Origin of the sequence: Agrobacterium sp. GD03872 (genome assembly GCF_029840625.1) — a bacterium.
GTDB classification, from domain to species: domain Bacteria; phylum Pseudomonadota; class Alphaproteobacteria; order Rhizobiales; family Rhizobiaceae; genus Agrobacterium; species Agrobacterium fabrum_A.
The window spans coordinates 226,270-283,637 of record NZ_JAOCCY010000004.1; the positions used below are offsets into that span (position 1 = coordinate 226,270).

At 59.2% G+C, this 57,368-nt stretch carries 56 protein-coding genes (2 of these 56 only partly in view); 16 read left to right on the forward strand and 40 right to left on the reverse strand.

Annotation, left to right across the window (positions count from 1 at the left end):
- Together N5D22_RS12150 and N5D22_RS12155 are read left to right on the forward strand one after the other, a co-directional pair.
- On the forward strand, positions 1–729 hold the 3' portion of the coding sequence (locus N5D22_RS12150) for an AraC family transcriptional regulator (RefSeq protein ID WP_279655238.1). Its footprint begins 6 nt before the window's first position; the window shows 729 of its 735 coding nt (coding positions 7–735); the start codon falls outside the window, past its left edge; the stop codon is at positions 727–729.
- Between the two features lie 92 nt (positions 730–821).
- Positions 822–1,754: a DMT family transporter gene (locus N5D22_RS12155; protein WP_279655239.1), complete on the forward strand. Its 933-nt coding sequence runs from the start codon at positions 822–824 to the stop codon at positions 1,752–1,754.
- A gap of 179 nt (positions 1,755–1,933) precedes the next feature.
- On the opposite strand, the gene lipA is transcribed toward N5D22_RS12155, so the two are convergent.
- From lipA to N5D22_RS12220, 13 genes are all read right to left on the reverse strand, one after another.
- On the reverse strand, positions 1,934–2,905 hold the full coding sequence (gene lipA, locus N5D22_RS12160) for a lipoyl synthase (RefSeq protein WP_003521361.1): 972 nt from the start codon (positions 2,903–2,905) through the stop codon (positions 1,934–1,936).
- A gap of 103 nt (positions 2,906–3,008) precedes the next feature.
- Positions 3,009–3,257: a GlsB/YeaQ/YmgE family stress response membrane protein gene (locus N5D22_RS12165; RefSeq protein ID WP_279655240.1), complete on the reverse strand. Its 249-nt coding sequence runs from the start codon at positions 3,255–3,257 to the stop codon at positions 3,009–3,011.
- Positions 3,258–3,356: 99 nt separating this feature from the next.
- The gene (lpdA, locus tag N5D22_RS12170; protein WP_279655241.1) at positions 3,357–4,802 is read right to left on the reverse strand and encodes a dihydrolipoyl dehydrogenase; all 1,446 of its coding nucleotides are present in this window, start codon (positions 4,800–4,802) and stop codon (positions 3,357–3,359) included.
- Positions 4,803–4,862: 60 nt separating this feature from the next.
- Complete coding sequence (locus N5D22_RS12175) at positions 4,863–5,507, reverse strand: SGNH/GDSL hydrolase family protein (RefSeq protein ID WP_279655242.1); 645 nt, start codon at positions 5,505–5,507, stop codon at positions 4,863–4,865.
- A gap of 12 nt (positions 5,508–5,519) precedes the next feature.
- Positions 5,520–6,878 carry a pyruvate dehydrogenase complex dihydrolipoamide acetyltransferase gene (locus N5D22_RS12180; protein ID WP_279655243.1) on the reverse strand — a complete coding sequence of 453 codons (1,359 nt, stop codon included), beginning with the start codon at positions 6,876–6,878 and terminating at the stop codon, positions 5,520–5,522.
- 14 nt (positions 6,879–6,892) lie between these two features.
- Positions 6,893–8,314, reverse strand: a complete 1,422-nt coding sequence (locus N5D22_RS12185; RefSeq protein ID WP_035217464.1) for a pyruvate dehydrogenase complex E1 component subunit beta — start codon at positions 8,312–8,314, stop codon at positions 6,893–6,895.
- A gap of 17 nt (positions 8,315–8,331) precedes the next feature.
- Complete coding sequence (gene pdhA, locus N5D22_RS12190; protein WP_279655244.1) at positions 8,332–9,375, reverse strand: pyruvate dehydrogenase (acetyl-transferring) E1 component subunit alpha; 1,044 nt, start codon at positions 9,373–9,375, stop codon at positions 8,332–8,334.
- Positions 9,376–9,528: 153 nt separating this feature from the next.
- The gene (locus tag N5D22_RS12195) at positions 9,529–9,846 is read right to left on the reverse strand and encodes a septum formation initiator family protein (RefSeq protein WP_279655245.1); all 318 of its coding nucleotides are present in this window, start codon (positions 9,844–9,846) and stop codon (positions 9,529–9,531) included.
- A 303-nt stretch (positions 9,847–10,149) separates the two neighbouring features.
- The gene (eno, locus tag N5D22_RS12200) at positions 10,150–11,424 is read right to left on the reverse strand and encodes a phosphopyruvate hydratase (protein ID WP_279655246.1); all 1,275 of its coding nucleotides are present in this window, start codon (positions 11,422–11,424) and stop codon (positions 10,150–10,152) included.
- Positions 11,425–11,575: 151 nt separating this feature from the next.
- Complete coding sequence (kdsA, locus tag N5D22_RS12205) at positions 11,576–12,421, reverse strand: 3-deoxy-8-phosphooctulonate synthase (RefSeq protein ID WP_279655247.1); 846 nt, start codon at positions 12,419–12,421, stop codon at positions 11,576–11,578.
- Complete coding sequence (locus tag N5D22_RS12210; protein ID WP_279655248.1) at positions 12,421–13,302, reverse strand: VOC family protein; 882 nt, start codon at positions 13,300–13,302, stop codon at positions 12,421–12,423. Before N5D22_RS12210 ends, kdsA begins: the two co-directional genes overlap by 1 nt.
- A 232-nt stretch (positions 13,303–13,534) precedes the next feature.
- The gene (locus N5D22_RS12215; protein ID WP_279655249.1) at positions 13,535–13,858 is read right to left on the reverse strand and encodes a hypothetical protein; all 324 of its coding nucleotides are present in this window, start codon (positions 13,856–13,858) and stop codon (positions 13,535–13,537) included.
- Positions 13,859–13,860: 2 nt separating this feature from the next.
- Positions 13,861–14,226: a hypothetical protein gene (locus tag N5D22_RS12220; protein WP_279655250.1), complete on the reverse strand. Its 366-nt coding sequence runs from the start codon at positions 14,224–14,226 to the stop codon at positions 13,861–13,863.
- Positions 14,227–14,591: 365 nt separating this feature from the next.
- Here N5D22_RS12220 and N5D22_RS12225 point away from each other — a divergent pair, with 365 nt between their 5' ends.
- Both N5D22_RS12225 and N5D22_RS12230 read left to right on the forward strand, forming a co-directional pair.
- Positions 14,592–14,942 (forward strand): hypothetical protein, encoded by a 351-nt coding sequence (locus N5D22_RS12225; protein WP_279655251.1) that lies wholly within the window; start codon positions 14,592–14,594, stop codon positions 14,940–14,942.
- A gap of 54 nt (positions 14,943–14,996) precedes the next feature.
- Entirely contained in the window at positions 14,997–15,617 is a 621-nt protein-coding gene (locus tag N5D22_RS12230; RefSeq protein WP_279655252.1) for a hypothetical protein, read from the forward strand.
- A 426-nt stretch (positions 15,618–16,043) separates the two neighbouring features.
- Here N5D22_RS12230 and N5D22_RS12235 read toward each other — a convergent pair whose 3' ends face one another.
- The 4 genes from N5D22_RS12235 to N5D22_RS12250 form a co-directional block, all read right to left on the reverse strand.
- Positions 16,044–16,484 (reverse strand): regulatory protein GemA, encoded by a 441-nt coding sequence (locus N5D22_RS12235; protein WP_279655253.1) that lies wholly within the window; start codon positions 16,482–16,484, stop codon positions 16,044–16,046.
- A complete protein-coding gene (locus N5D22_RS12240) occupies positions 16,471–16,878 on the reverse strand; it encodes a hypothetical protein (RefSeq protein ID WP_279655254.1) in 408 nt (135 codons plus the stop codon). Before N5D22_RS12240 ends, N5D22_RS12235 begins: the two co-directional genes overlap by 14 nt.
- Positions 16,879–16,976: 98 nt before the next feature.
- Entirely contained in the window at positions 16,977–17,768 is a 792-nt protein-coding gene (locus tag N5D22_RS12245; protein ID WP_279655255.1) for an ATP-binding protein, read from the reverse strand.
- Positions 17,768–19,558: a helix-turn-helix domain-containing protein gene (locus N5D22_RS12250; RefSeq protein ID WP_279655256.1), complete on the reverse strand. Its 1,791-nt coding sequence runs from the start codon at positions 19,556–19,558 to the stop codon at positions 17,768–17,770. The genes N5D22_RS12245 and N5D22_RS12250 overlap by 1 nt, the downstream gene beginning before the upstream one ends.
- Positions 19,559–20,058: 500 nt before the next feature.
- Here N5D22_RS12250 and N5D22_RS12255 point away from each other — a divergent pair, with 500 nt between their 5' ends.
- From N5D22_RS12255 to N5D22_RS12270, 4 genes are all read left to right on the forward strand, one after another.
- A complete protein-coding gene (locus N5D22_RS12255; RefSeq protein WP_279655257.1) occupies positions 20,059–20,568 on the forward strand; it encodes a hypothetical protein in 510 nt (169 codons plus the stop codon).
- A 359-nt stretch (positions 20,569–20,927) separates the two neighbouring features.
- Positions 20,928–21,650 (forward strand): transcriptional repressor LexA, encoded by a 723-nt coding sequence (gene lexA / locus N5D22_RS12260; RefSeq protein ID WP_279655258.1) that lies wholly within the window; start codon positions 20,928–20,930, stop codon positions 21,648–21,650.
- A gap of 55 nt (positions 21,651–21,705) precedes the next feature.
- A complete protein-coding gene (locus N5D22_RS12265) occupies positions 21,706–21,948 on the forward strand; it encodes a hypothetical protein (protein WP_279655259.1) in 243 nt (80 codons plus the stop codon).
- 128 nt (positions 21,949–22,076) lie between these two features.
- Positions 22,077–22,754, forward strand: coding sequence for a glutathione S-transferase family protein (locus N5D22_RS12270; protein WP_279655260.1), 678 nt, complete (start codon positions 22,077–22,079; stop codon positions 22,752–22,754).
- 22 nt (positions 22,755–22,776) lie between these two features.
- On the opposite strand, the gene N5D22_RS12275 is transcribed toward N5D22_RS12270, so the two are convergent.
- Positions 22,777–25,212, reverse strand: a complete 2,436-nt coding sequence (locus N5D22_RS12275) for a ComEC/Rec2 family competence protein (protein WP_279655261.1) — start codon at positions 25,210–25,212, stop codon at positions 22,777–22,779.
- A gap of 307 nt (positions 25,213–25,519) precedes the next feature.
- Here N5D22_RS12275 and gltA point away from each other — a divergent pair, with 307 nt between their 5' ends.
- Complete coding sequence (gltA, locus tag N5D22_RS12280) at positions 25,520–26,809, forward strand: citrate synthase (protein WP_006697561.1); 1,290 nt, start codon at positions 25,520–25,522, stop codon at positions 26,807–26,809.
- 231 nt (positions 26,810–27,040) lie between these two features.
- On the opposite strand, the gene lpxB is transcribed toward gltA, so the two are convergent.
- The 14 genes from lpxB to N5D22_RS12350 form a co-directional block, all read right to left on the reverse strand.
- Complete coding sequence (gene lpxB, locus N5D22_RS12285) at positions 27,041–28,225, reverse strand: lipid-A-disaccharide synthase (RefSeq protein WP_279659041.1); 1,185 nt, start codon at positions 28,223–28,225, stop codon at positions 27,041–27,043.
- Positions 28,222–29,103 (reverse strand): LpxI family protein, encoded by an 882-nt coding sequence (locus N5D22_RS12290; protein ID WP_279655263.1) that lies wholly within the window; start codon positions 29,101–29,103, stop codon positions 28,222–28,224. Before N5D22_RS12290 ends, lpxB begins: the two co-directional genes overlap by 4 nt.
- 3 nt (positions 29,104–29,106) lie before the next feature.
- Entirely contained in the window at positions 29,107–29,922 is an 816-nt protein-coding gene (gene lpxA / locus N5D22_RS12295) for an acyl-ACP--UDP-N-acetylglucosamine O-acyltransferase (protein WP_279655264.1), read from the reverse strand.
- On the reverse strand, positions 29,919–30,386 hold the full coding sequence (gene fabZ / locus N5D22_RS12300; protein ID WP_003521400.1) for a 3-hydroxyacyl-ACP dehydratase FabZ: 468 nt from the start codon (positions 30,384–30,386) through the stop codon (positions 29,919–29,921). The genes lpxA and fabZ overlap by 4 nt, the downstream gene beginning before the upstream one ends.
- Positions 30,379–31,446, reverse strand: coding sequence for a UDP-3-O-(3-hydroxymyristoyl)glucosamine N-acyltransferase (lpxD, locus tag N5D22_RS12305; RefSeq protein ID WP_279655265.1), 1,068 nt, complete (start codon positions 31,444–31,446; stop codon positions 30,379–30,381). The genes fabZ and lpxD overlap by 8 nt, the downstream gene beginning before the upstream one ends.
- A 49-nt stretch (positions 31,447–31,495) precedes the next feature.
- Positions 31,496–33,820, reverse strand: a complete 2,325-nt coding sequence (bamA, locus tag N5D22_RS12310) for an outer membrane protein assembly factor BamA (RefSeq protein ID WP_279655266.1) — start codon at positions 33,818–33,820, stop codon at positions 31,496–31,498.
- Positions 33,821–34,019: 199 nt separating this feature from the next.
- Positions 34,020–35,141, reverse strand: a complete 1,122-nt coding sequence (gene rseP / locus N5D22_RS12315) for an RIP metalloprotease RseP (protein ID WP_279655515.1) — start codon at positions 35,139–35,141, stop codon at positions 34,020–34,022.
- Between the two features lie 49 nt (positions 35,142–35,190).
- On the reverse strand, positions 35,191–36,024 hold the full coding sequence (locus N5D22_RS12320) for a phosphatidate cytidylyltransferase (RefSeq protein WP_279655267.1): 834 nt from the start codon (positions 36,022–36,024) through the stop codon (positions 35,191–35,193).
- The gene (locus N5D22_RS12325) at positions 36,024–36,767 is read right to left on the reverse strand and encodes an isoprenyl transferase (RefSeq protein ID WP_279655268.1); all 744 of its coding nucleotides are present in this window, start codon (positions 36,765–36,767) and stop codon (positions 36,024–36,026) included. Before N5D22_RS12325 ends, N5D22_RS12320 begins: the two co-directional genes overlap by 1 nt.
- A gap of 65 nt (positions 36,768–36,832) precedes the next feature.
- On the reverse strand, positions 36,833–37,390 hold the full coding sequence (gene frr / locus N5D22_RS12330) for a ribosome recycling factor (protein WP_003521407.1): 558 nt from the start codon (positions 37,388–37,390) through the stop codon (positions 36,833–36,835).
- A 63-nt stretch (positions 37,391–37,453) separates the two neighbouring features.
- Complete coding sequence (pyrH, locus tag N5D22_RS12335) at positions 37,454–38,176, reverse strand: UMP kinase (RefSeq protein WP_065116199.1); 723 nt, start codon at positions 38,174–38,176, stop codon at positions 37,454–37,456.
- 97 nt (positions 38,177–38,273) lie between these two features.
- Positions 38,274–39,200 (reverse strand): translation elongation factor Ts, encoded by a 927-nt coding sequence (gene tsf / locus N5D22_RS12340; protein ID WP_279655269.1) that lies wholly within the window; start codon positions 39,198–39,200, stop codon positions 38,274–38,276.
- Between the two features lie 360 nt (positions 39,201–39,560).
- The gene (rpsB, locus tag N5D22_RS12345) at positions 39,561–40,328 is read right to left on the reverse strand and encodes a 30S ribosomal protein S2 (RefSeq protein ID WP_003496241.1); all 768 of its coding nucleotides are present in this window, start codon (positions 40,326–40,328) and stop codon (positions 39,561–39,563) included.
- A 192-nt stretch (positions 40,329–40,520) separates the two neighbouring features.
- Positions 40,521–41,363 (reverse strand): cell envelope integrity EipB family protein, encoded by an 843-nt coding sequence (locus N5D22_RS12350; RefSeq protein WP_279655270.1) that lies wholly within the window; start codon positions 41,361–41,363, stop codon positions 40,521–40,523.
- 116 nt (positions 41,364–41,479) lie between these two features.
- Between N5D22_RS12350 and N5D22_RS12355 the strand changes: the two genes are divergently transcribed.
- The 4 genes from N5D22_RS12355 to N5D22_RS12370 are packed head-to-tail and all read left to right on the forward strand — an operon-like array spanning position 41,480 to position 44,331.
- Positions 41,480–41,950 (forward strand): RidA family protein, encoded by a 471-nt coding sequence (locus tag N5D22_RS12355; RefSeq protein WP_279655271.1) that lies wholly within the window; start codon positions 41,480–41,482, stop codon positions 41,948–41,950.
- On the forward strand, positions 41,947–42,687 hold the full coding sequence (locus tag N5D22_RS12360; RefSeq protein WP_279655272.1) for a glycerophosphodiester phosphodiesterase: 741 nt from the start codon (positions 41,947–41,949) through the stop codon (positions 42,685–42,687). Before N5D22_RS12355 ends, N5D22_RS12360 begins: the two co-directional genes overlap by 4 nt.
- Positions 42,684–43,877 carry a GNAT family N-acetyltransferase gene (locus N5D22_RS12365; protein WP_279655273.1) on the forward strand — a complete coding sequence of 398 codons (1,194 nt, stop codon included), beginning with the start codon at positions 42,684–42,686 and terminating at the stop codon, positions 43,875–43,877. Before N5D22_RS12360 ends, N5D22_RS12365 begins: the two co-directional genes overlap by 4 nt.
- 22 nt (positions 43,878–43,899) lie before the next feature.
- The gene (locus tag N5D22_RS12370) at positions 43,900–44,331 is read left to right on the forward strand and encodes an HIT family protein (RefSeq protein ID WP_279655274.1); all 432 of its coding nucleotides are present in this window, start codon (positions 43,900–43,902) and stop codon (positions 44,329–44,331) included.
- A 176-nt stretch (positions 44,332–44,507) separates the two neighbouring features.
- On the opposite strand, the gene N5D22_RS12375 is transcribed toward N5D22_RS12370, so the two are convergent.
- Positions 44,508–45,359, reverse strand: a complete 852-nt coding sequence (locus N5D22_RS12375; protein WP_279655275.1) for an urea carboxylase-associated family protein — start codon at positions 45,357–45,359, stop codon at positions 44,508–44,510.
- Positions 45,360–45,470: 111 nt separating this feature from the next.
- On the opposite strand from N5D22_RS12375, the gene N5D22_RS12380 reads away from it, so the two are divergent.
- Positions 45,471–46,355, forward strand: coding sequence for a LysR family transcriptional regulator (locus tag N5D22_RS12380; RefSeq protein ID WP_279655276.1), 885 nt, complete (start codon positions 45,471–45,473; stop codon positions 46,353–46,355).
- Here N5D22_RS12380 and N5D22_RS12385 read toward each other — a convergent pair.
- The 6 genes from N5D22_RS12385 to N5D22_RS12410 all read right to left on the reverse strand — a co-directional run bounded on the left by N5D22_RS12385 (position 46,334) and on the right by N5D22_RS12410 (position 54,373).
- Positions 46,334–47,284, reverse strand: a complete 951-nt coding sequence (locus N5D22_RS12385; protein WP_279655277.1) for a phosphatase PAP2 family protein — start codon at positions 47,282–47,284, stop codon at positions 46,334–46,336. The two genes, N5D22_RS12380 and N5D22_RS12385, sit on opposite strands and share 22 nt — an antisense overlap.
- Positions 47,285–47,353: 69 nt before the next feature.
- Positions 47,354–47,698 carry an AzlD domain-containing protein gene (locus N5D22_RS12390; protein ID WP_279655278.1) on the reverse strand — a complete coding sequence of 115 codons (345 nt, stop codon included), beginning with the start codon at positions 47,696–47,698 and terminating at the stop codon, positions 47,354–47,356.
- Positions 47,695–48,453 (reverse strand): AzlC family ABC transporter permease, encoded by a 759-nt coding sequence (locus tag N5D22_RS12395; protein WP_279655279.1) that lies wholly within the window; start codon positions 48,451–48,453, stop codon positions 47,695–47,697. Before N5D22_RS12395 ends, N5D22_RS12390 begins: the two co-directional genes overlap by 4 nt.
- 166 nt (positions 48,454–48,619) lie before the next feature.
- Complete coding sequence (gene clpA, locus N5D22_RS12400) at positions 48,620–51,133, reverse strand: ATP-dependent Clp protease ATP-binding subunit ClpA (protein WP_279655280.1); 2,514 nt, start codon at positions 51,131–51,133, stop codon at positions 48,620–48,622.
- A gap of 10 nt (positions 51,134–51,143) precedes the next feature.
- Positions 51,144–51,500, reverse strand: coding sequence for an ATP-dependent Clp protease adapter ClpS (gene clpS / locus N5D22_RS12405; protein ID WP_003502541.1), 357 nt, complete (start codon positions 51,498–51,500; stop codon positions 51,144–51,146).
- A gap of 284 nt (positions 51,501–51,784) precedes the next feature.
- Entirely contained in the window at positions 51,785–54,373 is a 2,589-nt protein-coding gene (locus tag N5D22_RS12410; RefSeq protein ID WP_279655281.1) for a PAS domain-containing sensor histidine kinase, read from the reverse strand.
- A gap of 686 nt (positions 54,374–55,059) precedes the next feature.
- On the opposite strand from N5D22_RS12410, the gene N5D22_RS12415 reads away from it, so the two are divergent.
- The gene (locus tag N5D22_RS12415) at positions 55,060–56,289 is read left to right on the forward strand and encodes a flagellar biosynthetic protein FliO (protein WP_279655282.1); all 1,230 of its coding nucleotides are present in this window, start codon (positions 55,060–55,062) and stop codon (positions 56,287–56,289) included.
- 108 nt (positions 56,290–56,397) lie between these two features.
- Here N5D22_RS12415 and dksA read toward each other — a convergent pair whose 3' ends face one another.
- Positions 56,398–56,817, reverse strand: a complete 420-nt coding sequence (dksA, locus tag N5D22_RS12420; RefSeq protein ID WP_003496274.1) for an RNA polymerase-binding protein DksA — start codon at positions 56,815–56,817, stop codon at positions 56,398–56,400.
- A gap of 302 nt (positions 56,818–57,119) precedes the next feature.
- Between dksA and N5D22_RS12425 the strand changes: the two genes are divergently transcribed.
- On the forward strand, positions 57,120–57,368 hold the 5' portion of the coding sequence (locus N5D22_RS12425) for a histidine phosphatase family protein (protein WP_279655516.1). It continues 228 nt past the right edge of the window; the window shows 249 of its 477 coding nt (coding positions 1–249); the start codon lies at positions 57,120–57,122; its stop codon lies off the right edge, out of view.

Here is a 57,368-nt window from a genome sequence, read left to right on the forward strand (position 1 = left end):
TCCGCATCGGCCGATATCAGAACCTACAGGCAGGAAAGACCGAAGGAGCGGCACGGTTTCGTGCAGATCGTTCTTCCGGTCTCTGGCCGCCTGCGGATCGATGTGGCCGGGCGACAGGATGAGCTGTCGACCGGACGCGGCGTCTTCATCCACCGCGATGCGCCGCATACGCAGGAAGCGACGGCGATCAACCATTCGCTGGTGGTCGACATCGATGAGAGCGCCGTGCCGGAGCAGACGCTCGAGACATTCACCCGCAAGCCGTTTCTCGATATCGCCCCCGACACACGGCAATTGATCGCCTATATGCGCGGGCTTATCAAAACAGACGGGCGGCGCGACGATGTCGCCGGGATCTGGGCGCCACTGCTGGTGGACAGCCTCGCCCATGAAAAAACCGATATCCGCCAGCGCCTGCAGGGACTCGGCGCGGTCGTCAGGGCGGAGCCGTTTTTCCCCTGGACCATCGACATGCTGGCGGCCTGCGTGACGATCAGCGGCAGCCGCCTGCACACGCTGTTTCTCGAGGAGTTTGGCCTGCCGCCGCATCGCTGGCTTGCGGGGCTGCGCATGGACAAGGTCTGCGCCCTGCTCAACGATTCCAACCTGCCAATCGCCGAGATTGCGCTCCGGGCCGGTTTCTCCGACCAGACGGCGCTGACACGCGCCATGCGCAATACCCTTGGCGAAACGCCGGCCGCCTATCGGCGCAACCGCGGCATTCATTAGATCGCCGACATTCCCTCTGGAGTTTTTGTCAAGACAGCCGCGGAGGCGCTGTGGCACATCGCAGGCAAATGCGAATGCGGATGTGACATGACATGAACAACAGAACAGGTCTCGGTGTTTTTTACGGCGTGCTGGCGGGTGCGCTCTGGGGGGGTATCTTTCTCGCCCCGAAACTCGTGCCGGATTTTTCCGCCCTGCAACTGTCGACGGCGCGTTATCTCACCTATGGGCTGATTTCCCTCATCATCATCGGGCCGCGATTGAAACGCGTATCGGCCCATTTTGGCGCGCGGGAGTGGATAGCACTCGGCTGGCTGAGCATGATCGGCAATATCGCCTATTACGTCTTCATCTCGACGGCGGTGAAACTGAGCGGCGTCGCCTTCACTTCCATCATCATCGGCTTCCTGCCCGTCGCCGTCACCATCATCGGCAGCCGCGATCATGGCGCGGTGTCGCTAAAGCGGCTGTGGCCGTCGCTTGCCTTCGGCGCGATCGGCATCATCGGCATTTCCTGGCAGTCGCTGACGGAAAACGATGCCGGGCTCGATGTATCCCGTATCATCGGGCTTGCCTGTGCGCTCGGGGCGCTGGCCTCCTGGACGGCCTTTGCGGTCGGAAATGCCCGCTGGCTGTCGCGCCTTCACGATGTCAGCGCCGATGACTGGAACATGATGACGGGTGTCGTGACAGGCGCGCTTGCGCTGCTGCTCGTCATTCCGGCCTTTGCCTTTGGCGGAGAAAGCCATAGTTCGGGAGACTGGCTGCATTTCGCCGCCATTGCCGCCGGGCTCGGTTTCACCGCCTCCATTCTCGGCAATGCCTTATGGAACCGCATGAGCCGCCTTCTGCCACTCACCATGGTCGGGCAGATGATCCTGTTCGAAACGCTGTTTGCGTTGCTTTACGGTTTTCTCTGGGAAGGACGCGGGCCGACCATTGTCGAGATCGTGGCGATCTGTTCGGTGGTGCTGAGCGTGATCTTGTGCATGCGGGCGCATAGGCCGGAGCGGATCACGGCCTGAGTAGATCCGACACCCTGCGCCATCCTCGGGCTTGACCCGGGGATCCACCTCCCCAACCGCTGTGGATCCTCGCCTCAAGGGCGAGGATGACGGAAAGATAGGGTGAGGATGGTGGAACGGTAGGCAAAGTGGCGGTGACAACAACACCGGCGCGCACTGGACCGGCCGGTGGCAGCCTCTTACTCCGCAGCCGCCAGCAGCTTCTTCTCGCGGGCGGCGCGCAGGCGCTCGAAATCGTCGCCGGCATGGTGGGAAGAGCGGGTCAGCGGACTGGAAGACACCATCAGGAAGCCCTTGGTATAGGCGACCGTCTCGTAGGACTTGAACTCTTCCGGCGTCACGAAGGCCTCGACCTTGTGGTGCTTGCGGGTCGGCTGCAGATACTGGCCGATGGTCAGGAAGTCCACATCGGCGCTGCGCAGGTCGTCCATCAGCTGCAGCACTTCATTGCGCTCTTCACCGAGGCCGACCATGATGCCCGACTTGGTGAACATGGTGGGATCGAGTTCCTTCACCCGCTGCAAGAGGCGCACGGAGTGGAAATAACGCGCGCCGGGGCGAACCGTGAGGTAATTGCCCGGAACGGTTTCCATATTGTGGTTGAAGACATCGGGCTTGGCGGCGACGACACGCTCCAGCGCGCCGGGTTTCTTCAGGAAGTCGGGGGTCAGGATTTCGATGGTCGTCGTCGGAGACGCAGCACGGATCGCCCAGATGACCTTCTCGAAATGTTCAGCGCCACCATCGGCGAGATCGTCGCGGTCGACCGAGGTGATGACGACGTGGGAAAGGCCCATCTGCTTGACGGCCTTGGCGACGTTCTCGGGCTCGGCCATGTCAAGCGGATTGGGCTTGCCGGTCGCGACGTTGCAGAAGGCGCAGGCGCGGGTGCAGATTTCACCCATGATCATGAAGGTCGCGTGTTTCTTGTCCCAGCATTCGCCGATATTCGGACAGCCGGCTTCCTCGCACACCGTCACCAGCTTGTGGCTGCGCACCAGTTCACGCGTCTCGTGATAACCCTTGGATGTCGGCGCCTTGACGCGGATCCATTCCGGCTTGCGCATGACCTCGGTATCGGGCTTGTGCGCCTTTTCCGGATGGCGGATACGCTTTTCGTCGGACGACGTCCTGTCGAGAATAGTGACCATTAAAAACCTGCTTCCATCGCCCCTGGCGACCTAAACATCTGTTGGCCGATGCTTTAGAACAATTCCAGAAAAAGCGTAAGCCCCTTCCGGCCACGTCGTCCCGTCAGCGCCGCACCAGCTTTGCCACAAACAGCAAAAGGCTGGCGCCGATGAACGACGTGACGAAATAACCGAGCCTGCTGTCCTGCACGAAAACATCGAAGGTTCGAAGCACCGCAACCGCAACCACCGAACCGACAATGCCGAGGATGATGTTCATGAAAATGCCGAAGCGCATATCCATGAGCTTGCCCGCAAGCCAGCCGGCGAGACCGCCGATGATGATTGCTGCAATCCAGCCTACACTTTCCATTCCCACGCTCCCTGAAAGAACCAGCCCCTTTTAAGGAGCCTGCATCGAGACATATGGGACACCCGGCATGGTTAGACAATGCCGGGTATCACGGAGCACTTATGCGTTCAGCACACGCCCATAGGCGTCGAGCACGCTTTCCTTCATCGTTTCCGAAATGGTCGGATGCGGGAAGATCGTGTGCATCAGGTCTTCCTCAGTGGTCTCGAGGTTCATGGCGACCACGAAGCCCTGAATGAGTTCGGTGACTTCCGCACCGACCATATGCGCGCCGAGCAGTTCACCGGTTTGTCTGTCGAAGATGGTTTTGACCATGCCCTGATCTTCCCCGAGCGCGACAGCCTTGCCGTTTGCCGCAAAGGAGAAGCGGCCGACGCGGATGTCGCGGCCCTGCTCCTTGGCCTTGGCTTCGGTGAGACCGACCGAGGCGACCTGCGGGTTGCAATAGGTGCAGCCCGGAATCTTGAGCTTGTCCATCGGGTGCACATTCGGCAGACCGGCGATCTTTTCGACGCAGATCACTGCCTCATGCTCGGCCTTGTGGGCGAGCAGCGGCGGGCCGGCAACATCGCCGATGGCATAGATGCCCGGGACGTTGGTCTTGCCGTAGCCGTCGATGACGATGAAACCGCGATCGGTCTTCACGCCGGCAGCCTCGAGGCCGATGCCTTCGATATTGGCGACGACGCCGACGGCCGAGATCATGCGGTCAGCGGTGATTTTCTCGGAAGAACCGTCCTTCTTCTCCAGCGTCGCGGTGATGGAGTTCGCGCCCTTCTCAACCTTGGAAACCTTGGTCTCCAGATGGATTTTCATGCCCTGCTTTTCGAGCTGCTTCTTGGCGAAGGTGGAGATTTCCGCATCCTCGACCGGCATGACCTGGCTCATGATCTCGACGACGGTGACGTCGACGCCCATGGTGCGGTAGAAGCTGGCGAATTCGATGCCGATGGCGCCTGAGCCCATGACGAGCAGCGACTTCGGCAGTTCTTCCGGCTTCATCGCCTCGAAATAGGTCCAGATCAGCTTGCCATCGGGCTCGATGCCGGGCAGCGCGCGCGGGCGCGCACCTGTCGCGACGATGATGTACTTGGCGGTATAGGTGCCCTCGCCCAGCGTGTTCTTCGGCACGGGACCCTGCGGCTGAACCACCGGCTTGGTGGATTTGCCGACAACGATTTCACCCGGTTTGGTGATCTTGGCTTCACCCCAGATGATATCGACCTTGTTCTTCTTGAACAGGAAACCGACGCCGTTGTTCATGCGCGCGGCAATACCACGCGAGCGCGCCACGATTGCCTTCACATCAGGCTTGATCGAGCCTTCCAGCGTCAGGCCGTAATCCTTGGCATGGGTGGCGGTATGCATGACATCGGCGGTGCGCAGCAGCGCCTTGGTGGGAATACAGCCCCAGTTGGAGCAGATGCCGGCCAGATGTTCGCGCTCCACGACGGCAACCTTCATGCCGAGCTGGGCTGCGCGGATCGCGGCAATATAACCGCCCGGTCCCGAACCGATGATGATGACGTCATAAGATTGAGCCATTGGAAATCCTGCCTTGTCTTATTCGGAGAACGGCAAGCCGCCCCGAAACGAGAATTGTTGTCAAAGTCCGAGCATCATGCGGACGACAGGCTCCAGCCCGCGACCGATGGCCCGCGTGTTTTCAGCATCGAGATGAACGCCGTCCACCGGCGTCGTACGGGCGACCGAACCCGCATCGAAAAATCCGCAGTCGAGATCGTCGGCGAGGTCCCGATAGACGGAAGCCAGCATTGCCGATTCATCGATTGCATCGCGATAGATCGCGCCCATGACGGGATTTGCCGTTTCGCACAGCTGCGGCGGCGCAACGATCAGAACCTCAGGCGCTTCCCAGTCGGGAACCTGCCAGACATGATTGCGCGTGAGCTTTACCAGCCGCTCGATACCCTTCATGGCGACAATGGCCGATCCGTGGATCGACGGTTTCATGTCGTTGGTGCCGAGCATGATGATGACGAGATCGAGCGGCGCATGGCTGTGCAGCAGCGTCGGCAGAAGCCGCGCGCCGTTGCGGTCGCAATCGGCCGTCAGATCGTCATAGGCGGTCGTGCGGCCGCCCAGACCTTCGTGGATCACATGCACGTCGGAACCGAGCGCCTTTTGCAAGACGCTCGGCCAAAGATCGTCATGGCTGTGCCGGCCACCCGTTTCCGCATCGGAACCCCAGGTCAGGGAATCGCCAAAGCAGAGGACCGACTTCACCATCTCACGCTCCGATCAAACCAGCATGCCCATCGGGTTTTCGATGTAGCGCTTGAAGGCGCCGATCAGTTCGGCTCCGAGCGCGCCATCGACGCAGCGGTGGTCGGTGGAGAGCGTGACTGTCATGACAGTGGCGATCTTGATCTCGCCATTCTTCACGACAGCGCGTTCTTCACCCGCACCGACGGCCAGAATGGTCGCATGCGGCGGGTTGATGACAGCGGAGAAGCTCTTCACGCCCATCATGCCCATGTTGGACACGGCGGTCGTGCCGCCCTGATATTCCTCGGGCTTCAGCTTGCGCTCTTTCGCGCGCTTGCCGTAGTCCTTCATCTCGTTGGAGATGGTGGAGAGCGACTTCTCTTCCGCCTTGCGGATGATCGGCGTGATCAGGCCACCCGGAATGGAAACGGCAACGCCGACATCCGAATGCTTGTGCTTGACCATGGCGCTTTCCGTCCAGGAGACGTTGGCGTCAGGCACATCGCGCAGGGCAAGAGCCAGCGCCTTGATGACCATGTCGTTGACCGAAAGCTTGTAGGCCGGCTTGCCGTCCTTTTCGGGGGCAGCCGCATTGAGCTGGGCGCGCAGCGCCAGAAGCGTATCGAGCTCGCAATCCACCGAAACGTAGAAATGCGGAACCGTCTGCTTGGATTCGACCAGACGCTTGGCGATGACCTTGCGCATGCCGTCATGTGGCACAAGCTCGTAGGAACCGGGCTCGAACAGCTTGAGAACAGCTTCGTCGGACGGACCCTTGGCGAGTGCCGGAGCCGGTGCGCCTGCGGATGCTGCGGCGGCGGGAGTTGCCTTCGCACCACCGGAAGCGGCAGCCTTTTCCACATCGGTCTTGACGATACGGCCATGCGGACCGGAACCGGATACGGCCGAAAGGTCAAGACCAGCTTCCTTGGCAAGGCGACGGGCAAGCGGCGAAGCGAAGATGCGCTCGCCGGACTTTGCGACCGGAGCCGGCGTGGACGACGCGGCAGCCTGATCAGCGGCCGGCTTTTCAGCCTTGACCGGGGCAGATGCTTCCTTCGGCGCTTCGGCCTTTGCAGCCTCCTGCTTCGGAGCCTCGGCCTTGGCCGGAGCGGCAGCGCCGCCCTTTGCCGCCTCGGCCACATCCTCGCCATCGGCGGCGAGGATGGCGATCAGGGCGTTGACCTTGACCGCTTCAGTGCCTGCCGGAACAACCAGCTTCGCAACCGTGCCTTCGTCCACGGCTTCCACTTCCATGGTCGCCTTGTCGGTCTCGATCTCGGCGATCACGTCACCGGGTGCGACCTTGTCGCCTTCCTTGACCAGCCACTTGGCCAGATTGCCCTCTTCCATCGTTGGAGAAAGGGCAGGCATGGTGATGTTTATCGGCATCGAAACGCCTCCCCTTACTTGTAGCAGACGGTTTTGACGGCCTGAACGACTTCATCGACGTTCGGCAGAGCCAGCTTTTCGAGGTTTGCCGCGTAAGGCATCGGAACATCCTTGCCGGCGATCGTCAGGATCGGCGCATCGAGATAATCGAAAGCGGCGCGCATGACCTGGTTGGCGATGAAGTCACCGACCGATGACTGCGGGAAACCTTCCTCGACCGTGACCAGACGACCGGTCTTCTTGACCGATTCGATGACGGTGGGCAGGTCCATCGGACGGATGGTGCGCAGATCGATCAGTTCGACGTCGATGCCGAGCTTTTCGAGTTCCGCAACCGCCTTGATCGCGTAGGTCATGCCAATGCCGAAGGAAACGATGGTCGCATCCTTGCCCTTGCGATGAATGCGCGCCTTGCCGATCGGCAGCACGAAATCATCGAGCTTCGGCACTTCGAAGCTCTGGCCGTAGAGAATTTCATTTTCCAGGAAAATGACCGGGTTCGGATCGCGGATGGCGGCCTTGAGCAGACCCTTGGCGTCGGCTGCGGTGTAAGGCATGACGACCTTGAGGCCCGGAATATGGCTGTACCATGCGGCGTAACATTGCGAATGCTGGGCGCCAACGCGGGCAGCAGCGCCCGAGGGACCGCGGAACACCATCGGCGCGCCCATCTGGCCGCCCGACATATAAAGCGTCTTCGCCGCCGAGTTGACGATCTGGTCGATCGCCTGCATGGCGAAGTTGAACGTCATGAATTCGACGATAGGCCGCAGGCCTGTCATCGCTGCACCGACGCCGATACCGGCAAAGCCGTGCTCGGTGATCGGGGTATCGATGACGCGACGCTCACCGAATTCCTGCAACAGGCCCTGTGTGATCTTGTAAGCGCCCTGATATTCGGCGACTTCCTCACCCATGACGAAGACTTTTTCGTCGGCGCGCATTTCTTCGGCCATGGCGTCGCGCAGCGCTTCACGCACCGTCGTCATCACCATTTCCGTGCCTGCCGGAATGTCCGGATCGGCTGCGACTTCGATCTTGGGTGCTGCCGGAACCTTGGCGGCTTCCTTGGCAGCGCTCGGCTCCTCGGTCGCTTCGCGGGTCTTGCCGCCAGCCGCGTCCGAATCGGAATTTGCGGCTTCAGCCTTCGGCTCTTCTTTCTTCGCAGAGGAAGAAATGTCGTCGGCGCTTTCGCCGTCCTGAAGAAGCACGGCAATAGCCGTGTTGACCTTGACGCCTTCGGTGCCGGCATCGATCAGCAGCTTGCCGATGACGCCTTCATCCACGGCTTCCACTTCCATGGTCGCCTTGTCGGTCTCGATCTCGGCGATCACGTCGCCGGAGGTAACCTTGTCGCCTTCCTTTTTAAGCCATTTGGAAAGCGTGCCTTCCTCCATGGTCGGGGAAAGGGCGGGCATAAGAATTTCTACTGGCATGGGTTTCCCTTTCCCGATCAGAGCAGAATGTCGGTGTAGAGCTCGGATACATCCGGCTCTGGGTCGTTCTGGGCGAAGTCGGCGCTGTCGGCGACGATATCACGGACATCCTTGTCGATGGCCTTGAGTTCGTCTTCGCTTGCCCAGCCCTGCTCCAGAAGCCGTGCCTTGACCTGCTCGATCGGGTCATGTTCGGAGCGCATCTTCTGCACTTCGTCTTTCGAACGATATTTCGCCGGGTCGGACATGGAGTGACCACGATAACGATAGGTCAGCATTTCCAGAATGATCGGACCCTTGCCGGAACGGCAATGTTCCAGCGCCTGATCGGCGGCGGCCTTGACGGCGCGCACATCCATACCATCCACCTGGATGCCGGGAATGCCGAAGGACTGGCCGCGCAGCGAGTAGTTCGACTGGGCGGTGGCGCGGGCGGTCGAGGTGCCCATCGCATAACGGTTGTTCTCGACGATATAGATGATCGGCAGTTTCCAGAGAGCGGCCATGTTGAAGCTCTCGTAGACCTGGCCCTGGTTGGCGGCGCCGTCACCGAAATAGGTTACGGAGACATTGTCGTTGCCGCGATAGCGGTTGGCGAAAGCAAGACCGGTACCGAGCGAGACCTGCGCACCGACGATGCCGTGGCCGCCGTAGAAATGTTTCTCCTTGGAGAACATGTGCATCGAGCCGCCCTTGCCTTTCGACAGGCCGCCCTTGCGGCCGGTGAGCTCGGCCATGACGCCACGCGCGCTCATGCCGAGCGCCAGCATGTGGCCGTGGTCACGGTAAGCGGTGATGACCTGATCGCCTTCCTTCTGCGACATCTGCATGCCGACGACGACAGCTTCCTGACCGATGTAGAGGTGACAGAAACCACCGATGAAGCCCATGCCATAGAGCTGGCCGGCCTTTTCCTCGAAACGGCGGATGAGCAGCATTTCACGATAGGCGTGAAGCTCTTCTTCCTTGGAGAAATCCGGGCTGTTCTTGCCGGTGAATTCGGTTGCGGACTTTGCCGTTGTCTTGCGGCCGGATACGGTCGCTGGTTTTCGCGGCGCCATTCATCCCTCCCTGAGTTGCCGTTTGAATGGATAGAGTGGCGCGTACCATATGCAAGAAAATGCCATGCAGCAATGCTTTAAACGCATGGCACATATTCACGCTAAGATGCTGTGAATAAATCAGAAATGTTAAATTAACCTGATTTCGGTTAATTAGAAATAGGTGTTCATGATGACGATTTCGTCCGTGCGGGACATATTCAGCTGGTAACGGGAAATCTCGTCGATCATGTCCCGCTCAAGCGAGCCGTCGCTCATCAATTCCACCTGCCGCTCCAGCGCCACACGCGCCTTCGTCAGCTTTGCCAGCTCCGCTGTACGGGCAATACGCTGCCGCTCCAGCCGCTCCGTCGCCTGAAGGCCGAAGTCGCCATGGATGGAATGATAGCCGAAATAGGAAAGAAAAGCGATCGTGATGGCCGGAACGATCAAACGGCCGAATCGTCTCTTTTTATGATGTCTGGTCCACATGCCGCAGAGAAGCCTTAAAACGCATAACGTGATTCTGAGACTAAGCCGGATTGTTTAACTATCCGTTGACCTTAATTTCCGTTCGGCAGATGAGCATGAAAAAAGCCCGCCGGAGGGCGGGCTGGATTTGCCGGGAGACCCGCCCCTCTCCACAGTCATCCTCGCCCTTGAGGCGAGGATCCATAAGCGGACCGGAGTGGATCCTCGGGTCGAGCCCGAGGATGACGTCTCATATGTTGATAGGCACTTCACCCACCTTAGCCCGCCAGACAGCGGGCCACGTATCCAAACCCGAACGCGAAATTACCCGCGCAGGATCGAACGGCCGGCGTAAGCGGCCTGCGGGCCCAGCATTTCCTCGATGCGGATCAGCTGGTTGTACTTTGCGAGCCGGTCGGAACGGGCGAGCGAACCGGTCTTGATCTGACCGCAGTTCGTGGCGACCGCGAGATCGGCGATGGTGGAATCTTCCGTTTCGCCCGAACGATGCGACATGACGGCGGTGTAACCGGCCTTGTGCGCCGTCTCAACCGCATCCAGCGTCTCGGAAAGCGAACCGATCTGGTTGACCTTGACGAGGATGGAGTTTGCAACGCCCATCTTGATGCCGTCGCGAAGACGCGCGGAGTTGGTGACGAAGAGATCGTCGCCGACGAGCTGGCACTTGTTGCCGACGAGATCGGTCAGCGTCTTCCAGCCTTCCCAGTCGTCTTCGGCCATGCCGTCTTCGATGGAAATGATCGGATACTTGGCGACGAGTTCCGCCAGATATTCCGCCATTGCGCCCGGCTCCAGCGTACGGCCTTCGCCTTCGAGAACGTATTTTCCGTCCTTGAAGAATTCGGTCGAGGCACAGTCGAGACCGACGAACATGTCGTCGCCCGGACGGTAACCGGCCTTTTCAATCGACTTCATGATGAAATCGAGCGCAGCCGGCGCGCTTTCGAGACCCGGTGCGAAACCGCCCTCGTCGCCGACATTGGTGTTGTGACCCTGTGCCGCCAGTTCTTTCTTCAGCGTATGGAACACTTCCGAACCCATGCGCACGGCTTCGCGGATGTTTTCCGCGCCGACCGGCAGGATCATGAATTCCTGGAAGTCGATGGGGTTATCGGCATGCGCGCCGCCATTGATGATGTTCATCATCGGAACCGGCAGCAGATGTGCGTTCGGGCCACCGACATAACGGTAAAGAGGCAGGCCAGAGGCTTCGGCGGCAGCCTTGGCAACAGCGAGCGACACGCCGAGGATGGCGTTGGCGCCGATGCGCGACTTGTTCGGCGTGCCGTCGAGCACGATCATCGTCTGGTCGATCTGGATCTGGTTTTCAGCGTCGAAACCGCCGATGGCGTCGAAGATTTCCGTATTGACGGCTTCGACCGCCTTTTCCACGCCCTTGCCGAGATAACGCTTGCCGCCATCGCGCAGCTCAACCGCCTCATGCGCGCCGGTGGAGGCGCCCGACGGAACGGCCGCACGGCCCATGGAGCCGTCTTCGAGATAGACATCGACTTCAACGGTCGGGTTGCCGCGGCTGTCGAGGATTTCGCGCGCGATGATATCGGTAATGGCAGTCATGGTCTCTCCCTTGGGAATGGAACAGATATTTTCCGTCGCCTGTCTTAGACGATGGCGAAGAAATTACAATGACGGCGGACGGCGGAAACGGCCCGCCCGCCATTTAAAATCGATTGGCACGGGACCGTGCCCGCCGTAACGCCCCCGCCTCTCAGGCTTTGGTAATGGCGTCGAAAGCAAGCAGCTTTTCGAGCAGCTTCGGCATATCCCTCAGATGAACCATGTTGGGGCCGTCGGACGGTGCGTTGTCCGGATCCTCATGGGTCTCGATGAAAAGCCCTGCGACGCCGACAGCAACCGCCGCCCGCGCCAGAGTCTCGACGAATTCGCGCTGACCGCCGGTGGAGCCGCCCTGCCCGCCCGGCTGCTGCACCGAATGGGTCGCATCGAAGACAACGGGCGCGCCGAGCGACGCCATGATCGGCAGCGAGCGCATGTCGGAGACCAGGGTATTGTAACCGAAGGAGGCGCCGCGCTCACACAGGAGCACATTCGGATTGCCGCTCTCATTGAGTTTGGCCAGCACGTTCTTCATGTCCCAGGGCGCCAGAAACTGGCCCTTCTTGACATTGATGACACGGCCGGTTTTTGCGGCGGCAACGAGGAGATCGGTCTGACGGCTGAGGAACGCCGGGATTTGCAGCACATCCACCACTTCGGACACGACGGCGCATTGTTCTTCGGTGTGAATGTCGGTCAGAACAGGAAAGCCGAATTCCTTCTTGAGATCGGCAAAAACTTCCATCGCGCTTTCAAGGCCGATGCCGCGCTTGCCGGAAAGCGAGGTGCGGTTCGCCTTGTCGAAGGAGGACTTGTAGACAAGCCCTATCCCGAGGCTGTCGCAAAGCTCTTTCAGCACGCCGGCGATCATGAAGGCATGTTCGCGGCTTTCCATCTGGCACGGGCCGGCGATCAGCGAAAAACGCTCGGCATTGGAGAAAGAAACCTTGCTGGCGCCATCGCCGGCGGTGACTTTGAGATTGTTCGTAACGCTCATCATTTTTCCTCGAAGGCGAAGGCAACGCCCTGGCCGGGCGCGGCGGGCGCCACCAGACGGCCGCCCGCTTCCATGCAGGACACGCCATTAGCAGCAAGCGCCGCCGCTGTCACGGCAAGATCGTCAACGGAAAAGACGATGCACATGCCGCGCAACCCGCCGCCACTCCGGCCAAAGGCGCTGAGGGCAAGTCCGCTGAAGGTCGGCTTTTCAACCAGTCTGATACGGGCATTGTCGGTTACGAAAACCATATCCCCATCCGGAGATACCTTGCCCTCACAGCCGAAGACCATTTCGATCAGGCGCGCGGCCTTCGTATCCCCGTCGGAAAACAGGACGATTTCGCTGAGGCCGCAGACCCCGTTGGCATGGCGTTCCAGCGCCGTTCGGTCACCCGGCAGGGCGCGCAGCCGCTGGCAGCTGAACAAAAAGAAATCCGCCGCCGCCCCGCTTGCCGCAAAGGCCAGCCGGAACGCCGCCTCGCTCTCCGACCCGTCAGGCATCCGCACAGGGCGGGAAAACTGGAACACAGCGCCCGCCGACACGCCGGACGCCAGAAATCTTTCATGGTCGGCAAGGGCATCCTCGGTTTTGGCGACAAGAGCCGAAAACCCCTCCTGCCCGTCACGCTGCCGGAAGGCCCTGTCCCTGCCGGTGAACACATCTCCCCTGTCTGCCGACACGTTATATTTAGCCGGGTCAGCAATTGCGAGCGGTTCCAGATAGGCCCCATCAGCGAAAAAAACGCAGGCATTTTGGGTTCCGAAAGGGTGCAGAGCCTCCGGCGCGACCGTGAATCCAAGGCTGGCGAGACGTTTCACGGCAATGCCGATATCTTCCACCGGCAGAACGAGATGATCGATACAACGGGATTTCATCATAACCTGCTTCCTGCGCTGGCGCTCTGCCCGTGCATGCCCGGACGACCTGGACCGCAGAAAAGCACAATCAGGCGCAAATAGGCAAATCATCAAAACAACAGATAGCAGCTGTACTTGTTATAGATAAGCTGGAATACAGGGCTTTAAGCTGGAATTTATCCGACAATTTCCGACAATGTTCAGCATTATCCGGTTCATTTCAGCAAGGACCGGCAGTGGCTGACGGAAGTCTTTAGGGTCTCGCACCGCCGCGCATTTTATCGATGAATCGGAAGATAGAAGACGCAGACGGTGCTTTTTCACCGAAGCGCTCAACGCATGCCGCGTGTATTTTGGCGATGGTCATAGTAGGGGCGACATCGAGAATGAAATCCGCGAGTTCTGGATTAAGCCCGATGCCAGATCGAGAAACAGCGCGATAGGAAGATATAGCTTTTTTTGCTCGTCCAGCGGCTGCATCCTGAAGAAGTTTACGATATTCATCCGCTGGGAGTGTGACCGTCTCGCTTGAGAGAGCAAGTCTGCCGCAATCATTGCAACGCTCTAAACCGTTCACGCTCAATTCCCCTCGTAGAAGGCTGCGGTAAGTCTGCGAGCCGTGCGAGCAACGTCTATCTCAACCAGCTTCTCTTTCCGAAGCTTTTGCCAGTGCCGGTGCGCGGCAGACATCGTCGGAGTGTTTTCTTCTCCAAATTTTTCCCGGCATTCGGCAACCGTTGCCACCAAGCTTTGAGTACCAAACTTCTCGCGGAAGAAATCGGCAACGTCCGGCCTCTGCATGATAAAAGTGGGCCTCGGTCTCGTGTGCTTCGACTTGTTCAAAGAGGCTTTGAGAAAGGCTTTATATTCATCAAGCGGAACGACAGCGTACTTCTGCCCATCGATTTTAGCCACTTGAACCTCTACGATTTTCGTCTTCTTCACGGTTGATCGTGTCAAGTGTCGCTGCCCTTTTTCGAAAATTTGCACTGCACCGGCTAGCTAAATAAGCGCTTGCCGAATAGTGAACAGAAGCGGATTATAATCGAAACAAAAAGAAAACTAAAGAGGCACAAAAAGGGACTTTCGAGCGCGCTAAAGAGATAAGAATTTATGGAAGAAAGTTGACGCGGAGGGGCAGCACTCCCTCGTTGATCCAGCGTTCGCCGTCCAAGTAAACTTTGCTCGCGTCGGCTTGATTCTCCCTGAAACCGGGAAAGAAAGCAAGATGGACTGGAAACGCTATTAAAAACGACCGAGCCGAGACAGCATTCTGTAAATGATCAATACAGCCTTCAGAGGAGCTTTAAATGGCAATCGACCGCAATACACTCGACACCTTGAATAACGCTGGCATCGGTTTTTGGGCAAACCTCCGCATTCCGGGTGGTGGGCGCGATATCGTGCTCAAACCGCAGAATGTCGAAAAATATCTGGCCGACAAAGACGGTTTTGCCGCCGAGCATTTTGGCCTCACGAAAGAACAGTATCAAGACTGGGTCGCGAACGATGGTTATGTTCAGTGCTCGGCTCACACAACGTCCGGCTCCCGCTGTAAAAACCATGTCTCTGGCGGAAGCCACTACAAGCCAGAGGATTGGAAGAAGATGCAGGGTGAATATTGCGCGACCCACGGCGGCCCCGGTTCCACGGTGAAGTGACGTACGGCGAAAACCGACCACAAACGATCAAGCAGAAAAGAGGTTACAGCCACCATGGTCAAAGTCGTTCTGGAAGATATCAACACAGTTGTTTATTTCACCTCGACGCCTGAATGGGCGGCTGAAACACAAGCTTGGAGCCAGACGAAATGCACCGACCATGACACGTTCTGGTGTCGGCGGATTACCTCAAATGGCGGCGTTCAAATTCGGCAGCAATGTCGCATCTGCGGCCATCTTTTGGGTGGCGCTCGAAAGCGCGAGCCGGGAGACGAAAACCTTCCGCTGCATGATCCAGACATGGAGACCCGTTATAACGAACTGCGGGAACAGGAACACCTGCAAATCCTAAAGAAGCATGCCCGCTTGCAACACGAGAAAACCAGTAGCTGGTTTGATCAATACAATGACTATCTGGCGAGCGATGAATGGCAGCAAAAGCGCAAGCTGGTATTCAAACGATCTGGCGGAATGTGTGAGGGCTGCGGGCTGGCTGAAGCCAAACAGGTCCACCATCTGACCTATAAGCACGTAGGATGTGAGTTCCTGTTCGAACTGGTGGCCGTCTGCGATAGTTGCCACGACCGGCTTCATCAAGATGAAGCGCCGGAGACTGGCGACGAAAGAGCCAGCAGCGCCGAGCCCGATAATCCCGATTATGAGGAACCGCTTTAGGATTGAAATGTGGCAGGGAGGGACCGCCCCCGGTAAAACCGGCTCCCCTCCAAGGGTCATCTGGGACTACGGATTTCGCTGCCACGTTGTCAGATTTATCATCAGGCAACAGTCTCGGCAATGATAGACCCTTTAAATGGTTGCGGGGCGGTCGCCAAAGTCCGCCCCGCGTTCCCTGCGCCAGTTCATCCGTGGTCGCAGAAAATGAATCTCGATCTCTATTACGCCGGTGAATCGGCGGCAAGCCGTTACACGAATAAGCGCACCGCATCGGTGTCCAGAAATCGGCGTTTTGCCTTGCTTGCTTGTTCCATCCGCCTCATCTCGCTTTTTCATTAAATCTGGCCGTGGAGGCGTTTCTGCATCGTCCGTGACCGGATGACGTAGAAATTTTGGAGAAACGCTTCCACGGCCTTTAATCCGGCTTCAATTTTTATCCTGTTTGCGGGAGTTCATGTTCCGAAGCGCCGAAATCACCTTCGCCGCCTTTTTGTTATCCACGAACCGCAATGACGAGACCTTGTGGAAGCGATCCAGCCACTTGTTTAGCTCCATGTCGTTCTCGTCTTCCCGGCCAAGGAATTTCGCCCATAGTGACCGGATGAGATCTACCTGCGGCGGCGTTGCCATTGTCGGGCGATATCCGTAGCTGCGCGTTGTCCAGGTCGAACGGAAGCCCATGGCCGTGAAGTATTTCACGGCTGCGGTAAATCCGGGCTGCGTCAGATCGGCGGCGCTATCGCAGCCGGTGACGCGCTCAAGAACGGCGCGATAGGTATCGTCATCAAGGCCAAGCTGCTTCTTGGCGACGTGCAACAGCGCAATCTGTTTGGCAGTGATCGGCGTGGAAGCCTTAGGAGCGCGCATCTTCCGCCTCCCTTTTTATGGTGTACGGCGGGGTCTCCGTGTGGTTTTCAGATGGCGGGCCGAGATCGATACCGACCGCGCACGAAACCACGCGATTGACCGCATATTTGGACACGCCCGCCCACTTTGCAATCTGATCAGAATTTCTGACCTTCAGCTTCGACGCCTTGATCTCTTTGAATTCACTTCGCAGCGCGCTGGCGATCCCTTTGAGATGACGGCACTGGAGATTGAGCAGCCGTTCCATTCCATAGCCATCAGCGCTGATATCTTCGCCCGTGCGAAGCGAATATTCCACCATCGCGCCGAAGGACTGGACGGCCGCAATGGCAACTTCCATATCATCGAGCAGATCGGTGTAGTCCTTGTATTCCTTCACATTGTATGTCGGCATTTCATTCTCCTCTTGCATTTGGACGTGACTCCGCACTACGCCGCGCAAATGCGCGGAGCCTGTTGATTGAAGGGTAGATAAAAGCGATGAAGCGGCGGTCAGGCCGCTTCGGGTTGCATCAGACGAAGCAAATCAGGCTTCGTTGTAAGAATGCCGAGCGCGCTTTTCAGGTGCGCGAGCCGGATGCCCGTCGCTCCGCCAGTAAGGCGCTTGGCTGTTTCGAGAAGCTGGACGAGATCGCGGAAATTCGTCTTTGCGCCATAAGCCGCGAGGCCCGCATAAGCGTCCATGCCTTCCACATTATATGTGCTGCCGATAAGATCGCAGTCCGTCCGGCTCGGCGCTGGAAGCTGCCGCGTCATGGCGATCCGGCTTTCAATCTGCGCCCAAGTGTCGGCTTCTTTCTTGCGGGTGGATGCCAACCGTTCGGCGTTTCCAGCCAGTAAAAGACCGATGCCGCATTTTTCCTGAATACGGAGAAGTTCCCGGAAAGCAGGTACTTCCAGCGTCTGAACTTCATCGACAACAAGCAGGATTGGCCCTTCGACGTAAGCGCCAGTCTTCTGGTTGTAGCGACTGCCAGACCGGAAATAATAATAGGCTTCGTTCGCCAGTTCATCGATATACTTTTGCCGCGTAAGCTGACCAGCTTCCTTCAAAAGCAGTTCCAGCATGCCTTTAGGAGCCTTGCTCTGCTGTGAGATTTCGCAATAGACGCCGCCGAAATCCTGCGCGATATGCCACAGTGCAGAGCTTTTGCCGGTTCCCGGCTTGCCGATCAGGCGAACGGGGAAACGCAGGTCAAGGCTGTATTGAGCGGCTTCACGCACAAGCTTGACCGTGGCGGTTTCAACGATGATTTCGGGAATGTTCGCAGGGCGACCGCGCATTATTGTACCTGCCTTCCTGATCCGAAGAATTGAGATAACAAGCTGACCGCTTCGTCATTGGAGCGGCGGATTTCGTCGTCACGGCGCTGAGCGTCCAGACTATCAACGGCGACCGGCAGGATTGCCCGCCGCTGCGATCCGGGTTGATTGATGGAGATCGTGGCATCCGGTTCATTCGGAACAACCGGCAACTGCTTGCGCCCGAACTCGATCAGTTCCGCGCCCACGTCGATAGTGGGAACCGACTTCGCAAGTTTCGTCAGCGCCTTGTTGCGGATGCTGCCACGGCGGGCGCTTTCCTTCGCACCGCGCTCGTCCAGTACGTCGAACTGCCTGTCGGAAACCGCGATACCGATATCGTTGCCGTCCTCATCGGTGATCCGAAGCTCGGCAAAACCGTGGTATTTCGGCACATGGGCGATGACGGAACGCCCGAAGAACTCAAGAAGGCCGTCGCATGTCCAAACACCGTTATAAAGGTCAATACCGTGCTGACGCACCTGCCGCATGACGGGTTTTGTGAACACCATCAGCAATTTGTTCGGATCGAGTACGGTCGCTTTCCAGCCCTTGTCCACGAAGGACTTGAACACCAAGGCGGGCGAGCGGCCCTTGAGAGCGCCCTTTTGCGGCATGTGTTCGTAGGAGGTAAGATGGCTGTAGACGATATCGCAAAACGCATCGAACCCACCTTCGAACGGCGCATGCAGCTTGCCGAGCTCGGGCCGCTTTGGGTTCATCGGGTCATCGTCACGCCAACCTTGGATGTGCCGGAAATGCTGCTGGTTTACCTGTCGGAACCAGCCTTCGACATGCTTCGCGGCGGCGTTGTACGCCTTGGCGCGGATGACGTGATTGCGATCCTTGGTGCCATTGAAGGGCATCAGCCTCGTGCCGAGCCGCAAGGCGTCTTCCAGATCGTCGGCAAACTGGTATTCGGAGCCGTTATCGACATAAAGGAACTGCGGAACGCCAAAGGCCGGATGCTGGCACATGTTGACGAAGGCGGTGATGATATCGCTGTTGCGGACGCCGCCGCGATTGTCGAACTGGATGAGTTCGCAGAAAACGCGGTTGGTCGCGATATCATGGAAGGCGATCAGCTTCGGTGTTGAATATGTGCCATCGTCGCGGCGCACATGTACGTTGATATGGTGCACGTCCATGACGACAATTTCCATCGGCACAAGGCCAGCCGTCGAGCGCCGGATACGCGGCTTGTCATCTTCACTGGCCTTCCGGTCAACCTTATGCCGGTAGACCGCCTTGTATTGATGTTCGTCCTGCACGAACTCCTGCGGGATGGAAAAGACCAAAGGATTATCGGTCTCAAAGCCGTAAGCTCCCGTGATATCCTTGAGCTTTTCGCCAGCCAGAACGCGGGTTTGCTTGAACTGCGACCCGCCTTTGATCAGGCTGCGCACGTACTGCTTGAGATCGCTGTGAATCGTCCCCATCGTCTCATGATCGAACGGGACGGCCTTCATCCAAGCACGGCTGACAAACACCTTCTTGTCGCCTTTGTCGCGACGAACGCGCTGTGCAAGGCCGACGATGCCGTATAGCTCGTAAGTCTCGATCCACTTATAGAGCGTGGATTTGGTGAGCGTGCGCTTGTGGCCGGTCCAGTCGAGGCGGGAAACGCCTTCCAGTCTGTCGATTTCGGCCTTGCGCTCGGCGCTGCCCTTGGGCTGTTTAACAGCCGGTTCGATGATTTCGAATTTCCACGCCCGCTCATGATGGGCGGTGTCGTCGCCGAGACGAAAGCTCGACACGACTTCATTGGTCATTTGAAGCGCCTTTAAACGGTCTTTAAGATGCTCTGGAAGGCTGGAAACTTTGACCTGATATTGAATGCCAGAGCGACCGCCGCGACCGTGGACGGTACGGACTTCGAGTGCGTGTCCATGCCACAGTCGCTTCGTTCCTGCGACAATGGCCTGACATAACCTGTTAGCTACTTGCCTCTGCATCCCTGTTACGAACGCAAATTCAATTGTTGTGATCCAAGCGGCTTCCTGCATTAAAGCCGCTCCGCGACGGAGATAAGTCTTTCGCGTAAAGCTAGGGCTTTAGGGCCATTTCTTTTACCCACGAGCGCGTCCGAAGCCCAAACTCGATCAATCTTGTTCGCAATGCACCACTGATTTAACGATGTACCACTTGCAATGAATCTTCCTCGCACCGCATTTAACAATGCTGCGCTGGCTGGTATGTCACGAACGGAGAGAGATGCAGTAATCATGATGTAGTCATGACTACATTTTGTGTACTTGTCAACGGGGAAAAAATGAAGAAACCGATAGACCTATACATCGACAACCTAAAACGGCTGGTTGGCGTGGAAACTGATACCGAACTTGCGAAGAGCCTTGCTCTATCTAAGCAGGCTATCGCCGCATGGCGGCGGCGAGAGGCAGTACCTTTAGCCCAGCAGCAAATCCTTACCGCACTATATGGCCCTGAAGCGGCCTTCAATGAAGAGATCGGCTACATAGCAACACAGCGTGAGAGGGTGGCGATCCTGTCAGCGTTCTTCCGGCTTTTTGACCAGTATCGCGATATCCTCGACCCCGCCAAAGAGAAAGACGCGTATGAAACTTGGGCCGAAGTACTCCTTGGTTTCGAGGGCGATCTACAGCACATGGTTCGTAGCGGTGGCTGGATCGGTGTGAGCGCGGAAGGCAAACCCTCCGAGTTCACAACTAGCGAAATAGCCAGAGTGGTGGCGGCCTTGGTCGAAGATCGACAAGAAAAGATGGGGTTGCTTCGTGATATGCTTCGGCCAGATGAGCTATAGGGTTCCCAATAAGGTTCCCAATCACAACATCGCAGAGCATTAGATCGTGAGAAGGTTCCCAATATATTCTGCGTAATCAGTCACTTAGCCGCTACGCGAGAATGACGCATTACGAGGTTTGCCAATACAGCGATTGGGGACCCCTATTTACGGGAAAAAAATCCAATAAAAACAACGAAATTTTGCGGTTTTCATTCCAGCTTATCTACCGGAGTTTTTGGCGCGCCATTCCCGTTTTGTTTTCGCACCTCCACAGCTTCACGAAATTTTAGGGGATTGCAGAACACATATGGAACATATAGTGTTCGTTCTGTATTTGTTTCGCGACTTCAACGACGATTCTCAAGGGTGTTTTCCTCATGCTCACGCGCAAACAGCAGGAATTGCTTCTCTTCATTCATGAAAGAATGAAAGAGTCCGGCGTGCCGCCCTCCTTCGATGAAATGAAGGACGCACTCGATCTTGCCTCCAAATCCGGCATCCATCGGCTGATCACCGCCCTCGAAGAGCGCGGGTTTATTCGCCGGCTACCTAATAGGGCTCGGGCGCTGGAAGTCATCAAGCTGCCCGAGGCTTACGCTCCGGGCGCAAGGCCGCAGCGCGGTTTTTCTCCGAGCGTTATCGAAGGCAGTCTCGGCAAGCCAAAGGCGCCGGAACCGGCCCCTGCCCCCAAGGCGCCAGCCAATGATCTCGGCGGCGCCGTCACCGTTCCCGTCATGGGCCGCATTGCCGCCGGTGTGCCGATTTCCGCCATCCAGAACAACACTCACGATGTGGCCGTTCCGGTCGACATGCTGGGTTCGGGCGAACATTACGCGCTTGAGGTCAAGGGCGATTCGATGATCGAGGCCGGCATTTTCGATGGCGACACCGTCATCATCCGCAATGGCAATACCGCCAATCCGGGCGATATCGTCGTGGCTCTGGTGGACGATGAGGAAGCGACCCTGAAACGTTTCCGCCGCAAGGGCGCCTCCATTGCTCTGGAAGCGGCCAATCCCGCCTATGAGACCCGCATCTTCGGGCCGGACCGGGTGAAAATCCAGGGCAAGCTGGTTGGGCTGATCCGCCGTTACCATTGATCCGGGTCAACCGTCATCCTCTCGAAGCGGGATCGTTGTGTAGATGCAATTCCCATTGAAGATGGCGGCATCCCGCAATTCGGCTGATTGTGAGGAAGCTGGACAGATCGTTCTTTCCATGGGCGGATTTGTTTCTTCCGGCAAAGATCGACAGCAATTTCATATGGGTGTTTCACGTGGCTTCTGGCCCGGCGGGCGGACTTTTGTGATCCCGCGCCGTCTGGCGCAAGTTTTCGGCGGCGTTGCGGGTATTGCCGACCGGGAAACAGCGGGACGCAGCGCCGTCACCGAATGGTGATACCCGAGGTGCCCGCCCCCCTGCCCTTCGTCACCCATCAACGGGACTTATGGGTGCCATGGATTATTTTCGATATTCCGCGGCGCTTCGACAGGTATAAGAAGCGCAGCATATCCGGGAGACGCGCCATGTACGATCTTTATATCGCCAACAAGAATTATTCCTCATGGTCGCTGCGGCCATGGGTATTGATGCGCACGCTCGGCATCGCCTTCGATGAAAAACTTGTCCCCTTCGGCGAAGGCGTTTCATTCGCCACCTTCTCGCCGACGGGCAAGGTGCCCTGCCTTGTCGACGAGGGCGTGACGATCTGGGAATCGCTTTCGATCGCCGAATATCTCGCTGAAAGACATCAGGGCGTCTGGGCAAGCGACAAGCAGGCGCGGGCCTGGTCACGTTCTGCCGCAAGCGAAATGCATGCGGGCTTCTCCACGCTGCGCAATCTCTACCCCATGTCGGTCGGCATTCGCGTAAAACCGCAGGGCGGCGATGCCGGGCTTGCGGCGGATATCAAGCGGATCGATACGCTGTGGAGCGAAGGCCTCGCGAAATTCGGCGGGCCTTATCTCGCCGGCCAGAAATTCACGGCGGTAGATGCCTTCTTCTGCCCGGTGGCATTCCGTTTCCAGACCTACGGCGCCGATCTTTCGCCTGCGGCGAAAGCCTATTGCGACCGACTGCTCGCCCTGCCCGCCATGCGTGAATGGTACGAGGCCGGCCTGAAGGAAGTCTGGCGCGATGCGGCGCATGAAGAAGAAATCGGCGGTATCGGTGAATTGACCGCCGATCTGCGCGTCAAGGCCTGACGAGTCATGAGGCTGGCGGCGCTTACGGCGATACCGCCAGCAGCCGGGTGACGGCATCCGGCACGTCGCGGTCAAAACGGCCGCTTTTCCAGTCGTAAGAGCGGTGTTCGCTCCATGGCCTGTCCGTTCCGGCGATTGCGGCGCGCAGCCTGCCGACGACCCCTGCCTGATCGCTGCCGGCGAAATCAATCTCCAGCGAACCGGTTCGCCGCAAAATATCGCGGTTCAGCAGCAATGCGCCCGAGCGGCATTGTGAAAAGGCAGTTCTGCGGGAAACGATAACGATATCGGCGATATCGCAGGCTTTTCCCGCAAAGCGACCGTCTTCCAGAACGACGATCCATTCACCGCTTCCGGCGCGGGCCACACACCATATGCCCTTGCGGCAGGTGAAGACACCGGGCTCCGCGTCTCTCAGGGCCTCCGTCATCTGCCGCGCGACCGCCCTCATCTCTTCCGGGGCAAGCCTGGTTTTCGCGGCAAAGGCCACCGTGGTCGCCGCGGCGTCTTTCTTGAGAATGACGGGCGGCACTGGTTGTTCCGGCAGCAGCAATGCTCTTTGCCACTGGCCATAAACGAACCCCCGCGGCTGCGCCTTCGTTGTGTAAACCTTGCCGTCCTCCAGCATCGCCACCAACTCGCCATCCTCATGGACAAGCAGATCGGGCGGATTGCGATAGGCCGTGGCCGCTGACAGGCCGAAGGCGAGCAGCAGCAGGGGAACGCCAAGAAGCGCAAGCCGGCTGCGCAGCAGCGTCAGCAGCAGAAAGCCGGCCGAAGCAAGACCCAGAAACCAGCCATGCGGCCGCCCCGTCGCCGCGCTGCCGCCCCAGGACGCCACCTCCTGCGCAACCGCGATGACGAGCGCCATGCCATAGCCCATGATCTTCAGAAACGGCGCGTCGAGCCCGAAGGGCATGAGCAGCATGGCAATCAGGCCAAAGGGCATGACGATCAGCGACATCAGCGGCATGGCCGCCAGATTGGCAAAAAGTCCATAGGTGGTGACACGCTGGAAATGCTCGGCGGAATAGATGGCCGTCGAAAGCCCGCCAATCAGCGATGTGGTGATGACACCGCCGATAATGGCGCCCGTCATTTCCGCGACAGTCATCCACACCGGCTTGCGTCCGATGTACAGGCGCTCGCGGTCGCTGCGCCAGCGGCTCCAGGCGGCATAGGCGGAGACGAGCGCTATTGTCGCGGCAAAGGACATCTGGAAGCTCGGCCCCATGATTTCCGAGGGCGACAGGGCAAGAATGACCAGAGCGGAAAGCGCAACATTTCTGAGGCTGAGCGAAGGCTGATCGAAGAGAACCGCGACCAGCATCACCGACATCATCAGCCAGGCGCGTTCGGCGGAGACGGCGAAACCGGAAATCAGATAATAGGCAAGCGTCATCAGGAGCGCAGCGAAAGCCGAGATCTTCTTGACGGGCCAGTGCTGCGCAAATGCCGGAAACAGGCTGAAGGCGAGCCTTAGCCCGACGAAAAATATGCCTGACGCCAGCGCCATGTTGAGCCCGGATATGGCAACGATATGGGCAAGGCCGGAAAGCCGCAGCGCTTCCATCGTCTCTGCCGATATCGCCTGTCTCTCATCGGTGACGATGGAGGCGGCAAAGGCCCCGGCATCACCGCCAATCGTGTTGCGGATGCGTTCGGCAATGGCGGTGCGCAGGCCATAGAGCTGCCTATCGGCCCATTCCAGCCAGTCCGTTCCAGCCTTGATATCGTCGGCCGGTGACATGACCGTTTGTGGCGATTTATAAAAGAAGCCCGTTGCGCCTATGCCTCGAAAATAGGAGGCGAAGGCAAAATCGTTGAGCCCCGGCAAGGCCGGGCCGGAAGGCGGCGAAAGCCGCGCCTTGCCGCGGATGGTTGCGCCAAGGGCGACCGGCTCTCCTCCGCCGCGCGCCAGCAGCGAAACCTTCCCCGGCGGGCGTGACAATGTCGGCGCCTCCGTCACAGCCAGTCGCACGATATATCGCCAGTCGCCGCGCGCATCGACCTCCCGACGGGTGACCGTGCCAATGACGGTGGTGGTGACGGGCGTATCCAGCACCACGGTCCCCGCCCGCCGCGTTTCGACCTCGGCGAAAAGCATGCCCAGCAAGAACAGCGCGAAAAAGCCGCAGGCCGTCGCCGCCAGACCCGAGCGATATTTCGTGAAGACTGCCAGGCCTGCGGCGATCAGACATGTGATCGCCAGAACCGGGAATGAAGGCGATGTATCGAGGGAAAACCAGAGGATCGCACCACAGCCGATGACGACCGGCACAAAAAGGAAATCATGGCCGAATTCGCGCTCCTCTGCGAAGCATGCGGTGATTTTTTGAGAGACGACAGTTCGCAGCTTCGGCCTGCCGGCAATGGCAGGCGGATCATAGATCGCGATATCGCCGGTCCGGCGCAGCGGGGACAGGATATCCGCCGTGCAGGGCAATCCGCCCTGCATCGTTTCCGCATATCCGAAATGCTGTTTTTCCCCTTGACCGAGCAATCCGCGCCGCGCCCCTGCCGCACCGGAAACAGGTTTGCAGGCGGATGCGGGGGATTGCAATGCTTTCCTTTAACGCGGCGTTGACCGAGATTGAATTGCTATCGCCGACAAAGCCGGAAGCAACGCAATTGCGTTTGCCGCAATGCACAATTTGACCTTTGGATAGCTTGGCATCGGCGCAAGGATCATATAGCTAATCGGTAGACGCTTAACCGCGGGGCGTGTCTCAACGCCCCCACCCGCATGTTTTCGGAGGATCAGTATGACGGAAAAAAGCGCTACAGTGACACTTGGCGACAAGCAGGTCGAACTCCCGGTCAGGGAAGGCACGATCGGGCCAAGCGTCGTCGATATCGGCACGCTGTATAAACACACGGGCTCCTTCACCTACGACCCGGGTTTCACGTCGACGGCCTCCTGCGAATCCAAGATCACCTATATTGACGGTGACGAGGGCGTTCTCCTGCATCGTGGCTTCCCCATCGAGCAGCTTGCCGAACAGGGCGACTTCCTGGAAACCTGCTACCTGCTGCTTTACGGCGAACTGCCGACCGCTGCGCAGAAGAAGGATTTCGACACCCGCGTCACGCGCCACACCATGGTGCATGAACAGATGAGCCGCTTCTTCACCGGCTATCGTCGCGATGCGCATCCGATGGCCGTCATGTGCGGTACGGTCGGCGCGCTCTCGGCCTTCTACCACGACTCGACCGACATCACCGATCCGCATCAGCGCATGGTCGCTTCGCTGCGCATGATCGCCAAGATGCCGACGATCGCCGCCATGGCCTACAAGTACCATATCGGCCAGCCCTTCGTTTACCCGAAGAACGATCTCGACTACGCCTCCAACTTCCTGCACATGTGCTTTGCCGTGCCCTGCGAGGAATACAAGGTCGATCCGGTTCTGGCCCGCGCCATGGACCGCATCTTCATCCTGCATGCCGACCATGAGCAGAACGCCTCCACCTCCACGGTGCGTCTTGCCGGTTCTTCCGGCGCCAACCCGTTCGCCTGTATCGCGGCTGGCATCGCCTGCCTCTGGGGCCCGGCTCACGGCGGCGCCAACGAAGCGGCGCTCAACATGCTCAACGAAATCGGCTCGGTTGACCGTATTCCGGAATATATCGCCCGCGCCAAGGACAAGAACGATCCGTTCCGTCTGATGGGCTTTGGCCACCGCGTCTACAAGAACTACGATCCGCGCGCCAAGATCATGCAGAAGACGATGTATGAAGTGCTGGAAGCCACCGGCAATTCCGACGATCCGATCATGCAGGTCGCACTGGAACTGGAAAAGATCGCCCTTTCCGACCCCTATTTCGTCGAAAAGAAGCTTTATCCGAATGTCGACTTCTATTCGGGCATCACGCTGAAGGCGCTCGGCTTCCCCACGACCATGTTCACCGTTCTCTTCGCACTCGCCCGCACCGTCGGCTGGATCGCTCAGTGGAACGAAATGATCGAAGATCCGCAGCAGCGCATCGGCCGTCCGCGCCAGCTCTACACGGGCGCCGGCAAGCGCGACTACGTTCCGGTCTCCAAGCGTTAAGCTGGAAAGCCATCTAACAATGAAGGCCGGCGGGTTTCATCCGCCGGCCTTTTTTATGATGCGCGCGGAGCGATCGGGGATGCGCCACAACGCCGGAGACCTGCTTGAGTTTCGGTTGGTGGATTGCCGAGGACTTCTTGCAGCGGGACCACGCGTGGCGGCCGGCACTTCCGTGACCGGCGCGGCATCGAGCGCCGAGGGGATCTTTAGGTAAAGCCGTGGATGAACGGGTTACATCGAAGCGGTATTTTTGCTCTTCAGGACATCGAGAAGAATAGCCGCGCCGGTTTCGCCCGGAGGCACATCCGTGTGCAAACGCTGCTGTACCAGCGCATAACCTTCCAGCATCGCCCGCCTTTCGATCGTGTCGGAAGACAGGCGCTCGGCCCAGCGCAGCATAGAGCCTGCCCTGACCACCTCGTTGAAATATTCCGGCACGAGGGCGTAATCGGCAATCAGGTTCGGCAGGGCGCCAGTCCAGGTTTTCACCCGCTTGCTGAGCATGGTGAAAATCCAGTCGGTCTTATAGACGGAGATCGTCGGCACGCCGGCGAGCGCGAGTTCGAGAATGACGGTGCCGGATGCGGCAACCGCCGCATCGGCCTCGGCAAAGGCATTCCATTTGAAGGCAGCGTCGGCGCCGATTTCCGGCCTTATATCCTCCGGCCATGACGCCGCCATCTCACGGATGCGGTTTTCCTGACGTGGCACGGTCGGCAACAGAAACCGCGTCGGGCCGTTGCGTTCCACAAAGGCCTTCGCGGCCTCCTGAAACGGCTCCATCAGCCGCGTCGTTTCGGTGGAACGCGAGCCCGGCAGGAGAAGAATGGTTTTCGGCTGACCGTCGGCTGGAAGCAGCCGCGCGGCGCGCTTCTGCCGCACCGCCAGCACATCGGCATCAACACTGAGACGATGGCCGACAAAGCTCGTCGGCGGGCCGCCGAGACGCCGCATTGCCTCCGGCTCGAAGGGTAGCAGGGCGAGGACGTGATCGACATAGGAGAGCATCGCCACCGCGCGATACTCCTTCCATGCCCAGACACTGGGGCAGACATAATTGACGACCGGCAGCTGCGGCAATTGCCGACGAACTTTCTTGGCCACACGATGGGTGAAATCCGGACTGTCGATGATCAGCAGAACATCCGGTTTTGCTGCGGCGATAGCCGCTGCCGTCTGGTTGATCCGCGCAATGAGCTTCGGCAGCTTTTTGAGAACCTGTGTGAAGCCCATGATGGAGAGTTCGGAGTAGTCGAACAGCGAAACCAGCCCCTGCGTCTCCAGCGCCTCGCCGCCGACACCCAACAGCTCGATGGGACCCGGATATTGGGCCTTGAGCGAGCGGATGAGATCCGCACCCAGAAGATCACCGGAAACTTCTCCGGCGATAACCGCAACCTTTAATGCCGCTGTCATCCGATCATGTCTCCGCCAACCATGTCTCCGCCGAGTGACGTGTCGATACCGCAGACGAATATGCCCGCAGCATCGGCGGCTTTCAACATCGCGTCGCGATCGAGCACCAGCGCCCGACCGGCCTCGACGGCGATGCCCGCCAGCCCGGCTTTCCGGGCATTTTCGACGGTCTCCATGCCGATTGTCGGCAGGTCGGCGCGCACATCCTGCTGGGGTTTGCACAGCTTGACCAGCACACCCCTGCGGCGGGGCGAGATGCGGCCTTCGGCCCGCAGCGCCGCGACACGCGCCAGCATGCCATCCGTACCCTCGACACCCTCAAGCGCGACGATACGGCCACCGACGGAGACCGCCCCCTGCCCGACATCGAGCTTGCCGAGTGCGAGTGCCGCCTCGGCCGCCTTGCGAATATCCTTCAGGTCTTCTTCGGCGGGCTTCTGCGCGCCGAAAACACCGGTCGTCGCCAACAGGCCCGGCGCGATCTCGTGCGCGCCGATGACTTTTGCGCCGAGCGTGCCGATAATCTTGATGACCATCTGCAGAACGGCGTCGTCGCCGCTCGACAGCAGCGTTCTGACGATGGACGGCAGTTTGAGCAGGATACCGACCGTGGGGCGGATTTCCCGCCATTCCGGCCGCCGCGCAACGGCGCCGGACAGCACGACGCGATCTACCTGATTTTCACGCAGCAGGCGACCGAGGCCCGCGACATCACCGACACTGATGACGGCATTGTCGAAACCGCTCCAGTCGAAACGGGAATCGTCGCGCAGCCGAACAATGAAGGGGTTTTCACCCATCTCACGGGCGGCGGTCGCCACATAAAGCGGCAGCTGGCCGCTACCGGCCACAATGGCGAGACGCCCGCCGCCTGTCACGGCTCACTTGCCCCGGTTGGGTGACGAGATCGCGCGATCGCTGTCCGCACCGATGAAATCGATGATTTCAAGCGCCTGTGGGCAATCCAGATAGTCGTTACGGTCGATTGCCGCCGCATTGCCGCGGATCGTGCCTTCTGCCTCGAAAATCTGCTTGTAGATGCGCCTGACCTTATGGATATCGGCGCGCTCGATACCGGCGCGCGTCATGCCGACGACGTTGAGACCGCCGAGAATGCCGGGATTACCGTTCAGCATGCCATAGGGAATAACGTCGTAATTGACCGCCGACAGCCCGCCGATGAATGCCTGACGGCCGATGCGGGTGAACTGGTGTACGGCACAGCCGCCGCCGAGGATGGCGCGATCCTCGATGGTGACATGACCCGCCAGCATCACATTGTTGGACAGGACGATATGGCTGCCGAGACGGCAATCATGTGCCACATGCGAGTTGGCAAGGAAAAGATTGTCGTTACCGATAATGGTCTTGCTGCTACCGTCGGAACTGCCGGCATTCATCGTCACGCCTTCGCGCATGATGCAGCGCTCGCCGATCTCCAGCGTCGTCTCCGAACCGTCGTGGCGAACCGCCTGCGGCGTGCCGCCGATGACCGCCATGGGATGGACGACCGACCCGCGGCCGATGACCGTCAGGCCGGAAACAACGGCGTGATTGTGCAGCTGGACATCGTCATGCAGCGTGACTTTTGCGCCGACATAGCTCAGCGCACCGATGACGACGTTTTCACCGATCACCGCGCCGTCTTCGATCACGGCCGTCGGATGAATTCTGGCCGAGGCGGCAATCGTGCTCATTGCTGGTCCTCGGGGATCATCATCGCGCCGACATCGGCCTCCGCCACCAGCGCGCCGTCCACCTTCGCCTCGCAATGAAATTTAAAGACATTGCCGCGCTGGCGCTGCTTGACGACATGGATTTCCAGACGGTCGCCGGGGATCACGGGCTTGCGGAAACGCGCATTGTCGATGGTCATGAAGTAAACCAGATGACCGCCCTCACCCTGGCTGCGAGCGCAGATCGCACCCGCCGTCTGGGCCATGGCTTCGACGATCAGAACGCCCGGCATGATCGGCCGATCCGGGAAATGGCCGGTGAAATGCGGCTCGTTGACCGTGACGTTCTTGATGCCAATCGCCGAGTTGTTACCATCGATCTCGATGATCTTGTCGATCAGCAGAAATGGGTAACGATGCGGCAGAAGCTTCATGACTTCCAGAATGTCAGCCGCGCCCAGCGCCGTCTTCGTTTCTTCAGTCATTGTTTTTCTCTCCTGTTTTTTTATCACGCCCTTCAGCGCGCGCCAGAATTTCGGCCATGTCGCGCAGGAAATATTTCATCGGACGCGCGGGCGTACCGCCATAACGGGCGCCTGCCGGCACGTCCGCCACAACACCGCTCATCGCCGCGATCTGTACGCCGTCGCCAATGTTGATATGGCCATTGATACCGGCCGCGCCGCCAATCATCACACCGTCGCCGATGCGGGTGCTGCCCGCAATGCCGACCTTGCTGACGATGCCGCAATGGCGGCCGATGCGGACGTTGTGGCCGATCTGCACCTGATTGTCGATCTTGGTGCCTTCGCCGATGACCGTGTCATCCATGGTGCCGCGATCGATCGTGGTGTTGGCGCCAATCTCGACATTGTCCTGAATGATGACCCGGCCGATCTGCACGATCTTCAACATGCCGCGCGGACCGGGAGCATAACCGAAACCGTCCTGACCGATGCGCGCGCCGTTATGGATAATCACATTATTACCGATGAGGGCCGCAAGAACGCTTGCGCCGCCAGCAATGGTACAATCGCGTCCGATCTGCACATCCTGCCCGATGATGACGCCGGGACCGATGCGCGTACCAGCGCCGATATGGACGCCAGCTCCAATCACGGCGAGCGACTCGACGATGACGCCCGCCTCCAGCTTCGCGGATGGATCGACATGCGCAGCATGGGAAATTTCAGCTTCCATCCGCGCGATTGGACCCGGACGCATGGCGGAAGGATGCAGCAAGGCACCCACCTGCGCAAAAAGCGTGTGCGGGTTTTTCGATATCAGCGCAGGGGTGTGAGACGGAAGCATGTCGACAAGTGCGACGTCACAAATGACGGCGCCAGCGTCGCAGGTCTGCAGCTCATCGCGGTTCTTGCGCGAAAGAATATAGCAGAGCTGATCGGGTTTTGCCCGGTAGACCGGCGCAACGGACCGAATGATCCGCTCTCCCGCCGCGTCGTCAGACAGTTCCGCCCCAAAACGGTCTGCGATGTCTTTCAATCGCAATCCCTCGTGGGGCGGAAAAAAGGCGTTGTATTCCATCAGCCGGAAACTCCAGAACGTTCAAAGTTGCAGTTCTGGACTGCCGATATCAGAAAGTGTTGGACATGCCAAACCGGAAACGCTGTTCCTCGTCGTAGTCTTCCTTGGCGATCGGCACGGCGTAGTCGACGCGGATCGGACCGAAGGGCGACGCCCACATCACACCGATACCGGCGGATGCGCGGATGGAGTTGTCGTCCTTCACACCTGCACTGTTGGCGACCTTGTTGCCATACAGCGTACCGGCATCGACGAAGCCAGCCAGACGCAGGCCGAAATCTTCGGGAACGCCGGGCATCGGCGCCGTGACTTCGGCAGAAGCGGCGAAGTAGGTCGTGCCGCCGATGGAGTCGGAACCGATGCGCGGACCGATACCATCGTTCTTGAAGCCGCGAACCTGACGGCCGCCGAACTTGAACTGATCGAAGACCAGAAGATTGTCGCCCGTCGGCATGACGTGACCCGCCTGGCCGGTGATCGAGCCGATGACATCGTATTCGTCAGACAGCGTGTAGAAGAAACGTGCCTTGGCGTAGATCTTGTAATATTCGGAATCGCCGCCGAGACCTGCAAATTCGTTCGTCAGGGCAGCCTGCCAACCTTCGCGCGGCATGTTGCGGTCATCGAGCGTATTGTAGTTCAGCGTGTTGGAGATGATGGACTGCGTCCAGTCACCGCCACGGATCAGGTCCTTGTAAGGCTCGGCAAGATTGCTGCCGCTCTCCCAGTCACCCTCACCATCGTAATTGATCTGCTTGTAGGTGTACTTGAACGTCGTCGAGAGATCTTCGGTGATCGGCGCGGTCACGCGCAGCGAGAAGCCCTGCTCGTCGTAGTCATAATAATCTTCGCTGCGGCTCTGGCTCTTGAACAGGTCGAAACCTGCCGCGAGGCGGTAACCGAGGAAATAAGGCTCGGTGAAGGACAGCGTATAGGTACGCGCGTCATCTTCACCCGCACCGGCGGCGAGACGGATATACTGGCCGCGACCGAGGAAGTTCTTTTCTTCGATGGAGGCTTCGAGCAGCACGCCGTCGTTCTGCGAGTAACCCGCACCGATACCGAACGAACCCGTCGACTGGTCTTCTACGTCGACAACGATGACGACGCGGTCAGGCGCGCTGCCGCCGGCGGTCGAGATATTGACCTTGGAGAAGTAACCGAGCGCTTCAAGACGGCGCTTTGCAGCCGTGATGACCGTCTGGTTGAATGCATCGCCTTCGGAAATATCGAATTCGCGGCGAATGACATAGTCACGCGTACGGGTGTTGCCGCGGATTTCGATACGCTCGACATAAGCGCGCTCGCCCTGGTCGACGATATAGGTCACGCCGATGGTGTTGCCAGCCATGTCACGGTCGCCGCGCGGCGTTACGCGGGCAAAGGGATAACCTTCGCCGGCAACGCGCTTGGAAATCGCTTCCATGCTCTGCTGAACTTCCTTGGCGCTATAGCTGCCACCCTGACGGGTTTCAACAAGGCCCTGAAGTTCCGAACCGTCAACACCCGGAACGGTCGATTCGACCGCGACGTTGCCGAAGTTGTAACGCTGACCTTCATCGACCGTGATGGAGATGGTGTATTCGTTCTTGGACTCGTCCAGCACAGCCTCGGAGGACACGACCCGGAAGTCGGCGTAACCGCGGTTGTAGTAGAACTGGCGCAGCGCCTCTTCGTCGGCGCGCAGCTTGTCCTCGTTATAGACGTCCTTGCGTGTCAGGAACGACAGCATGTTGGACTTCTTGGTATTGATGACGGCGGCCAGACGGCCATCGCTGTAGGCATTGTTGCCAACGAAATCGATACGGCCGATCTTCGTGCGCTCGCCTTCATTGATGACGAAAGCGATGTTTACGCGGCCCTGGCCGACGGAAACGGTCTGCGTGGTGACTTCAACGTCGCTACGGCCGATTGCGGCATAAGCTTCCTTGATGCGGGCAATATCAGCCGTGACGATCGCCTGATTGAACGGGCCCATCGACTGGGTCTGCACGACGCCGGCAAGCTTGTCGTCCTTGATCTTGCGGTTGCCGTTGAAGACTACCTGGTTGACGAGCTGGTTTTCATTCACCGTCACGACCAGCGTGCTGCCGGAAACGCGCATGGAGACATTGGAAAAGTAACCGGTGGCGTAAAGACGCTTCACCGATTCATCGATGTCCGAATTGGAAAAGTTCTTACCCGGCGCAATGGTGATGTTGGAACGCACGGAGTCCGCACCGGACCGGTCGGCCCCGCGAACATCGATCCTGCTGATGACGGCTGCATTTGCAACGCCAGCAGAGGCAAGCACGCCAAGGCCCGCAACCGAAGAAACACCGGCAGACAGAGCAACCGCCGACACAGCGTTCAAAAATCTTGAACCAGCCTTCATTTCAATTCTTACCTTTTTACGTTGTCCCTCAGCGGGCGGAACCCGACTCCGGCCATGTGCGTCGTTTTACCTGCTTTTCCCCTACAAGCAAGCGCGAACGTTAAATTCTGTTTACTTCGTGCTTCAGAGTGGCTCATTCGCCACTTCGGCATAAAAACAAGGTAAACAAGCCACTAACAAAACCGTTAAAACACAATCCTCAGCCAATCAAGCTGCTGATATCATTCCATGTTGCAAAAACCATAAGACCCAAAATCATCATCATGCCGATACGGAACGCAACTTCCTGCGCGCCTGCGCCGAGCGGCCTGCCGCGAATGGCCTCAATGGCGTAAAACACCAGGTGTCCGCCGTCCAGAACCGGGACAGGCATCAGGTTCAAAAGACCGATGGAGACGGAAAGGACTGCGGCGAGCTGGATAACGGCGGAAATGCCGAGTGTCGCCATCTGGCCGGAGGCCTGCGCCACCCGCACCGGGCCACCCAGCTGATCGGCATTCATGCGGCCGGTGACGAGATTCCCGATATAATTGAAGGTGCCGGTGATGACGTGGCCGGTTTCGCGCACGCCTTCCATCAGCGCCGCGGAAGGCGAATATTCGATGTGCCGGAAATTGCCGCTCGTCTGATCGGTGACGATGCCGATAATGCCCATTTCCAGCTTGTTGCCGAACTGATCGGTGGTTTCCGTGCGGGTCGGGACCATCGGCAGCTTCAGCTCCTCGCCTGCCCTTTCGACGGTTACGGTGATCGGCGTGCCCGGCCGGATGCCGACATAACGGCGGACATCCTCGAAGGTCATCACTTTTTCGCCATCGATGGCCACCAGCCGGTCGCCGGGCTGCACGCCCGCGGCAGCCGCCGCGCTGTTTTCACGGACTTCCGCCACGACCGGATCGGCGATCATCCGGCCATAGATGCCGAAGAGCACCGCGAAGATGAGAATGGCGAGAATGAAATTCGCAATCGGTCCGGCGGCAACCGTTGCCGCCCTTTTCCACAGTTTCGCGCCGGAAAGCGTCTGCGCCCTCTCCTCCAGCGACATATGCGACAGCCCGGAACTATCCGGCTTGCTCGCCGCATCTTCGTCGCCGAAGAACTTGACGTAGCCGCCGAGCGGTATGGCCGAAATCTTCCATCTCGTACCACGCTTGTCGGTAAAACCGATCAGCTCGGGGCCGAAGCCGATTGAGAATGCCGTGGAACGGATGCCGCACCAGCGGCCGACCAGATAATGGCCCATTTCATGGACAAAAACGAGCAGGGACAGCACCAGGATGAAAGGCACGATATAGCCGGTCAGAAAGCCGGTCGCCGCCATTACTGTGTTCATGACAATCTGCCCTTTATGTCGTGACCTTTCGCGCCGCCTAGAACCCGGGCAACAGACCACCGCCCGATCCGGGCACGTCGCCGGTTGCCGCCGCATGCACGAAAGCAATGAGGAATACCGTAAAGCAGGCAAAAACAAGACCGTCAACACGGTCCATGAAGCCGCCATGGCCCGGAATGAGGTGGCTGGAATCCTTGACCTGGAAACGCCGTTTGACGAAGGATTCGAAAAGATCGCCGATCTGGCTGAATACCGAAAGGATGAGCGCGAGCCCCAGCACCAGCAGGCTGATTCTGCCGTGATAGGCCATGGATACGGCCGCGCCGCCGATCATGGCCGCCACAGCCCCGCCGATGGCCCCCGACCAGGTCTTGCCGGGCGAAATCGAAGGCGCAAGCTTCGGCCCGCCGATGGCGCGCCCGACAAAATAAGCGAGGATATCCGTCGACCAGACGACGGCGAAAATAAACAGGATGGACACGAAGCCCGTCAGCTCGTCGCCGCGGATGGCCGCCAGCGATATGCCGCTCAGGCCCGCATAAAAAATGCCGCCCACCAGCCACCAGTTTTTACCGCGCAAGATCGGAAACAGCGCCGCGGTCAGTGTGAATCCGGATAAAAGCGGCAGATCGAGCGAGGGTTCGCCGAAAATCGTGTTGCCGGCGATGACGGCGACCGCAAACCAGCCCCAGGCATTGCCGGTGGAATTGGTTTCCGAGAGCCGGGTAACCGTCGACCATTCATAATAGATGAGGATCGCCAGGAGGCCCGCGACGATGCGGAACAGAATGCCGCCATACCAGGTTGCGGCCAGAATGACCGCAGCCATGACGATTGCGGACACGATCCGCAGTCTGAGTTCACGGCCCATCAGGCGCCTGCCACGGCAACCTGCTCGGTGAGTGCGCCGAAGCGGCGGTCACGCGTTGCATATTGCTCGATTGCGGAAAAGAATCGCTGACGGTCGAAATCCGGCCAATATTCGGGAACGAACAGGAATTCGGAATAAGCCGCCTGCCAGAGCAGGAAGTTCGACAGGCGTTCTTCGCCGCTGGTGCGGATGATGAGATCCGGGTCCGGAATTCCGGAGGTATCGAGCCTCGCCGAAATCATCTCCGGCGTGATCGATTCGGCATCCAGCCGACCTTCGGCAACATCGCGGGCAATCGCCACCGTCGCGCGGGCGATCTCGTCGCGGCTGCCATAATTGAAGGCGATCACCAGCGTGAGCTTGGTGTTGCCAGCCGTCATCTGCTCCGCCTCTTCGAGAAGAGAGCGTATGTCGTGCTTCAGGCCCTGCCGGTCGCCAATGATCCGCACACGGACATTTTCGCGATGCAGTTCCGCGAGATCACGCCGGATGAAGGCCTTCAAGAGCCCCATCAGATCGCTCACCTCGGATTCCGGCCTGCGCCAGTTTTCCGACGAGAAGGCAAACAGGGTGAGATAACGGATTCCGCATTCGCCAGCCGCGCGCACAGTTTCGCGCACGGCCTCCACTCCGCGGCGATGCCCCATCACGCGGGGAAGACCGCGCTGCTTTGCCCAGCGGCCATTGCCATCCATGATGATGGCGACGTGCTCGGGTATGGAGGAACGTGTCGTCGTCGGCATATCGATCCAGTAACAGGGCAGCGCGGAATTAAAACGGATAAAATACAGACCTATCGCAAGCGATATCAGACCTGCATGATTTCCTTTTCCTTCTCGGCAAGCAAGCGGTCAATTTCCGAAATCGTGTCATCGGTCATTTTCTGCACCTTTTCCGACTGTCCACGGCTTTCGTCCTGACCGATGTCACCGTCCTTTTCGGCTTTTTTCAGACCATCCATGCCATCGCGACGCACGTGGCGAATCGCCACCTTGGACTTTTCGGCATAATCATGGGCGACCTTGACGAGCGATTTGCGGCGCTCCTCGTTGAGTTCAGGTAGCGGGATACGCAGGTTCTGGCCGTCGACGATGGGGTTGAGGCCGAGATTGGATTCGCGGATCGCGCGGTCGACGGCGTTGACCATCGACTTGTCCCAGATGTTGACGCCGAGCATGCGCGGCTCCGGAACGGTGATATTCGCGACCTGGTTCAGCGGCACGCGCGAGCCATAGGCTTCGATGGTGACCGGATCGAGAATATTGGCCGAGGCGCGGCCGGTGCGAAGCGATGCGATATCGCTCTTGAATGCATTGATGGCGCCGTCCATACGGCGCTTGATATCGTTGAGGTCAACACCACTCATCTTGATACTCCATCTTGTCGGCCAAGCCGGCCGTAATCGCCCCTTGAGGCGGCATCGTTTTGATTATTTGTCGTGCACGATGGTCTTGCGGCCGCCGCCGGTCAATATCTGCGCAAAACCGCCCTTCTCGTGGATCGAGAAAACAATGATCGGAATGTGGTTTTCGCGGGCAAGCGCAACGGCGGCGATATCCATGACCGCCAATCCCTTGCCGAGCACTTCGCTGTGGGTCAATTCGTCGAAACGGGTGGCCGTCGGATCCTTCTTCGGATCGGCCGAATAGATGCCGTCCACCTGGGTGCCCTTGAAGATCGCCTCGGCGCCCATTTCGGCGGCGCGAAGCGCTGCAGCGGAATCGGTGGTGAAGAACGGATTGCCCGTACCGCCGGCAAAGATCACCACGCGGCCCTGGGCCAGATGGTGAAGGGCGGCGCGCTGGGAGAAGCTCTCACAGATTTCAGGCATGGCGATTGCCGAGAGAACGACGGTGTCGATGTTGAGCTTGCGGAGCGAGGTGGCAAGAGCCAGCGCGTTGATGACGGTCGCCAGCATGCCCATATGGTCGCCGGTAACCCGGTCTCCGCCCTTCGACGCCACGGCCACGCCGCGGAAAATATTGCCGCCGCCGACGACAACGCCGACTTCAACGCCCATCGCCCTCGCCTCGGCAATATCGGAGGCAATACGGTCGGCCACCGCCACATCGATACCGAAACCCTGATCGCCCATGAGGGCTTCGCCGGAAGCCTTGAGAAGAACGCGTTTGTAGATCGGCTTGGAAGACATCATGACTCCTCGGAAATGTAACCGAAACGCGGATACACGAAGGGCACCGCGTTGTCACGCGATGCCCTCCCGTTTTCCCAAGATTGGGTAAATATAATCAGCCCTTGGCGACGGCTGCGACTTCGGCTGCGAAATCGCTTTCTTCCTTCTCGACGCCATCGCCGAGCAGCAGGCGAACCATGCCGGTCACTTCGATGGAAGCGCCGGCTTCCTTTTCGGCGTCCTTGACGGCAGCGCCGACAGTGATGTCGGGGTTGATGACGAACGCCTGCGACAGAAGGGCGACTTCTTCGAAGAACTTGCGCATGCGGCCATCGACCATCTTTTCGATGATGGCTTCCGGCTTGCCGGATTCGCGGGCCTGTTCGATGAAGACGTTACGCTCGCGCTCTGCAACGGCGGCGTCGACTTCTTCAGCGCGAATGGCGAGCGGGTTGGTCGCAGCAATGTGCATGGCGACCTGGCGGCCGATGGAGTTCAGAACGGCCTTGTCGCCTTCCGACTTCAGCGCAACGAGAACGCCGAGCTTGCCGACGCCGTCACCGGCAGCGTTGTGGATGTAGGTCGCAACAACGCCGTGCGGCACTTCGAGTGCAGCAGAGCGGCGGAGCGTCATGTTTTCGCCGATGGTGGCAATCGCGTCCTTGATGCTGTCGGCAACGGACTTGCCGGTTGCCGGATAGGTGGCAGCGGAAACAGCGTCAACGGTACCGTCGGTGGAGAGGGCGACCTGGGCGATACCGCGGATGAGGTCCTGGAACGCATCGTTGCGGGCAACGAAGTCGGTTTCGGAGTTCAGCTCAACAACGACAGCCTTGTGACCCATGGTGGCAACGCCGACCAGACCTTCGGCAGCCGTGCGGCCGGACTTCTTGTCGGCCTTTGCGATGCCCTTGGCGCGCAGCCAGTCGATCGCCGCTTCCATGTCGCCATTGGTCTCAGCAAGAGCCTTCTTGCAGTCCATCATGCCTGCGCCAGACTTCTCGCGCAGTTCCTTCACCATTGCGGCTGTGATTTCGGTCATTGTTTGCCTCTTATCGGTTCGATCGGTCAGCCGGCGGAATTTGCCGTGCCGAAGTTCTGGGTGATGACTGTACCCGGCCGCACACCCTTTGAAACCGGAGAGGATTTCAGGAAAGGGGCATGCGCATTCCCAAGTGCTGCGGCGTCGCCATACATCGGAATGATGGGTGCCGCTCTAGTGTGACAGCGTTATGAAGACTGCCTTGTGTTTCAACCACATCGGACGCCGGCGATTTCCTAAAAACGCAGCGGAGCGTTTGAAACGAACAAGGCCGTCAACCCATTGAAGGTCTTTGACGGCCTTGTCATATCCTGGTCGAGGAGACGGCGATCAAGAAATCGCCGCCAGACAGGGCCTAAATCAGGCGCCAGCCTCGTCTTCGAGAGCGGGCTCGATCGGAGCTTCTTCGGAAGCGCCGATGTCGCGGCCGGAAGCACCCTGCTGACGGGCGATACCGTCGATGGCAGCGCGGGCGATCAGGTCGCAATAAAGCGAGATGGCGCGCGAAGCATCGTCGTTACCCGGGATCGGGTAGTCGATGTGGTCCGGGTCGCAGTTGCTGTCGATGATCGCAACGACCGGAATGCCAAGACGCTTGGCTTCTTCGATCGCGATCTTTTCCTTGTTGGTGTCGATGATGAACATCAGGTCCGGAACGCCGCCCATATCGCGGATACCGCCGAGAGCCTTTTCAAGCTTTTCGCGCTCGCGCTCGAGGTTCAGGCGTTCCTTCTTGGAGTAGCCCGAAGCTTCCGAGTTCAGGATCTCGTCGACCTTGCGCAGGCGCTGGATCGAGTTGGAGATGGTCTTCCAGTTGGTCATCATGCCGCCGAGCCAGCGGGAGTTGACGTAGTACTGGGCCGAACGCTTTGCGCTGTCGGCGATGATTTCGGACGCCTGGCGCTTGGTGCCGACGAACAGAACGCGGCCGCCACGGGCAACGGTGTCGGACACGACCTGAAGGGCGCGCGACAGCATCGGAACGGTCTGAGCCAGGTCGATGATGTGGATGTTGTTACGGTCGCCGAAGATGTACGGCTTCATCTTCGGGTTCCAGCGGTGCGTCTGGTGGCCGAAGTGAACACCAGCTTCCAGAAGCTGGCGCATAGAAAAATCGGGCAATGCCATGCCTTGTTACTCCTTTTCCGGTTTAACCCCCGCGAAGCGAACAGCGCCGATTTTCATCGACACCACCGGGCGGAACGGACCGGATTTCTCCCGGAACATCCCAAGCTTCGCGTGTGGAATGGTGAGCCGCATACAGTCGCCCGCATGAAAATGCAAGCATTTATGCGAAAAAACCGCAGAAACAGCCGCGTTTCAGCGGACAGGCTTGTTTTCGCAGGTCTCGGGCTTGAGAATATCGAGCTTCGCAAGCTTTCCCGTCAGGACGAAATCGCCGTAATCCATCGTCAGATCGCGGGTGATTCCGTTTTCATAAAGCTTGAACGACATGCGATAGATCGGCAGGGCGTCGGTGCCGGTCTTGTCATTGTAATAAGCGATGGTCACCGGCCAGAAGGCGGCCTTGGCGAATTCCCCCACCTTGCCGGCTTCGGCATCGCCATCCTTCGGCATCTGCGACTTGCCGACCAGCGTGGACGTGATCAGGCTCTCATCGCCATCGTCAGAACCGTCGAATATCCGCGATTCGAAGATGCGCTTTCCCTGTTTCGCATGTTCGATGACCTGGAACATGTGCTCTGTCGGGAATTCGCTGGCCACGAGACTGACCTGACGGGCATCCGGGCGGGTCAGATCGACCTTGACGCCATCGGTGCTGTCGGTTGCGGCCCCCTGCACTTCCTTGTCCAGCTTGTCGTCGGTGTAGGACTTGGTCTCGAAGGTGAATTTCTTGGCCGCCATATCCTCGAAAGTCGTGGTCTGCTGGTCGGTCATGCGCACGGCATCGCCGGTGTTGATCTGCGTCACGAAACGGAAATCCGTCTTGTAGCCCTGACAGGCCGAGCCCGTGAATTCATAGACCATGCGGCCCGTCATGCCCTCGATGCCGGAGCGATCGGACGCGTCCTTGAGTTCGAGGTCGTAGACGGCGCGATGCGCAATGAGATCCGGAACCGCGACCGGCAAGGCATTGGCAGCGTTTGACAGGCCGGTCATAAGCCCTGTTGCGGCAACGAAACCAAGCGTCCTGACAAACATGCAATATCTCCTGTTGGACTCGCCGCTCATATTGTACAAGCAACCGCCCGGCTTTTGGATCAACATCTTCTGAATGCCGGATTCTTGAAGGATTTACAACAAAACCGGAGACGAAAATGTCGGACGTCATCGAAGGCCGCCTCAAGGAACTTGGGTTTACGCTTCCTGTCGCGGCAGCACCAGCCGCAAACTACGTTCCGTTCACCATCAGCGGCAATCTGCTTTATGTATCGGGTCAACTGCCGATGGAATCGGGCAAGATTGCGGTGACCGGCCTTGTTGGCCGCGATGTCGACGTTGCGGGCGCCCAGCGCGCCGCCGAATTGTGCGCCGTCAACATTCTCGCACAGGTCAAGGCCGCTTTGAACGGCGACCTCTCGAAAATCCGCCGCGTTATCAAGCTGAACGGCTTTGTTGCGTCGGTTCCGGAGTTCGTGGAACAGCACCTCGTCATCAACGGCGCCTCCAATCTCATTGCCAATGTTCTCGGTGAGCCTGGCAAACATGCCCGTGCCGCTGTCGGCATGGCCTGCCTGCCCTTCAATGCATCAGTCGAAATCGACGCCATCGTGGAAATCGACGTATGACACTCAAGCTTTCCTGGCTGACGGCCCAGCCCGTCGCCCATCGCGGTTATCATGATCTCAACAAGGCGGTCTGGGAAAACACGCTTTCCGCCTTTTCACGCGCCATCGAGGCCGGTTTCGCCATCGAATGCGACGTGCAACTGGCGGCCGACAGCGTACCGGTGATCTTTCACGACGACGACATGGCCCGCCTGACCGGCATCAAGGGCGATGTGCGCGAACGTACGTCGGCCGAGCTGTTGCTGCTTGCGGTCGGCCAGACCGGTGACCGGGTCCCTACCCTCAAGCAGCTTCTGGCGCTCTGCGCCGGCAAGGTGCCACTGGTCATCGAGCTGAAAGGCCGCTCCGGCGAAGGCGTCGACGACGGTTTTGCCGAGGCGGTGCTGGAAGACCTCGAGGGTTACAAGGGTCACGTGGCGCTGATGAGCTTCGACCATCACCTGCTTAGGGATCTGAAGGCTGCGGGTTCGCCCTGGCCGCTCGGTCTCACGGCCGAAGGCGACAAGCCGGAAGACTTCTTCAAACATGACGAAGCGATGCAGCTCGGGCTTGATTTCATCTCCTATCATTGGGGTCATCTGCCCAACAGCTTCATCGAGGCGCAAAGAAAACTCGGGCTTCCGGTGATTACCTGGACGGTCAGGGATGAAAATGCGCGCGAGACTACCTATAAATATGCGGACCAGATGACATTCGAAGGTTTCGACCCGAGAGAGAACCCACCCGCCACGGCATGACTGAAGACTATTCCATCAGTATTGCGCAATCCTTCGCGGATATCGACCCGGAAAGCTGGAAACGGCTTTCCGGAGCCTCGCGCAATACATCAGGAAAAATCTATAATCCATTCATTTCCCATGAATTTTTATCATCCATGGAAGAGTCCGGGTCGGCGACAGCCAAAACCGGCTGGCTCGGGCACCATCTGCTTCTCGAAAACGCCTCCGGAACTCTCGTCGGCGCGGTGCCGGCCTATCTGAAGAATCACAGCCAGGGTGAATATGTTTTTGACCACGGCTGGGCGGATGCCTTCGAACGGGCCGGCGGTCATTATTATCCGAAACTGCAATGTTCGGTCCCTTTCACGCCGGCAACCGGACCGCGGTTGCTCGTCTGCGAAGACGAGGACGAGACACGTTTCAAAACACTCCTGGCCTCCGGTCTCGCGCAGGTGACGGAAAAGATCGGCGTCTCGTCGGCACATGTCACATTTCTGGAAGAGGACGATCTCTCCGCCCTTCTGCCCCGCGATTTCCTGCACCGGACCGACCAGCAGTTCCACTTCATCAATGACGGTTATCGTGACCACGATGATTTTCTCGACGCGCTTTCCTCACGCAAGCGCAAGGGGCTGAAGAAAGAACGCCGCGCGGCGCTGGAAAACGGCATCGAGATCGACTGGCTGACCGGCAGCGATCTGACCGAGGATATCTGGGACCAGTTCTTCGCCTTCTACATGGATACCGGCAGCCGCAAATGGGGCCGCCCCTATTTGACGCGGAAGTTCTACTCGCTGATCGGCGAGCGCATGGCCGATGATGTGCTGCTGGTGATGGCGAAACGCGAGGGGCGTTATATTGCCGGCGCGATCAATTTCATCGGCTCGGATGCACTTTATGGCCGCCACTGGGGCTGCATCGAGGATCATCCCTTTCTGCATTTCGAGGTCTGTTATCATCAGGCGATCGATTTCGCCCTCTCCAAGGGATTGAAACGGGTGGAAGCCGGCGCCCAGGGCGAACACAAGCTGGCGCGCGGTTACATGCCGGTCACTACCCATTCGGCGCATTTCATCGTCCATCCGGGCCTGCGCCGCGCCATTGCCGATTATCTTCAGCGCGAGCGCGAGGAAGTCGAGCATATCGGCGATTATCTTGATGAACACACGCCCTTCCGCAAGGGCGAGAGACAGGAACCGGACGTATAGTCCGCCATGAGGAGAGATCACGATGACGGCCAGCGCCTATGACGACAACAATATCTTCGCAAAAATCCTGCGCGGCGAAATTCCAAGCCACAAGCTTTACGAAGACGAGCATACGCTTGCTTTCATGGATGTGATGCCGCAGGCCCCCGGCCATCTGCTCGTGGTTCCCAAGACCGGCTCCCGCAACCTGCTCGATGCGGACCCGGACGTGCTGGCGAAGACCATTCCCGTGGTGCAGAAACTGGCCGTGGCGGCCAAGGAAGCCTTCGATGCCGATGGCGTCTTCATCGCTCAGTTCAACGAACCGGCGGCTGGCCAGACCGTTTTCCATCTGCATTTCCACGTCATTCCGCGCAAGGAAGGCGAGCCGCTGAAGCCGCATTCCGGCGTGATGGCCGATGGCGACGTATTGAAGGCCCATGCGGAAAAGATAAGGGCGGCGCTTGCTTCGTGATGTTTGCCTGGCAGGTGCGTCTCCTGCAAAGCCGTAGTACATCTCCACGCCGTCACCCCGGACTTGGTCCGGGGTCCAGTGCAATCAAGTCCTTGATCGCGAAAGAGCCTTCTCACGGCGCAGACGCGCCGTGGCCGCGTGCCGGATCCAGTCCGGCATAACGAAAATGGTGTTTTTCACTCGACAGGCCGATACGCATTCCTCTCCGGCCAAGGCCAGCCTTCAAGCACCGCCATATCCGGCCGGAATATTTCCACCTTCAGCGGATAACAGGCCGCCGTATCGCTCGAATGCGTGGCGCTGCAATCCCCCCCCGGGCAGGCGGAAAGCGCACCGATGAGGTCGATCTCGGCAAAAAGCTCCAGATAATCACCCGGCCGCACCGGGCTCGCCTTCATGAAATATTGGTGCGTATCGCGGGTGAAACCCGTGCACATGAAGACATTGAGGACGTCATGTACATGCGGCTCCGCCTGCCGAAACGACAGGCCCTTGGCGGAGGCCAGCGCATTGGTCAGATTGGAATGGCAGCAATGGTGGTAATCGCCACCGCTCAGGAGCTTGTTGGTATAGGGATCGCAGCGGGTGCCGATCACGTCATGCACACCGCCGCCATCCTCGTCAAAGCCATACCATGATAGCGTATCATGCGTGATCGTCGCCATCGGCCGCAGGGACGGCAGGTTGCTCCACAGCCGGTTGCCGACCGAAACATGCGTGGCGTGCAGGGCGCGGGTCTTGCCGCTGAAAAAGCGTTCGGTCAGATCATGGGCGTTCCAGAGGTTGAGGTCTCCGACCTGCGGACCTTCAACGCTTACGATGCGAAAGAAATGCCCCTTGGGAACATTGAAGGTGCGGCCGTCACGCGGCGGCACGATGACCTCATCGATCTTTTCCATGCCTTGTTTGGCTTCTTCCAGACGCGCGAGGTCTGGCATCTCAAGCGTACCGTTCGGATAAACGACAACAGGACGGACGGCGCGGCGTTCAGCGGCGTCGACGGGTTCGGCGGCGGGCATGGGGGTCATGAAATCCTCGGGGTAAGCAAAATCTCGAGGCGAAATTGCGCCATGCTTGCTCGCCTGACAAGACGGGTTCTTCTTGCGCTCAGCCCAAGTCTTACTTACCCTTGAGGGACCATGAAATTACCGCCGCTCACCACCCTTCGCGCATTCGAAGCCGCAGCCAGAAGAACGAGTTTTTCTCTGGCCGCACAGGAACTCGGCATGACGGCGACTGCCGTCAGCCAGCATGTGCGCAATCTGGAGGCCTGGCTCGGTGTGGCGTTGTTCGAGCGGCATGCGAGGGGCGTGAGGCTCACCCCGGCCGGGAGAGAATTCGGTACTACGGTTTCGACCGCCCTACGGCAGATCGCTTCTGGCGCCGCCCGGATCCGTCAGGGCCATGACCGCATGACCGTTCGCCTCGCCAGCCTGCCCTCTGTCGTGGCGCATTTTCTGACGCCCCGCCTGCCTCGCTTTCGGGCGCTTTACCCCGATATACAGGTATCCATCAGCTATTCCGGCGCGCATCACGCAATACCGGCCGATCTCACCATAGGACATGGCATCGCCTCCGGGGAAAATGCGGTAGCGCTTTTCAGCGCGGAGACGCGGCCGACATGCGCGCTAGGCTATGCCGCTAAATTCGGTCCTTTCGACAATGTTGACAGCCTGTTACGAGCGGAATTGCTGCATGACGACACCGAGGCGGCCTGGCAGAACTGGTTCGCAGCCGAGGGAATATCCCTGCCCGATAACGCAGGTCCGGTTTTCGCGGATTTCAATCTGCTCGTGACCGCTCTCAAAGCCGGTCAAGGCATCGGCCTCTGCCCGACAGCGCTGCTTCACGACGAGATTGCCACCGGTCAACTGACCGTGCTTTTCGACCGGGCGGCGGATACGGAGAAATATTACTGGCTGATGGAAGCCGAAGAGATAGCTGCACCGGCCCGGCTCCTTGCGGACTGGCTGGTGTCGGAGGCGCGCGACAGCCAGCGCGGCTATTCCGCCGCGACCACCTGACCGGGGATGGCAGCCGCCTCGCCCCCGCGTTCCCACGCTGAAAGCCAGTGGAGCAGACGGCCCGCGGCAATACAGACGATGACAAAAGCCACGAGACCGCCGAAAATATCCGAGAGATGGTGGCCGCCCTGCACAAGAACGGCTGGCAGCATCAACAGGTTCAATGGCAGGATCACCGCCATCGCAAGCCAGTGGCGCGGCACGAACCAGACGGACATGGCCGCCATGAAGATGTGGAACGAGGGAAAGCCGATGAGTCCAAGCACGTTTCTGGGCGAAAGATAGCCGACGCCCTCCGTCGCAAGACGGTTCAGTTCCTGACCATAGTCATTGCCGACAGCAAGGGGAATTGCCTCGGAAACCCATTCCGGCAGCTGAACATAGGCCGACGGTCCGAATGTCGGAAAAAATATCCAGAAGACGATACTTGCAGACGCCCCCAGCACCCCCGTCAGGAGAAAATGGTGGAGGAGCCGTTCCCTGCCGGTGAAGCCCAGCGTGAGGACGATAAGTAGAAGCTGGGGGAGTGACGTGGAATAAACGTGGAACAGAACGGTTCCTATCCATGGGTAGGTCGCTGCCCATACGACGATACCCGCCCAGCTATAACCAAGCGCCGTATCCACCCTGAAAAGCACATGATCGATTGTCGGAAAGGCGATAGGCAGGAACAGGTAGTTGAAAATCGACGCAGCGAGCGTGAACAGGATGAACAACCCGCTCGAAATCAGCGCGGTAGCGATGCGGAGATCACGTCCGCTTCTGCGATAGAATTGACCGAGCGTAAAAACACCAGCACCAGCGAGCACGCACAGGAAATATCCGGTGTAGTCGACGTGGATACCCTTGGCGGCGATCAATATGGCATCGACAACGAATAATAAGGCGATAAGGCCCAACAAAAAGCGCTCTGCCACCAATAATCGCATGGAATTTCTGCCCCTGCTCTGACAGCGGCAAGATAGGGCAAGCGGCTTAACATTCGGATAAAGCCAGCCTTAAAAACCGAGCGCGAACAATCCGCCCGCCAGAATGAGGACCGGCACAGCCACGCCGACGATGACACGCTGGCCCGCCATCAGAAAAGCGATGAAACCGAGCGTGGCGGCACCGATGCGCAGCCATAGCGGCGAGGCCTCAAGCGTGCCGGTTGGAAAGACGATCAGCTTGGCGGTGACGGCCATGACAAGTGCGGTGGCGACCGCCCTCACCCAGTGCAGCGCTTCGGAATCCTCCTTCAGGCGGTTGCCGGCGAGAACACCGAGCCAGCGCCAGAGATCGGTCGCCAGCCAGCCGGCGATCGCGATGAAGAGATAGGGCGCCCACCAATGTTCGGCCATCATGGTTCGCTCTCCGGTGAGACGGGTTTTATCCGGCGGCGGAAGACGAGGCGGTCGATCAGATAGGCCGCCGTGCCCCCGCCTATCCCGGCATAGAGAATATCGAATTCCGGTGCGATGACCGCAAAGGCCGGCCCGGCGACGACGCCGATGACGAAGGCGACCTTGACGACGGAATGACGGGCCGAAGCCCAGATCGACGCCACGAAATAGACCGGGGTTAGAAAAAACAGCACGCCGGCGACGAGCGGCGGAAAGGCGGCGACAAGGCCGTAACACAGGCCGACGATGATGGCATTGACCACGGTGAGCGTGATGCCAAAACCGGCGAACCAGACGGCGCGGGCTTCACGCGGCACCCTTGAGAGATTCTGCGTGGCAAAAACCCAGGCGGTGATTGCGACGAAATGCGAGAGGAACAGCAATATCCATGTCGGCGTCTTCGCGCCGCGCATCTCGGGAACGATGGAAGCGACCATCGGCATCATGCGGACCGAGGACAGCGTCACCGCCAGAAAACAGGCGGCGAGATTGGCGCCGCCAACCATGGAGCCGATCAGGATCATCTTGGCCGGCAATGCCCAGATGACAAGCGTCATGAACACGGCTTCACCGCGTGCGACACCGGATTCCAGCGCGAAGGCGCTGAAACCGACAAAAGATGTCATCAGAATGAGCGAAGGCAGCGAGAATATGCCCCGCATTCCCCGGAAAAACCAGCCGCTCAGGGGGATGGTGTCGCTGTCGGCAGTTTGCATTGCTGACCCATTCGTGCATGTCGCCCTAGAATGCCATGGCTCCGGGCAACATCATGCATAAAATAAAAATAAAACGCGCCGCAGTTATCTGGGAAAACGCGACGCGCCTCATACATGAAAATGCCGGGCTTTCGCCCGGCATCGGTTTATCGGTCAAAGACCACTATCATTTCTTCTTCGGCACTTTCGGCACCGCATTGGTCTTGCGCCGCGGCTTGTTGTCCTCGTCCGACTTGTCGGCCTCGGCAACAAGGACATCCGCCTCTTCATTGGCCTTCGCCGCCTTGGAAGCGGGTTTCGCTTTGGCCTTTGCCTTGCCGGGCGATTTGGCCGCCTTCAGCTCGGCCTCCGGCTGCGGCTTCACAGGCGCACTCTCGGGCAGAACCTCGAGGATCAGACCTTCGGAGCCGTCATCCTTCTTGCCGACGGTGACGCTGACGACGCCGCCCTTCTTGAGCTTGCCGAAGAGGATTTCATTGGCGAGCGGCTTCTTGATGTTTTCCTGGATCACGCGCGACAGCGGGCGGGCGCCCATCTTTTCGTCGTAACCCTTCTCCGCCAGCCAAGAGATCGCATCTTCATGCAGATCGAAGGTGACGTTGCGCTCGGAGAGCTGGGTTTCCAGCTGCATGACGAACTTCTGCACCACCTTGTGGATAACGGCGGTCGGCAGCGGCGAGAACGGAATGATCGCATCCAGACGGTTGCGGAATTCCGGGGTGAACAGGCGGTTGATCGCCTCTTCATCCTCGCCGGTGCGCCGCGAAGAGCCGAAACCGATGGCCGATTTCGCCATTTCGGATGCTCCCGCATTGGTCGTCATGATGAGGATGACGTTGCGGAAGTCGATCTTCTTGCCGTTATGGTCGGTCAGCGAGCCATGGTCCATCACCTGCAACAGGATGTTGTAGATGTCGGGATGCGCCTTTTCGATTTCGTCCAGCAGCACCACGGAATGCGGGTGCTGGTCGACGCCGTCGGTCAACAGACCGCCCTGATCGAAGCCGACATAACCGGGAGGTGCGCCAAGCAGGCGCGACACGGTATGGCGTTCCATATATTCCGACATGTCGAAGCGCAGCATCTCGACGCCGAGCGAGGCGGCAAGCTGCTTGGCCACTTCCGTCTTGCCGACGCCGGTGGGGCCGGAGAAGACATAGGAGCCGATCGGCTTGTTCGGTTCACGCAGGCCCGCACGCGCCAGCTTGATGGCGGTGGCAAGCGCTTCGATCGCCGTATCCTGACCATAGACGACGGAACGCAGTTCCTTTTCGAGATTGGCGAGAACCATCTCGTCATCCTTGGAGACCGTCTTCGGGGGAATGCGGGCCATCGTCGCGATGGTCGCCTCGATTTCCCGCTCGGTAATCAGCTTGCGGCGCTTGGAGGCCGGCAGCAGCATCTGCGCCGCACCGGTCTCGTCGATCACGTCGATCGCCTTGTCCGGCAGCTTGCGGTCGGAAATGTAGCGGGCCGACAGTTCCACGGCAGCCTTGATCGCCTCGTTGGAATATCTCAGGTGATGATAATCCTCGAAATAGGGCTTCAGGCCCTTCATGATCGCGATGGCGTCATCGATGGACGGCTCGTTGACGTCGATCTTCTGGAAACGACGGACGAGCGCGCGATCCTTTTCGAAGAATTGCCGATATTCCTTATAGGTGGTCGAGCCGATGCAGCGGATCGCGCCGGAAGACAGGGCCGGCTTCAAGAGGTTCGATGCATCCATTGCGCCGCCGGAGGTGGCGCCCGCACCGATGACGGTATGGATTTCGTCGATAAACAGAACAGCGCCCGGAAACTCCTCGAGTTCCTTGACGACCTGCTTCAGACGCTCCTCGAAATCACCGCGATAACGGGTTCCGGCGAGCAGCGTGCCCATGTCGAGCGAGAAGATGGTGTCATTGGCGAGCGCTTCCGGCACCTTGCCTTCGACGATGCGCTTGGCGAGGCCTTCGGCGATGGCCGTCTTGCCCACACCGGGATCACCCACATAAAGCGGGTTATTCTTGGAGCGGCGGCAGAGGATCTGGATGGTGCGGTTGACCTCCTCGTGGCGGCCGATCAACGGGTCGATCTTGCCGTTCCTCGCCTTGTCGTTGAGGTTGACGCAATAGGCCTTCAGCGCATCCTGCTGCTTCTTGGCGGAAGATCCCTCTTCCTCGGGATTGCTGCGGCTCGCCTTGTTTTCGCTTTCCGCTTCATCGGCACCGCGCGGCGTGCGCGTCTGCGACGTGCCCGGGCGCTTGCCGATGCCGTGGGAGATGTAGTTGACCGCGTCGTAACGGGTCATCTCCTGCTCCTGCAGGAAATAGGCGGCGTGGCTTTCGCGCTCGGCAAAAATGGCCACAAGCACGTTCGCACCGGTCACTTCCTCGCGGCCGGACGATTGAACATGGATGACGGCCCGCTGGATGACCCGCTGGAAGCCGGATGTGGGTTTGGAATCCTCGTCGTAACCGGTGACGAGGTTGGTCAGTTCATTGTCGACGTAATCGCTGACAGTCTTGCGCAGCGCATCGAGATCGACATTGCAGGCGCCCATCACGGCGGCGGCATCCGCGTCGTCAATCAGCGCCAGAAGGAGATGTTCAAGCGTCGCATATTCGTGGTGACGCTCATTTGCAAAGGTCAGTGCCTGGTGCAGCGCCTTCTCGAGACTTGGGGAAAAAGTTGGCACGTTGCGATCCTCATTTCTTTTCCATGACGCATTGCAGCGGATGCTGGTGCTGTCGGGCGAAATCCATGACCTGGCTTACTTTCGTCTCTGCGACCTCATATGTAAACACCCCGCATTCGCCCACGCCGTGCTGGTGCACGTGCAGCATGATGCGGGTTGCCGCTTCGCGATCCTTCTGGAAAAAACGCTCCAGAATGTGGATGACGAATTCCATGGGAGTGTAGTCGTCATTCAGTAAAAGAACACGGTACAAATTCGGTCGTTTCGTCTTTGGCTTGACGCGGGTGATAACAGACGTTCCGCGGTTGGTGCCGCCGCCGTCTTCCCCTTCGCCCTCGCCCTGCATGTAGATCGGCTTAGCGATCATCTTTCATCATTCTCCAAACTGTTCTCAAACCGACAGTTCTTTGCCAGGAGGGAGAACTTCGCCTCTTCATATCTAGGTCGTTAAGACGCGATTTTAAGCCCCTTGCGAAACGGTGCAATCACTATTGCGTTTGCGAAGAGGCAAACCTCGGGAAAAGTCCGGATGTAGAGGCCGTCTGCGGCGCAAGGTCGAACAAACAGGCGCGAACGGCGCAATGTGGGTCGCATGAAGGTCGGGTCGTCAGGGCAAATGGGCAGGCGAATCCGGTTCGCCTCTCCCCGGCCCTATTCCTTGTCGTCCAGCATTTCGCGAACGGCGATGGCAAGCTGCTTCAGCGAGAACGGTTTCGGCAGGAAGCCGAACTTTGCGTCCGCCGGCAGGTTCTTCGCGAATGCATCCTCGGCATAACCCGAAACGAAGATGAACTTCAGGTCCGGATAGGATTTGCGCAGCTCCCTCAAGAGCGACGGACCGTCCATTTCCGGCATCACGACATCGGAAACGACGATATCGACCTTGCCTTCCAGCTCCTCCATCACCTCCAGCGCCTCGGTGCCGGAGCCGGCCTCGTGCACGGTGTAGCCGCGGGTTTCCAGCATCCGCTTGCCGCCGCGCCGCACCGCCTCCTCGTCCTCGACCAGAAGCACGACGGCGGATTTGCCGGTCAGGTCCAGCGGCTCTTCCTTCACCGGCTCGGCTGCGACGACCGGCGCAAGCGCCGCCTCGCCGGGCAGCTGCCCGTTGGCCTGAACGGCTTCCACCACATGGCGCGGCAGGTAGATGCGGAAGGCGGTTCCCTTGCCCACTTCCGATTCGGGATAGATGTAACCGCCCGACTGCCTGACGATGCCATAGACCATCGACAGGCCAAGACCGGTGCCCTTGCCGACTTCCTTGGTGGTGAAGAAGGGCTCGAAAATCTTGTCCATGATTTCAGGCGGAATACCCGTGCCGTTATCGGCAACTTCCACCATCACCATGTCCTCGGCCGGGAATTCGGGACGGCCGAGCGCTGCGATTTCTTTCGCGTCGACGTTGCGCGTCCTGATGGTGATCTTGCCGCCGTCGGGCATGGCGTCGCGCGCATTGACACAGAGATTGATGAGCACCTGCTCGAATTGCGACAGATCCGTCTTCACCGGCCAGAGATCGCGGCCATAATCGACCTCCAGCTTGACATTGGTGCCGGAAATAAGCCTGTCCACCAGCATGCGCAGATCGCCGATCACATCCGTCAGGTTGAGGATCGCCGGACGCATTGTCTGCTTGCGCGAGAACGCCAGAAGCTGGCGCACCAGCACAGCGGCGCGGTTGGCGTTGCGCTTGATCTCCATGAGGTCGGCAAAGCTCGGATCGGCCGGACGCGCCTGCAGCAGCAGATGGTCCGACGACAGCAGGATGGCGGTGAGAACGTTGTTGAAGTCGTGGGCGATGCCGCCGGCGAGCGTGCCGACGGCATTCATCTTCTGCGTCTGCGCCATCTGGGTCTCGAGCGCCTTCTGCTCGGTCACCTCTATGGCATAAACGATAGCCACTTCTTCCGGGGCTTCATCGTCCTGATCGATCACGGCATTGACGTAGAAACGGAAATGCCGGCCCTCGTCGCTCGGATGGCGGGAATCGAAGGGCGCAATATCGCCCTGGCGATCCTTGGCTTCGGCCAGCGCCTGTTCGAGCCGCGGCTTTTCATTGTCGTGAAGAACGGTTTCGAGTGCGACGCCGCGGTCGATATCGTCACGCCCGACGACGCCGGAGAACAATTTCAGGAAAGGCGCGTTGATGCGCAGGATGCGGCCATCGCCGTCGAGCGAGGCAATCGCCATCGGCGTATTGTTGAAAAAGCGGGTGAAACGCATGGCGGAGGAAGATTCCGTATCCTCCTGGCCCTTCGGGCGCATCAGAACAATGGTGCGGCTTTCGCCCGGCGCACCGTCTTTAGAAGTGACCTGGTGCACGAGGCGGGCCGGCATGCTCTGGCCGTTCACCCGGCGCATGTCGAGATCGAGGATTTCGGTGCGTTTCGCCGTGCCCTGCGGATGCACCGATTCGATCAGCGCCATGCCCTCTCCGGCGACGATATCGGAGACCGTCATCGAACCCGGCGAAAACTGCGCCAGATCGATGCCGAGCCATTCGGACAGGGTGGCGTTCAGATAAACGATCTCGCCCTTGCGCCCGGCGGAAAAGAAGCCGGCCGGCGCGTGATCTAGATAGTCGATGGCGTTCTGCAATTCGCGGAAAAACCGCTCCTGATCCTCACGCTCAGGCGTGATATCGGCGATCTGGAAGACGTGCAGCCCCTCGCCGCCCGCATCCTTCAGCACCCGGCCCTTCAGCCTGTACCAGTGCGGTCCCGTGTTAGCGTCTTCGCCCAGCGGTTTCAGCAGCCGGAATTCCTCATAGCCATCGCGGCCTTCGCGCAGCACGTTGATGAGCCGGTAAAGCGCTTCGGTCGATTCCCGGCTGCGCGACAGAAGCGTCTCGAGGCTCTGGATATCGCTCGCCTTGGTGGTGCCGCTCATCCGGCAATAGGTGGCGTTGGCGTAAACCATATGCCCCTTGGTGTCGGTGATCAGCGTGCCTTCAGGATGGGCCGACAGGAATCGGCGGGCAAGCCCGTCGGATTGCGACTGCGGCATGACCTCGATGAAACCGATGATCGACGAGACCAGAAAAAAGATGCCCATCATGGCCAGCACGCCGAGAATGCCGAGCACGATTTCGTTTTCCAGCGAATCCTTGAAATAGACGAAGGCGGCAGCAGCCGCGATCAGAACCACCGCCAGAAGCAGAATGCGCAGGACCGTGCCGGAACGGGCGCGCCTGTCCACCAGCGGAAGGTCGTTGTCGCTTGTCTCGCGCACCCGTGTCATCTTGGCCTCGCAGTCGTGCAGGTCGTCATTCGGTCAGCCCTATTTTTCCTGACGGAATCGGGCGGCAGAATTTCTTGTAGCAACTCGCTTGACCGTCAAAAAGCTCCGCCGCGACACAAAGGCTTAAAAACGCACAGCGAAAACGGCCCGAAAGCTGTATAAAAGCTTGAAAGGACTATCGCCTGGTACAGGTCAGCTCCTTTACCTGGCATTGAATGCGTGGCGCAGAACAGACGATGCTGCCGTCAGTGACGGTGCAAACCGAACATCCGTCCGTGAAGTCGATGCAGGAAGGATTGTCGCGCACGAAATCCGCCATGGTGGTAGAGCCCCCCGGCGCCTTCTCTTTCGCCCACGCAATCGAATGTTGAAACGAAAACGGTAGCAACAGCAAACCGATAATCGTCAAATGCGGTAAGAGAGAGCCGTCAATGCGCAGTGACCGGGCCATCAAGGATCGCTCCTTCGGCAAAAGAATTGCAACTTTCAACCTCTCCCGGCATTGAAGGACGAGATATGGCGCTTTGGCAGCGGTTGAAGCGGTGAAGGCGGCGATCCTGGGGGCGAAATGAATAAACCTTGTATCGCGCCTAAAAAAATCGTCTTTTCCTGTTTCATGTTCACACTATAAGAACCACGGCAATATTAATTGTCCAAGAAACTAAAAAGCCAAAAAATCTGAAGGGATGATCTCCATGATGGAAGATTTTATCGGCACCTATGGCAACAATCTCATCGTCGCCGTTGTCGGTGTGGGTGTGGCGCTTCTCGTACTGGCGATCGCTTTGTGGCTCCTGCGCCGGCGCAGCGGTTCGGCGCCCTTTATCCGGGGCGGGCGCAACCGGCAGCCGCGCCTGCAGGTTCTCGACGCCACGGCGGTGGATGCACGCCGTCGTCTGGTGCTGGTGCGCCGAGACAACGTCGAGCATCTCGTCATGATCGGCGGCCCGACGGATATCGTCATTGAGAGCGGCATCGGCGCGATCCCGATTGTCAGGGACGTGCAGGAGCCGGAATTGAAGGCGCTGCCGCGCCAGGAAAGCGAACAGAAGAGAGCCGAGCCGGCAATCCCGCAGGAACGCCGCCCCGCCCTGCCGCAGCAGTCCGTTACCGCCGCAGTACCCGTCTCCGCACCCGAAGAGCCGGTGAGGCAGCCGCAACGGCCGGAACCGCCCGCGCCTGCGCCAGCTCCGCGTCCCGCACCCGCTGCGGCAGCTGCGGTTCAGGTCCCGCCACGCCCATCGACGCCGCCGCAACCCGTGTCCCCCGCCGCGCCGCCGCCAAGACAGGCAGCGCCCGAGCGGGTTCGCCCCACGCCGCCGCCGATACCGGTCGCAACCGCTCCGGCCGCCGCCATCCTGCCCATGGCAGATGCGTCGCTCGACATCGCCGCGGCCGGCGTAGAGCCGAAACGCGCCGAGCCTTTCACGCCGGCTCCGGCCGCCGCACCTGTCGCGCCGACGATTCCTGCACAGACGCCCGCACAGGCGAAAGCGGAAGAACGACCATCTGAATTTACCCCGCCGGTCTTCGCCGCCCGCGAGCCGGTAATCGACCAGTCCGTCGCCGCCGATTTTCTCGACGCTGCCCGCGAGCGGGTTCTTCCCGACCTGAAGCCGGGCCAGAATACGCCGCCTGTACCTTTTCCGCCAAAACCCGAAAACCCGACGGCAGCCTCTGCCGACGCCGAGCCGAAATTTTCCGATGAGCTTGCCAGCGATTTCGAAAGCTTTCTGGAAGCGGAGATCGCCAAGAGCAGGGAAGCGGACAATCAGCCCTCCGTTGCCCCCGCCGTCGACAAGCAGGTCAAAGCGCAACCCGCCTCTCCGCCTGTCACCGGCGCCTCACCGGATGGAGACATGCAGAAGGAGATGGCGCGCATCTTCGGAGAGCTCTCCGTCACCCGCGACCGCTGACGGGTATCGGTCTTTCGAAGACAAGGTTCAGGACAGCAAAAAGGGCACGGAAACGATTTCCGTGCCCTTTTTCAATTGATGCGGTTTCCGGCCGGTTGGCAGAACGCCTTATTCGTCGCGGTAGACTTTTTCGCGACGCTCGTGACGCTCCTGCGCCTCGATGGAGAGCGTTGCAATCGGGCGGGCGTCCAGACGCTTGAGGCCGATAGGTTCGCCCGTTTCCTCACAATAACCGTAAGTACCGTCTTCGATCCGCTGAAGGGCTGCATCGATCTTCGAGATCAGCTTGCGCTGACGGTCGCGGGCGCGAAGTTCGATCGCCCGGTCTGTTTCGGAAGAAGCCCGATCAGCGAGATCGGGGTGGTTGGCGCTTTCTTCGGCGAGATGTCCGAGGGTCTCGCGCGCTTCTCTCAGGATGTCATTTTTCCAGGCGACCAGCTTCGCGCGGAAGTATGCCCGCTGGCTGGCATTCATGAACTCATCGTCTTCCGAGAGCACATATTTGCTAAGATCGATCTTCTCACTCAACGCGATTCTCCTCGAAGAACATCTCAATGCGGCGGTGTATACTCCAATGATAGTGGCCGATTCAAGTCTGCAGATCAGTTTTCAGGCATTTTTAAAACTGACACAAAAATCATCTAAATGACTAATTTTTATTCTTTATTCGTATTGAAGCGAACTCTTCTTCAATCACTTCAATGCGACTTACCAACAGGAAAGAGGACTTGCGGTCCTGCAACCCTATCCTGTAGCATTCAGACTGTGCCCTGACATTCGAACGCCGGTCCCCGCCCTTGACAGCATCTTCCCCGAGCCGAGTTTATCTTCTGCGCCACGCCAAGGCCGCCTGGGCGGCGCCGGGGGAACGGGATTTCGACCGGGGATTGAACGAAGCCGGTTTTGCCGAGGCGGAGGTCATCGCCGATCTTGCCGCCGACCGGCACTACCGCCCCGATCTGCTGCTATCATCCACGGCCGCGCGCTGCCGGCAGACCACGCAGGCGTGGCAGCGGGCCTTTAATGAAGGTATCGATATCGTCTACATCGACGAGATGTACAATGCGCGCAGCGAAACC

Coding starts and splice junctions, on each gene's coding strand:
- N5D22_RS12395 (WP_279655279.1), bottom strand. CDS start 48,453: ATGCAAACTGCCGACAGCGACACCATCCCCCTGAGCGGCTGGTTTTTC.
- clpS (WP_003502541.1), bottom strand. CDS start 51,500: ATGATCGCTAAGCCGATCTACATGCAGGGCGAGGGCGAAGGGGAAGAC.
- N5D22_RS12375 (WP_279655275.1), bottom strand. CDS start 45,359: ATGACCCCCATGCCCGCCGCCGAACCCGTCGACGCCGCTGAACGCCGC.
- N5D22_RS12380 (WP_279655276.1), top strand. CDS start 45,471: ATGAAATTACCGCCGCTCACCACCCTTCGCGCATTCGAAGCCGCAGCC.
- N5D22_RS12195 (WP_279655245.1), bottom strand. CDS start 9,846: ATGTGGACCAGACATCATAAAAAGAGACGATTCGGCCGTTTGATCGTT.
- kdsA (WP_279655247.1), bottom strand. CDS start 12,421: ATGAGCGTTACGAACAATCTCAAAGTCACCGCCGGCGATGGCGCCAGC.
- N5D22_RS12360 (WP_279655272.1), top strand. CDS start 41,947: ATGACACTCAAGCTTTCCTGGCTGACGGCCCAGCCCGTCGCCCATCGC.
- N5D22_RS12250 (WP_279655256.1), bottom strand. CDS start 19,558: ATGACCAATGAAGTCGTGTCGAGCTTTCGTCTCGGCGACGACACCGCC.
- N5D22_RS12410 (WP_279655281.1), bottom strand. CDS start 54,373: ATGACACGGGTGCGCGAGACAAGCGACAACGACCTTCCGCTGGTGGAC.
- N5D22_RS12415 (WP_279655282.1), top strand. CDS start 55,060: ATGATCTCCATGATGGAAGATTTTATCGGCACCTATGGCAACAATCTC.
- N5D22_RS12255 (WP_279655257.1), top strand. CDS start 20,059: ATGAAGAAACCGATAGACCTATACATCGACAACCTAAAACGGCTGGTT.
- N5D22_RS12180 (WP_279655243.1), bottom strand. CDS start 6,878: ATGCCGATAAACATCACCATGCCTGCCCTTTCTCCAACGATGGAAGAG.
- lpxD (WP_279655265.1), bottom strand. CDS start 31,446: ATGGAATACAACGCCTTTTTTCCGCCCCACGAGGGATTGCGATTGAAA.
- bamA (WP_279655266.1), bottom strand. CDS start 33,820: ATGAAGGCTGGTTCAAGATTTTTGAACGCTGTGTCGGCGGTTGCTCTG.
- pyrH (WP_065116199.1), bottom strand. CDS start 38,176: ATGTCTTCCAAGCCGATCTACAAACGCGTTCTTCTCAAGGCTTCCGGC.
- frr (WP_003521407.1), bottom strand. CDS start 37,390: ATGAGTGGTGTTGACCTCAACGATATCAAGCGCCGTATGGACGGCGCC.
- N5D22_RS12240 (WP_279655254.1), bottom strand. CDS start 16,878: ATGCCGACATACAATGTGAAGGAATACAAGGACTACACCGATCTGCTC.
- lexA (WP_279655258.1), top strand. CDS start 20,928: ATGCTCACGCGCAAACAGCAGGAATTGCTTCTCTTCATTCATGAAAGA.
- N5D22_RS12370 (WP_279655274.1), top strand. CDS start 43,900: ATGACGGCCAGCGCCTATGACGACAACAATATCTTCGCAAAAATCCTG.
- lpdA (WP_279655241.1), bottom strand. CDS start 4,802: ATGGCTCAATCTTATGACGTCATCATCATCGGTTCGGGACCGGGCGGT.
- N5D22_RS12245 (WP_279655255.1), bottom strand. CDS start 17,768: ATGCGCGGTCGCCCTGCGAACATTCCCGAAATCATCGTTGAAACCGCC.
- N5D22_RS12225 (WP_279655251.1), top strand. CDS start 14,592: ATGGCAATCGACCGCAATACACTCGACACCTTGAATAACGCTGGCATC.
- eno (WP_279655246.1), bottom strand. CDS start 11,424: ATGACTGCCATTACCGATATCATCGCGCGCGAAATCCTCGACAGCCGC.
- N5D22_RS12275 (WP_279655261.1), bottom strand. CDS start 25,212: ATGCAGGGCGGATTGCCCTGCACGGCGGATATCCTGTCCCCGCTGCGC.
- N5D22_RS12185 (WP_035217464.1), bottom strand. CDS start 8,314: ATGCCAGTAGAAATTCTTATGCCCGCCCTTTCCCCGACCATGGAGGAA.
- lpxB (WP_279659041.1), bottom strand. CDS start 28,225: ATGACAGCGGCATTAAAGGTTGCGGTTATCGCCGGAGAAGTTTCCGGT.
- gltA (WP_006697561.1), top strand. CDS start 25,520: ATGACGGAAAAAAGCGCTACAGTGACACTTGGCGACAAGCAGGTCGAA.
- lpxA (WP_279655264.1), bottom strand. CDS start 29,922: ATGAGCACGATTGCCGCCTCGGCCAGAATTCATCCGACGGCCGTGATC.
- N5D22_RS12235 (WP_279655253.1), bottom strand. CDS start 16,484: ATGCGCGCTCCTAAGGCTTCCACGCCGATCACTGCCAAACAGATTGCG.
- N5D22_RS12230 (WP_279655252.1), top strand. CDS start 14,997: ATGGTCAAAGTCGTTCTGGAAGATATCAACACAGTTGTTTATTTCACC.
- N5D22_RS12390 (WP_279655278.1), bottom strand. CDS start 47,698: ATGATGGCCGAACATTGGTGGGCGCCCTATCTCTTCATCGCGATCGCC.
- N5D22_RS12155 (WP_279655239.1), top strand. CDS start 822: ATGAACAACAGAACAGGTCTCGGTGTTTTTTACGGCGTGCTGGCGGGT.
- N5D22_RS12365 (WP_279655273.1), top strand. CDS start 42,684: ATGACTGAAGACTATTCCATCAGTATTGCGCAATCCTTCGCGGATATC.
- N5D22_RS12350 (WP_279655270.1), bottom strand. CDS start 41,363: ATGTTTGTCAGGACGCTTGGTTTCGTTGCCGCAACAGGGCTTATGACC.
- lipA (WP_003521361.1), bottom strand. CDS start 2,905: ATGGTCACTATTCTCGACAGGACGTCGTCCGACGAAAAGCGTATCCGC.
- rpsB (WP_003496241.1), bottom strand. CDS start 40,328: ATGGCATTGCCCGATTTTTCTATGCGCCAGCTTCTGGAAGCTGGTGTT.
- N5D22_RS12210 (WP_279655248.1), bottom strand. CDS start 13,302: ATGATGAAATCCCGTTGTATCGATCATCTCGTTCTGCCGGTGGAAGAT.
- N5D22_RS12270 (WP_279655260.1), top strand. CDS start 22,077: ATGTACGATCTTTATATCGCCAACAAGAATTATTCCTCATGGTCGCTG.
- N5D22_RS12355 (WP_279655271.1), top strand. CDS start 41,480: ATGTCGGACGTCATCGAAGGCCGCCTCAAGGAACTTGGGTTTACGCTT.
- fabZ (WP_003521400.1), bottom strand. CDS start 30,386: ATGACTGAAGAAACGAAGACGGCGCTGGGCGCGGCTGACATTCTGGAA.
- N5D22_RS12320 (WP_279655267.1), bottom strand. CDS start 36,024: ATGGGCCGTGAACTCAGACTGCGGATCGTGTCCGCAATCGTCATGGCT.
- N5D22_RS12165 (WP_279655240.1), bottom strand. CDS start 3,257: ATGGAAAGTGTAGGCTGGATTGCAGCAATCATCATCGGCGGTCTCGCC.
- N5D22_RS12175 (WP_279655242.1), bottom strand. CDS start 5,507: ATGGTGAAGTCGGTCCTCTGCTTTGGCGATTCCCTGACCTGGGGTTCC.
- tsf (WP_279655269.1), bottom strand. CDS start 39,200: ATGACCGAAATCACAGCCGCAATGGTGAAGGAACTGCGCGAGAAGTCT.
- pdhA (WP_279655244.1), bottom strand. CDS start 9,375: ATGGCGCCGCGAAAACCAGCGACCGTATCCGGCCGCAAGACAACGGCA.
- N5D22_RS12385 (WP_279655277.1), bottom strand. CDS start 47,284: ATGCGATTATTGGTGGCAGAGCGCTTTTTGTTGGGCCTTATCGCCTTA.
- N5D22_RS12325 (WP_279655268.1), bottom strand. CDS start 36,767: ATGCCGACGACGACACGTTCCTCCATACCCGAGCACGTCGCCATCATC.
- rseP (WP_279655515.1), bottom strand. CDS start 35,141: ATGGCGGCGACCGGCTTTCTGACCGGCTATATCGTGCCTTTCATCCTG.